This window comes from Neobacillus sp. NRS-1170 (genome assembly GCF_050468025.1).
This window is the reverse complement of record NZ_JBITPF010000078.1, coordinates 115,343-158,065: the sequence shown is the minus strand read 5'-3', so window position 1 is coordinate 158,065 and position 42,723 is coordinate 115,343. Positions and strand designations below refer to the sequence as shown.

The window sequence follows — 42,723 nt, the reverse complement described above, 5'->3', positions numbered from 1 at the left end:
ATTCTATTTCTTTTAATTTTTTCTCTAACTCTTTCACCTTTTTATTATCATTTTTAGGTTGAGAGGATGTGTGAGAACGTTGGTTTTCTAAACCAGTCTTCCCCTTATCCTTATACGCATTAACCCACCGGTTTACGGTATCACGGTGTAAATTTAAACCGTTCGCAACCTCTATTACTGATTTCTTAGATTCTAATATTTGAAGTACCGCCTCCAACTTAACTTCGGCACTAGTATGTGAAAATGTACGTTTCTTTGTCATGATATTTCCCCCCTAAAAATGTCAGTCTGTCGTATCTTCATACTATCTTATATGTCCATTATAAGGGGGGCAACCACTGTCACCACCCGTGTTTTGCCGAATTATTCGACATTATTCGGGACGTGACAGGCACTGTTTTTTAAGTCGCGTTAGCAATTTCGTTCTGCCTCTTCTTGTTCCTTTTTACCAATATTTGTCTAAAATTCCCTATTACATTTACCAGTTGTGGGATTTTCACAAAATAGCCAAGATACGGGGGAGAAAGGATGCTGAATTTTGGTAAAATATGGCGCCGACTTGGTATCTAGTCAATATCGTCCCGCTATGTTTAAATAGAAGGGAATGTTAATGGAGGCAGGTGGTACAACCAAATGGATGAGAAGGATTGTTTGCTGTTGCAGTACTTACAAAAGGATCAAAATTTAACAAATGCAGCGGAGCGGCTATTTATGACACAGCCAGCCTTAACCTATCGTATACGGCAAATTGAAAAGGAATTCCAGGTTGAGATCTTTTCTAAGAGTGGAAAGAATATAAAAATGACCCCTGCTGGTGAACATTTGGCTGAATATGCAAAAAGAATTCTGATAGATTTACGAAGGACCAAAGAATTTCTAATGAATATGGGAAGTGAACTGACCGGCAGTTTAAAAATAGGGGTTAATAGTCACTTTGGATTGTATAATCTTCCTTCCATTTTGAAGGATTATATGAATATGTTTCCGAAAGTTCAATTGAATGTAGATACAGGGTTTAGTACAGAAATTATGGATTCACTTTTGGATGGACAGATTGATATTGCCATCGTGAGAGGGGACTATAACTGGTCTGATCAAAAATATCTCCTTAGCGAAGAAAATATATGTATTATATCAAATCAGCACATGGATTTAGAGGAACTGCCCCACATGCCGATGATTAACAGAAAAGAGCCCAAAGTTCTTCAAAAATATAAGACAAGTCCTTATAATCCATATGACCAAAGTATTGAATATTGGTGGAATGAAAGGTTTGTAGAACCGCCTTTGATTACTATGCAAGTAGATAGCTACGAGACTTGCAGGGAGATGGTGAAAAAGGGACTTGGTTATTCCATCATACCGAGTGTCTTTTTAAAAGCTAGTGACAAATTACGTTATTATAATTTGATTTTTAAAAATGGACAGGAAATGAAAAGAAGAACATGGATGTATTACAGAGAAGCATCGATGAGTTTGGCAACGGTATCTGAATTTGTTTATTATATAAAAAAAATATCCGAACAGGAACTATTGAACTAAAAGAGAACACGTGATAGGTGATTCTCTTTTTTTGTTTGAAAAAAGTTTAATTAGAGTATGTATTAATAAAAATTCAGTTAATTGTATGTAAAATCTATAAAAATTTTTTATAAGGATCTAAAAAAAGCTTAATTTTACTTATTATTCGACTGAAAGTAAAATATCAATAAGTTCAAGATTATTCTGAATATTTAAGGGGATGTATAATTGTGCAAGTCGAAATAGTCCAACAGAAAAAGGCACTTCTGGATGTTGTTGATTCCATGGATGCAGAATTACGCGAATTAGCGTTAAAAATTCACCGGAATCCCGAGGTTAGCTTTCATGAGCATAAAGCCATGAACTGGTTGACAGAGCCATTAGAAAATGCTGGATTTACCGTTGAAAAAGGGATTGCCAATTTGGAAACCTCCTTCAGGGCAACATGGGAAGGGGAGCCTGGAGGTCCCACTATTGCACTGATTGCTGAATATGATGCACTGGCGGGATTGGGTCATGGATGTGGCCACAATATCATCGGAACGTCTGCGGTAGGGGCAGCATTAGCGTTGAAGGATGCCATTCCAAATTTAAAGGGGAAAATCGTTGTTTTGGGTACTCCAGCAGAAGAAGTAGGCGGGGGAAAAATCTTAATGGTTGAAGAGGGAATTTTCGATCACGTTGATGTGGCCATGATGTGTCACCCGCATAAGAGTACAATGGTTTTACGCGGGGGATTGGCCTGTGTGGACGCTGCCTTTAAATATTACGGAAAGGCTACGCACGCTGCCGCCAGCCCTGAAAAAGGCATCAGTGCATTGGATGCAGTCATCAATACCTTTGTTGCTGTCAACTCCTTACGTCAGTTTTTCAAGGACGATGTCAGAATTCATGGCATTATAACAAAGGGTGGTGAAGCTACGAATGTAGTACCGGCCTACTGTGAAGCTGAATTTTTATTAAGAGCAGAGACAGTCGAACAATTGGAGATTGTCCGTGAAAAGGTGTATAGAGCGGCACGATCTTCGGCAGAAGCCGTCGGCGCAAAAATGGAAATAGAGGAGGGCTTGATTTACGCCGAACGAAACAACAACCAAGCGCTCGCCTTTTTATTTAAAGATAATTTGGAACTTTTGGGTGAAGAAGTATGCGAGCCTCCAAAAAAGGGCGGTATTGGTTCTTCTGATATTGGAAATGTTGGACAGATCACCGCTACCATACATCCTTACATCAAAATTACGGATACAGCGAATACTCATACCCCTGAATTTGTAGAGGCAGCCTGTTCTGAAAAAGGGATGGAAGGTTTAAATAAAGCGGCAAAGGCGTTAGCGATGACGGCTTATGATGTGTGTACAAATGACGGTTACCTTCAAGCCATTCGCAGTGAATTTGAAGAATGGAAAAGAAATAAACAACAATAAGAGTTTGAAAAAGATTGGTTTTTCCAAATAAACGGTAAAGGGTGAAAGAAAGTGAAACTAAATAAAACGGCCCCATATGTAACAGTTGAAAAGCCTAAGGCAAAATTTTTAAAAATGCCACACACCTATGTCATCATTTTAAGTATGGTGTTAATTGCAGCTCTACTCACATATTTACTGCCAGCAGGTGAATTTGATCGAGTGGAAAACAAGAGCACTGGTAATACCGTTGTAGTCCAGGATTCCTATCATCACGTAAATCAAAATCCTGTCAGTCTTATTGATATTCCTTTAGCGATTGTCAATGGGCTGGTTGACGCAGCAGATACGGTCTTTTTTATCTTTATTGTCGGTGGTGTCTTCCAAATCATTAATTCTACTGGAACAATCGAAGCTGTGGCAGCAAGGGTTGGAAAGACCTTTATGAACCGCGGTCTTCTCATCATTCCGATTTTCTTATCCATTTTTTCAGTCGGTGGGTTTACTATCGGGATGTCAGCAGAGGTTATGGCGTTTGTGCCGATCGGAATTGCCATTGCGAGAGCGTTAGGTTATGATGCCGTGACTGGAACGGCCATGGTGATGCTCGGTGCCGCAGTTGGTTTTACGGCAGGATTACTTAATCCATTTAACGTTGGTATCGCACAATCAATCGCTGAAATTCCGATGTTTTCAGGGATGTGGTTACGTGCCATTATCTTAGTAATTCTATTAGTTGTCACGAGTCTTTATATTATTCGTTATGCGAAAAAGGTAAAAAAAGATCCAGCCAAAAGTATTGTCTTCGAACTTGAAAAAGAAGAAGGACACGATACTGTTAGTATGATTTCATTGCCGTCCATGAAGGTGACTCATTATTTAACGATTATTACCGTGTTAGCTGGTTTTGGTCTATTAATTTGGGGGGTATCGGAAAAAGGTTGGTGGATGCAGGAACTGGCTGCCTTTTTCCTCGCTTTAGGAATTATTGTTGGTTTCTTATCAAAATATGGTCCTAGTAAAATTGCAAGTGAATTTGTGGCGGGAGCGAAAGCCATTACATTTGGTGCCTTCATAGTAGGATTAGCAAAAGGAATAGTGGTCGTGTTAGAGCAAGGACATGTCATTGATTCGGTTGTCAATGGGCTTGCGTTGATGGTTGACCATTTGCCAAGTTTTGTTCAAGTACTGGGCATGTACTTTTTCCAAACCATTATGAATGTCTTTATTACTTCGGGAACGGGGCTCGCCGCAACGACCATGCCAATAATGGTTCCATTATCTGATTTGATTGATGTCACTAGACAAACTGCTGTTCTCGCATATCAGCTCGGGGACGGATTATCCAATTGTATCCTGCCTACCTCAGCAATGTTAATGGGAAGCTTGGCCGTTTCTAAGATAAAATATCAAGAATGGGTAAAGTTTTTCTGGCCTTTATTGTTAATGTGGGTTGTTATTGGTGCTTTCTTTGTCATCGTGGCAGATATTATTCATTATTAATAGAAGGATGAATTCCATTGAATACTCAATCTACTAAATATTCAAAGCTACTAGATTTGATTGATAAAAATCTTTTATACCAGCATGTGAAGACTCTTTCCCAATGGGAACGGTTAACCGGAGAAGAGGAGGCGGAAATAGCAGTTGATTATATTGTAGAAACATTGCAAAGGCATCATATTCAACATAAACGCAACCAATTCGATGGGTATTTCAGTGACCCCGTCGATGGGCAAGTGTCCGTAATCGCACCTAATCACCTGGATATTCGTGCAAAAACAAGATCGTTTGGTTACCATCTTCCACAAGGAATCATGGGGAATGTCATATACGACTGCGATAGTGAAAATAATCGAAGTGTCAGCGGACCAGCAGATCGTTTCGAAAATATGAAAGATAAAATTGTTGTCAGCTGGAACTACTTTGAGGATTATGTGAAAAAAATTGAAAGTGCTGGAGCTATAGGCCTTATTCATATTTGGCCATCTAAAGAAGAGGCTATCCATGAAGAAACCGTTGGGACTGTTTGGGGCACACCGACCATTGATAACTTTGATCAACTCACGAAAATCCCTGTTGTTGGAATTAACTATCATGATGGAATGAAGTTGCTCGAACTTATGCGGAAAGATTCCGTTATGGTGGTTTTGAAAACTGAGGTTAAAAATGGAATCAAACGTGTCAGTCTTCCGGTTGCCGATATACCAGGTGAAATGGACGAGTACATCCTCATTTCCGGTCATTATGATTCCTGGCATAAAGGGGCAACAGATAATGCTACTGCAACCGCTCTCATGCTGGAATTGGCACGGATATTTTCTAACAAGCTATGTAAACGAGGGGTCAAAATTGCCTGGTGGCCTGGACATTCAAATGGCCGGTATGCAGGATCTGCTTGGTATTGTGATCAATTTTGGCAAGAAATCAATGAGCGATGCGTGGCTCATATTAATATTGACTTCCCAGGTACAAAGGGAAATGTACATGTGGTGCCAAGATCTACATCCCTTGAGAATGCCCAGTTTCTAAAGGATATTATCGCGGCCTATACAGGGAAAGAGCCATCTCGTTTTGATTATCTTCCTCGAGGAGCGGACCAATCCTTTTGGGGGACGAATATTCCTATCCATCTTATGCTTAAATATGAACCAATAGAAGAGGAAAGAATTTATCAGACTCCAGGGGGGAACTGGTGGTGGCATACAGAAGAAGATCTGATTGATAAGGTAGATATAAATTTGTTAGTCAGAGATACAGTGATTCATCTGGGGCTTGTTGACGAATTAGCGAATATAAATATCCTGCCAATCAATCTTATTGATTTTATTACAACCAGTAGAAAGATAATTGATGATTTGGACAAACGATCTGATGAGGCCTTCGATTTTACCATCGTTCATCAGTCTTTTGAAGATTTAACCGAAGCGGTACAAGAACTATCAGGAAGAGAAGTCCTGGATGCCAATAAGTACAATAAGCTTTTGAAAAACATTGGCGGAACATTAAATAGACTTAAATTTTCATATTCAAGTAAATATGATTACGATAATACCTTTCCTTTTCGACCTTACCCTGGCTTAGCAAAGGTAAAAGACATCTATATAAGGCATACATCGCCTGAAGAATTTCTTTTCACCATGACCTTTTTCGTTAGACAACGAAATCGGCTAGTAAATGAAATATTAGAAATCATTGAGGAAATAAAGAGATATTTGGTTTAGGTGCAGCATACTATCCATCTATTCATTACCTTGGGCTTGCTTCTACCTTAAAGGGAGCTACTACCTGTAATGGCTTAGACTGATTTTATCATTTTAGCAGGGAAGGCTATGTAGGCGATTTATAAATAGCTACATTCGAAGTTCTGTCCTTGATGCTTAGTTTTGACATGTTTGTAATCGCTGTTTTGAAATTTCATGATCAAGATAAAAATTCTTGAACACGCTGGAAAAAGCGTGTTATTTTTTTGTCCCAAATACATCATGGTAAATATATAAGGCATCAGGTAAAAGACAGGTTAAAAAATAGAGCTGTCAATATATTTGATGTTTAAGTATACTGTTTGTTTGCATGGGAGAAAATAAAATACTATGCTTAACCAAGAAAAAGCTCCAATTATGGGTGTTTAAGTTTGAAAAGAGGTAGTAAAGTAAATGACCTTTTTTCTAAAGGCATTTTATATTCTCCCTATATGTGCTTACTATTAGTCTATCTTAACATTTAGATAATCGAAATAAATCAATTTTTTGTATTTTCATAATAATGATGCAAGGGGAGGGTTCCGCTTGCTTTTTTTGAATAAAAACAAATCATTATCTCTACTAAACTTGTACTTTATTCCCCAAGAAATGATTAGATTCTTATTAATATTACATTCTTCGACTTGTCCATTGTCGGATTCGAAACAATATGCCAGACTTAAACTTCCGGACCCAAACTGCATTGGATGAAAAAGGGAACAGTGTTGCCGAACTTAAGCTTTTGGAACTATTATCAAGAAATTATCGACTGAGTATGTTTTAAAGGAAATCCCATCTGGTTGTCAGATGGAATTATTTTACGCTTATCTCAATAAATAGTCTTCACCTCTAGATTGAAGCATAGAAATGAGTAGAAAATGAAAGTGGAAATTTTTTAGTTCAGTTCCTACTTAGGACAGTTAATCCCACCAAAAATACCAAATTAAAGAATTGATAAGTATTCCTGCTAGAGAATTTACTATATATAATAATCTATTAGGGGATAGGAAGGAGTACAGAATGGTAGAAAAGAAAGTTACATGGTTAGAGCTTTTTTATGATTTGTTATTTGTGGCGGCGGTTGCGTCTGCAACCCATGTTTTACTTCATGTTGAAGATGGATATATCCATTCAGAGTATTTATTTAAGTTTGTGCTAATTTTTATTCCTATCTGGTGGGCTTGGGTAGGGCAAACCCTGTTTGTAAACCGGTTTGGGGAGGATTTATTTCATCAACGACTATTTCTGATACTACAAATGTTTTTTGTCCTAATTATGACATCAAGCTTATCAGTCGATTTTGATCGATATTATCTTTCTTTTTTAATTGGTTATATTGGCTTAAGAGCAGTGACAGCAATCCAATATCTTGTTGTCCAGCGTAAAGAAGAGGGATTTCGAAAAAATGCAGCACGATTTTTGGGAAGGTATTTTTGGATTGGAATCATTATATCATTATTCTCCGTCCTTTTTGATTCTTGGCTTCGTTATGCTGTGTTATATGCGGGTATCATTATCGATATTATGGTTCCAATTTCTGGACGAAAGTATTTAGTAAAGGTGCCCACAAATACAGCACACTTATTAGAGCGATTTGGTCTATTTACCATTATTCTCTTTGGTGAAGCTCTTGTCAGCACCCTTGCGGTCATTCAGCCTAAACAAGGAAATTGGAATTCAATAGGCTTTTCGGCCATTTCATTTATCCTAATTATATCGATGTGGTGGCAGTATTTCGATAATGTGGAGAAGAAAGTAGACAAGTCGCTCAAAACTATCGGCCAAACCATTATTTACGGTCACCTGTTTATTTTAATGTCTTTGAGCATGATTGCAGCATCCATCAGGCTAATGTTTTTAAATGAAATCCATTATTCATATATCCTGTATTTCGTTTTTTCTTCTGTATTGCTCTATTTCCTGTCAACTACTTTTGTTTTCCACCAATATAGACATGTGCACCACAGATTGAAAATTTATCATTTAGGGTTATTTTTAGGGATTTTAGCCGTCTTTTTTATTCTTAATTTAATTGTAGTAGTACCATATATTGTGGTAATAGGGGAATTAACTCTGTTTTTTGTCATCTATGCTAAATTAACTACCACTTAAATAAGGTCCCGAAGTTAATGAGATTCAAGCTGCGAGATAAGCTAATCACCTTTTTTAATGGGGCAATTTTACAAAATAAAGACTTTGGGCTCGCTCCCAAAGTCTTTAAGATTATGAAGATATTTATATTTTTATTTGCTGCTGTGACCAAAATTTAGTACGCAGTTCTACTTTTAGTATTTTTTTAACGTACAAAAACGTTCAAATGTGCGAACTACCCCTATTAGTAGTGGCTAATTATATCATTTTCATTCAAAAGCAAAATGCAGGAATGATTGCTTTAGGAATACACTGCACGCTTTGACTTAAGAAAATATAAATACTCTATTCCGGCAACGGTTATCTTCGTGCCGCCCCGTCCTCTGCCTTTGATGACAAATCCTTCACTTTCTAAAATATCCAAGCGGAGGCGAATCTGCTGAGGGGACAAGACAAAGTCTGTTTCTTTGCTTTGACTTGAAATCAACTCTCTGCTTGCCACTTTTCCCTTTTCGTTGCATTGCTTGATTACTTCTAAGATGAAAGTGCGCTCCTTCATTTCCAGCATACTTTCACATGTAGAATATTCGGACATAACGCTGTCTTTCGCTTGTCCCAACATGGAGGGCAGGTCTCTTTTCGTTAAGACATTTCCCTCACTAACCGTCAGCATGTAATCAATTGTGCTTTTCAGTTCCCGTATATTTCCAGGCCATTCATATTTCATGAAAAACTCCAAGACATTTTGCTCAACTTTTACCCACTTCCCGCTCTTTGTAATGAAATGCTTAATCAAAAGTGGAATATCCGCTCTTCTCTCCATGAGTGGAGGAATATAGAGATTAAGTACATTCAGCCGATAAAATAAGTCTGATCTGAATGAACTGTCCCGTATCTTTCCTTGAAGATCTTTATTTGTTGCGGTAATTACTCGAACATTGATAGGTATGATTCTTCCGCCGCCGATTCTACGGATTTCTCCCTCCTGCAGAACGCGTAGCAGATGGGATTGAACAGTGAGACTGATGTCGCCGATTTCATCCAAAAAGATCGTTCCGTTATCCGCCAATTCAAACAGACCTTTCTTTCCTCCTCTTTGTGCCCCTGTAAATGTCCCTTCTTCATAGCCGAACAATTCGCTCTCCAGCAGGCTTTCTGATAATGCGCTGCAGTTTACAGCCAGAAACGGCCCGTCTTTTCGCAATGAATGCTCATGAATCGCATGCGCAAACAGTTCTTTTCCTGTTCCTGTCTCTCCCTGAATTAAAATCGGATGCTCCGACAAGGCAAGTTTCTTGGCGATCCTCTTCCGATCCTTCATTACATCATGCTCGCCGATAATATCATCAAATCCGTATTTTGTATGAAATCCTTTATTACGCATTTCTCTTTGCGCTGTCTTTTCAATTTCAAAAGCTTGATGCACACTCTTGAAAGTTGCAATAATTGTATTTTCTTTCATCATTTGCACTCGAAAAATTACGACACCTACGCCACCTATGTCAAAGAACTTGCTATCATCCTTGCCGTTCATGATGAAATCGATAATATCTCTGCGATTCATTACCTGTTCTATATTCTTATTAACCACATCTTGCACAACAACATGAAACAATGCTGCTAGACTATGATTGAATACCGTGATCTGTCCCTCCTGGTTAACGACCAATAGTCCATCATCAACAGTTCCCAACACATTTTGGATGTGCTCGCTCATCTGATTGGCATCCCGCTCTGCAACTAACAGCTTACGTTGTAAATCAATGATATTGCTAATATACCTTTCTGAAATCTTCGAAGTTATATCTTTGTCCAAACCGCAGCATTCCACAACTTCCAAAATAGTTGTCATATCAAAAAGGCGCACACCTATGTCAATTACTTCTTTTATATAAGAGGGGCACAGATGCGTTTCTCCTGGTGAAACGGCAATTTGAACATCCTTATAAAACAATATGCCCTTTTGAAAAGGGATAAATTGAATATGGTCAACACCAAGCTGATATAAGGATTCAATAAGACTGATCGTTGCATCATGATCATCATTTACGAGCAGAACAGTTGAGCCTTCAGGTATTTTTAAAAGTTTGTCAATGTATTCATGATGAACGGTTCTCTTGCCCACAATTATGTTCTCGGCATTCACGCTATACATACCGTTTGTTTCATTATAAGCAGCATCTGATGAACACAAGATGATGGTATCTTCCAGAGAAAGCGGTATACCTTCAGCTGTAGCATGACTTTTAATTTGAACATAGTCCCCAAGCAGTTGTTCCAGCTGTTCATGCAAGGCTTGCTTTGTTTTTAAGCTTCCCGCTATAAGTGTAAGGGTGGATTTCATCATAAGATTCCTTCCTGTCTTTAAATTGGTTCTATTATATCACCAAAAAAGACCGATAAAACCCTAAAGGATGATTCTAAGGATAAAAATTCCCCTGAGAATCAATCTCCCCATTTTGGCACAGATTTTGCATCTATAAATGGACGAAGTGCCAGAGGGTTTGAAAAGGAGGGGGAAAAATAGGATGAAAGGTAAAAAAAGATAGGCGATCAGAGGAAACGAATTGTAAGCGTTTTTGTAGGATTCTTTTATTTTAATTACAAAGGAGATTTGTGTATGGGCCAACCACAAGAAAAGGCTGTTTCGATGGGAACAGCGGGGAAAAGAGCGAGAAAAATCAATATTTTTGTATTGCTATTCAGCATTCTTGCTATTGCAACTCTATTAACCTATGTTTTGCCTGCGGGGGAATATGTACGGATTGAAGCGAATGGACGGACAACGGTAGACCCTCACTCTTTTAAGTGGTTAAAATCGGCACCAGTAGGTTTATTCGATATGATAAAAGCTGTTCCTACAGGAATGGTAGAAGCGGGCAATATTATCTTTTTCTTGTTAATTATCGGAGGATTCTTCGGTGTTTTAAGAGCAACAGGTACGATTGACGTGCTGATCGCCACAATGGCTCGAAAGTTGTCGACGCGTGAAAAGTTATTAATCCCTGTCGTGATGCTGGTTTTCGCTGCAAGTGGTTCCTTAATGGGGATGGCGGAAGAAACACTGGCTTATGTTCCTCTTGTCATTCCGCTAGCGTTAGCTTTGGGATTTGATGCAATTACAGGAACGGCCATTGTCATAGTAGGGGCATTGTCAGGGTTTACGACTGCCATCATGAATCCCTTCACAGTAGGAATCGCCCAAGGCATCGCAGAATTGCCGATGTTCTCAGGGATGGGTTACCGCCTCATTTTATTTGTTATTGTTTACCTTGTTTCTGCTCTTTTTATCTATCGTTACGCAATGAAGGTAAAGAAAAACCCTTCTTTAGGCGTCTACGGAAAATATACAAAAGAAGAAGCACACCATTTGCTGCAATCCAATGCGAAGTTAACAGCGAGGCATAAGTGTATTTTAGGTGCTTTTTTAATTAACTATATCGTTTTGGCTTTAGGTGTGATCAAATTCCAATGGTACATTACAGAAATTGCAGCCTTATTCATTGTATTGACAATCGTAGTTGGAATCATCGGAAACATGTCTGCAGATCATATTGTTAACTCCTTTACCAAAGGCTCTGCTTCCTTAATCGGTGGAGCATTGATCATCGGCGTTTCACGTGCGATTCTTGTTGTATTAAATGAAGGACATATCATCGACCCTCTCCTGCATCAAGTATCTGAGTCCATCAAGCATTTTCCTGGCTATTTAAGTGTTGCCGGTATGTATACCTTCCAGACGCTTATTCATTTTGTTCTAGCGTCCGGCAGCGGTCATGCAATGCTGACAATGCCGATTATGGCGCCGCTCGCGGAACTATTGCATATTACACGCCAAACGGCAGTGTTGTCTTTCTCTTTTGCAGACGGAATCGGAAATATGATTTTTCCGACTGCCACCACCTTAATGGCAAGTTTGACAATTGCCGGTATCTCTTGGACAAAGGGGCGAGGTGGATTCTGCCGCTCGTACTTATTCAATATCTAATCGGATTAATAGCTGTCATCATAGCTCACTTTATCGGATATGGTCCATTCTGATAGAGGACAAGAATACATAACAGGAGGAGAAAAGAAATGCTTACCTTAATCAAAAATGGAGAAGTAAATGCACCCAATTATCTAGGACGGAAAGACCTATTGATTGCAGACGATAAAATCGCATTTATTGATGACAGAATTGCGATTCCTGACAACTTTGCTCCTATTCAAATTATTAATGCAGCAAATCTTTTAGTTGTTCCGGGATTTATAGATTCACATGTTCACATTATTGGTGGAGGCGGCGAGGGGGGATTCAAAACCCGCACTCCCGAGCTTATGCTTACCGATATTACAACTGCAGGTATTACAACACTAGTTGGCTTACTTGGTACGGACGGGACAACGCGAAAAATGGAGAGTCTACTTGCCAAGGCACGGGCGCTTGAAGAAGAGGGTGTTTCCTGCTTCATTCATACAGGCTCCTATCAAGTGCCAGTAAAAACACTAACGGAAACTATCGAAGACGATATTATTTTAATCGACAAAATTATCGGTGTTGGAGAGATTGCCATTTCTGACCACCGATCATCAGAACCCACATTTGAGGAACTGGCTAAAGTCGCTGCTGCGGCACGAAATGGCGGGATCCTTTCAGGAAAAGCCGGCATAATAGAAATTCATGTAGGGGACGGGGAGGGAAAGCTTTCATTGCTGCATGAAATTGCAGATAAAACCAATATTCCGATTCGGCATCTCCATCCTACACATATCAACCGAAATGAAGAATTATTCAAGGCTGGAATTGATTACGCGAAGCGAGGTGGATACGTTGACTTTACTACAAGTACCATTCCTCAGTTTTTGGAGGAGGGCGAAGTGAAGTGCAGCAAGGCATTACGCAGGATGCTTGAAGAAGGAATTCCAGTCGGACACATCACCTTCTCTTCAGATGGGCAGGCAAGCCTTCCCTGCTTTGACAGCGATGGGGAGTATGTAGGCCTTCAAGTCGGGAAAGTATCGTCGTTATATCACGAAGTACGTGATGCTGTTTTAGAGGAAGGCATCCCGTTGGAAACGGCATTGGAGGTCATCACCACGAATCCTGCACATGTACTAAAGCTTTCAAGTAAAGGCAGCATCCAAACCGGGAAGGATGCTGATATAGTATTGTTGGAAAAAGAAACGTTGGACATTCACAGTGTCATTGCAAAAGGTAAGCTTATGGTAAAAAACAAAGTTCCAATAATGAAGGGAACATTTGAATAAAGGAAGGTTCCGGTGCAAAGATAATGATACTAAAAACTAGCCTCTTGAATTTCTAGTGGGATTCAAAGTTCATCATATATATCTTCAAAGAGGAAGGAGCCTGTTTTGTCCATGTTGAATACCATTCAATGTAATATATGAGGGACCCCATAGCAAAAAGTGCCTGTCACCACCCACATTTTGTCGAATTCTTCGACATTATGAGGGACGTGACAGGCACTGTTTTTTAAATTTAGATCGTAGCTCTTTGGGAAGGTTCCCCTTATCTCAATAAACAACAACCGGCTCATAGGTGCTGAGATTATCATACACGGTTTTCATAATGCTCGGCGGAGTGTTGACACAGCCATGCGATCCTGCCGTAAGATAGGCTTTACTACCCCAATTGCCTCGCCAGCTGGCATCGTGGAACCCTTGGCCATCATTTGTAAAAGGAGCCCAATAATCAACATCTACCTGATAAGTGATTTTTCCGTTTTCTCTGCCGGTTAGCACGGCAGGTGTCTGCTTATAGAGAATATACCACACTCCTGGTGATGTATCATGATGGGTACTATGTGTACCAGTAACGACATTCGTTGTGACGACTAATTTTCCATTTTTGTAAATCCAAATTCGCTGTTCTGCAATGGAGACTTCAGCATACGTATCGCCAATACCATTGTTCGTAGTCGCTTCATATCCGTAGCCTTCACCCTTCCAGCCATTTCCGTTAATATTAGAGGCGGAAACCGATTTCTCTCCATTTTCCAAAGCTTCCTTAATACGCGGTACTTCTTTTTCAACATCTATGGCCCAGCCATAGCCTTTACCTTTAACCGATATCACCGAACCCGAATGGGTCTTGAATTTGAAATCTTTATTTAATGTGGATTGCGAATTGTTAATTTCAGCAATCTTATTCTTTATAACACCCGCATCAATAATCTTAATCTGCAAATCTTTTGAAATAGATGCATTTTTAATTAATTCGCCCGCCTTTAACGTAAAAACTTTATCCTGCACTTGATAATCGACGGTCTGAGCAAGGAATTCTTCCAGCTTTTTCTGTTGATTTTTTATAAACTCGCTGTCTTTTTTAATTGGTTGTATGTACAATGGATTGAGACGGATTTCACTAATATACTCGGACTTTTCGTATTCCTTCAAAAGACTGGCGACCTCATACTGCTCGCCGCTAATGCTGTCGGCGACAACAATTTTGCCTTGTTCCAAACGAACCACCGCATCTTGTGGCGCTTTTAAACTCTGATTCATGGCTAACAGCTTTTCTTCCACCTGCTTTTTTAACGTCTGGTTTCGATACTGATCCTGGCTGCGGGGCATTAATGAATAATTTTTAGCTTTTGAAGAAGGAAAAAACGTCCAATGGCTCTTTAATAATTTTTTGACCTCGGGAAGATCCTTTTCCGTAAATCCCATCTTGGTATCATTTCCATCTAAAATCTGTTGATCTCCGACATATACTACATTTTTTAATAAGGTTGTTTTTAATTTTTTTAGTGCCTGATCTGCCGTCAGTCCACCGACATTGATGTCATTGATCTTGATTTCTGAATTGAAGTGATTTGCCTGATAGTAGCTGCCTGCTGCAATGAAGAGCACGATAATAAAGATGATACTTGCTGTAATAAACCTCCAGTTTGCATACCACTTATCTGAATTTACGATTTGACTCTCAGTTTCTTGAATATTTACTGTGCTTTCCATTAAGTTCCCCCCGATACCTGATACTCCAGCTATTAACAACTTATGGCCTTAAGCGATTGATATTGTGTCATCGATTACCAATATTTCGAAAAAGTAGTAAATTATACTACTATTCTACAAAATGTCTTCATCGAACATTGTCGGTTTTTGTGAATGCTTAAATTTTTAATTTTAAAAGCCAGAGGGACGGTTCTGCCAGCTTTTTGGGGACAAATATAAAAAATGCCATGAGAACCGTTTATTGTGAACACCCGACCAGGAAATAGAACAAACCTGAAGTAAAAGGGGAAAGTTTCAGTGGAGCAAAGCATTTTTAAACTATGAGTCTGACTATTTTTTAACTAGATCAATTTATTAAAAAAAGACTTTGGGCTCCTCCCCAAAGTCTTTAATATTCCGATGATATTTATATTTTTATTTGCTGCTGTGCCCAAAATTTAGTACGCAATTCTACTTTTAGTATTTTTCCAGATGGATTGCGCGGAAGCTCGTTCATAAAGTCAACGGATCTCGGCTTTTTGTACCCTGCCAATTTTCCTTCGCTGAAATCGATAACATCCTGTTCGGATAAGACAGCGCCTTCTCGCGGAACCACGATGGCTTTTACCGATTCTCCCCAAACAGGATCTGGAACACCGATCACAGCCACATCGAGAATGCCGGGATGGGAATAAAGAACTTCTTCGATTTCCCTCGGATAGATATTCACACCACCGCTTATAAGCATATCCTTTTTACGGTCAACGATGTAATAGTAACCTTCCTCATCCCTTAATGCCATATCTCCAACTGTAAAATAGCCGTTCCAGAAAGAGGCTTCATTTGCCTCCGGATTATTATAGTATCCATCCAATAGATAAGGAGCTTTAATATATAACTCGCCAACCTTACCATTTGCAACTGGTTTCTTGTTTTCATCTAATATTAAGCATTCAACCAGCGGGAAAGGCTGGCCAACACACCGATCTTTTCTGCGGATATCCTTCGGTTTAATGTTAAGCGTAACAGCGCTCTCTGTTGATCCATAGAATTCATGTAAATCTACATCTTTGAAAAATTCGAATACATCCAATTTCGTTTGAGTCGGGAGAGGGGAGCCTGCAGAAATTAAAACCCTCATCGAACTTGAATCATACTTGGATTTCGTTTTGTTGTTAAGATTAACTAGGAAGTTAAACATAGTAGGTGCCATAAACGTATTTGTGGCTTTGTGCTTTTCGACGTCAGCAAGGAATTGCTCGGGGCTGAAGGACTCCTCGATGACAAGTGTACCACCGATAATCAGCTGGGTCATCAAGAAAATCCAAGGTGCAGCGTGATAAATCGGGCCAGCCACGATATGGACATCGGATTCATCAATTTTGTATTCATATGCAGCTGTCATGCCTGTAAGCACTCGGGAACGATTAGAAATTACTACGCCCTTCGGTTTACCAGTCGTACCGGATGTGTACCCGAGATAAAGGGTGTCCGTTTCATATACTTGTATATTTGGTTCATCAGTGGATCCTCTTGCTACAAAGGATTCATATTCTATTAAGCTGGCAGAAGTAGTGCCATCGACCACCACAACGGTATCTAATTGAGGCAAGTTAGGAAGAAGATTTTCAATTTCTCGAGCGTATTCAGCTGTTGTAATGAATCCACGGCTCTCAGAATTTAAAACGATATATTCAATCTCAGAACCTACTAATCGGAAATTGATTGGAACAATAATGACACCAATCTTGGATAATCCCAGGATAATTTCCACATAGGCGGAGTGGTTTTTCATCATAACAGAAACTTTATCGCCTTTCTTATAGCCAAGAGATAAGAAAGCGCTTGCAATTTGGTTCGCACGTTTATTTAGCTCACTGTACGTCCATTGTTTATCCTTAAATATAACTGCAGATTTATCCCTGTACTTGTCCGCATTTTGCTTCATAATTGATCCAAATGTAAGCATCTTAAGCCATCCTCTCCAGTATAAAAAATCTGAATCTTCTTATATTTGTTATTGTACGATATCTACCAAGTTGATGCAAGGTAACGGTCCCTCTGCCTCAGAAACAGTAGAACCGTCACTCTGTTTTACAAGTGGATGACGATTCCAATATTCTTAAGTATAATTCAATATAAAAAGTTGAAAGGATGGAGGGTAAAGGGTGAAGAAAATAACCGTTGAAAACCTGATTCAAAAGTTTTCATTGAAGGTAGTGGCTGGTGAAAATCAACTGCAGAAAATAATCACGCAATCACGTGTGCACCGTCCAGGACTGGAATTTGTCGGGCATTTTGATTTTTTCCCAACCGAACGAGTTCAAATTCTAGGAAAAAAGGAAATTACCTATTTACACAAATTAAGCCATGAAGAACGGAAATTTCGAATCGGAAATATCGTCCAATATCAACCGCCATGTTTTATCGTTACGGCTGGTGAAGAAGGGCTTACCTATTTAAAGCATCATTGTAACGAACAGGGGATTCCTCTGTTACTAACCAATAAGCCTGAGACCACATCAGAGTTTATCATTAAATTGGATGCCTATTTGATAAAGGAATTAGCACCGGAAATATCGGAGCATGGAGTTTGTATGAATGTATCCGGCATAGGAATTCTAATTCGCGGCAATTCGGGTGTAGGGAAGAGCGAGACCGCGCACACATTAATTCGCCGAGGACACCGGCTGATTGCGGATGATATGGTTGTCCTAAAGAAGCTGAGCCCGCAAACCATTCTCGGGACTCATGATGGAAAAAACAAGGAATTCTTGGCACTAAGGAGTATTGGATTGCTGAATGTGGTTCGCTTATACGGCCGCAAGGCTTTTCAAGATGAAACACGAATTGCTCTTGATATTCATTTAAAGAAATGGGAGAAAGATGCCTTGTATAATGATTTGGAACAGGAATTTCACTATACCGACTATATGGGTGTTAAAATTCCTTCCCTTGAAATCCAACTTCAGCCTGGACGTGATGTTGCGGGGCTAATTGAGGCAGCCGCAAATAACTGGTATTTGAAGCAGCAAGGCTACAGTGCAGCAGAAGAATTCATGAGCAGGATTGAGGCTGATATTTCGAATTCGGGTATGAATTAAGTTCTATCCTTTATTGGATAAAGTTGTTATTTTGAAGGATTGATAGAACAACAACACCAAAATGAAATGAGGAAGACTCCTAGAGTAGGCTTTATTCGTTTTGATGTAGATTGATGTGAAAGGAAAATTAAGAAGATCCAGTCTCTTATCTTGATAGACTGGATCTTCTTTTTTACACAGATATTCGTAAATTTAAACACGTCAAAGACGGAAAAAGGATTCAATCAAAAAAATACATGAGTTTGGCCTAAATTTTTTTGAAAAAGGGATTTTGCTTCCTGCTAAAAGCCTGATTGCTAGATTCATATAACTATTTAAGTCAAAAGAACTGTGATAATTTTCTTATTTTTCTTTACTAAATCTTTTCATATAAATCATCAGGGATTTATATTATCCTACTATACTTATAGAGTAATAGATTTTATAAGGGGATGAGAATATGAAAAAGAAAAAGTTTGTTCTAGCAACGATGGCAGCCCTTATGGTGTGTACAGGTGCCGGCCAATTATCAGCACAATCAGCCTCGGCTGCTGAGAATAAGTCCTGGTCAGAAGATTTGAAGAGCTTCGGTCCAAAAGGGTTTGATCTTGAGGCGCACCGTGGTGGAATCGGCCTTACAAGTGAGTCTACAATTGCGTCGTTTTCACGCGCCCTCGAAGTTGGTGTAAGCACACTTGAGATGGACGTGCAGATCACTAAGGATCACCAAGCCGTTATCACACATGACCGTAAAATCTCGGGTGCCAAGTGCCTGGATACAAGCCCAGCATTCCCTGGCGACACTGAATATCCCTACGTCGGCAAGTATATTAAGGACCTCACACTGGCCCAAGTGCGTACACTGGATTGTGGCTCTCTAAAGCTGTCTCAATTCCCAGGCCAGAACTTGAGCCCCGGGGCGAGGATGCCAATGCTAAGCGAGATTTTCGACCTCGTTAAGCGTTATCACGCGAACAAGGTGTGGATGAACATCGAGACGAAGGTAGAGGCCGGTGCACCAGAGCAGACTGCTCCACGTGAAGAATTCGTGCAAATTGTTGCCCGAGAGATTCGCGAAGCCGGAATGATTAACCGAGTGTCAATTCAAAGCTTCGACTGGGGATCGCTCATGCGCATGCACGAGGTCGAGCCGCGATTGCCCCTCGTCGCACTGACCAACGGCCCGCAGTTCCTGCAGCCTGGTCAAGCTGGTGCATCTCCTTGGTTGGGTGGCATTGATATCGACGACTTCGGAGGCGACCTTGTGGCGGCAGCTCACTCTTTTGGTGCAGACGCCATCTCACCGGTACACGGTTTCCCACAGAATGGCAAAGTCACCGATTCGGACTATCAGCCATACGTAACGAAGGACATGGTGCAGGAAGCGCACAAGAATGGTATGAAGGTGATACCTTGGACAATCGACGACGAGCCGACCATGGAAAAACTTATGGATGACGGCGTTGACGGAATCATCACCGACTACCCGGACCGACTGCGTACAGTCATGGAGCAGCGAGGACTAGATCTGCCAAAGAGCTACGCAGCTCCTAAGAAGTAAGAAACTAGGTAAGTGACATTTAAACACAAATAGTTTAACATTCTTTTTCAAATTCTGTTTAATTCTGAATAATCCCTTGCAAAAGCACCTGTCTCTTAACTTAGATAGGTGCTTTTATATTCTGCAAGTAAACGACTTAAACATTTAATATTCTTAACATAGCCTCCATCAAAGAAAGGAATGATGACAACAGGATTTATCTTGAAACAGCTTCTCGTAGTATAAGTGCCTGTCACCACCCGAATTCTGTCAATTTCTTCGACATTATTCGGGACGTGACAGGCACTTTACTTTAGTGGAATGGTGAAATAAATTGGATCTGGCTAATGAAGCTGGAGACGAAAAGCATTGGATAAAATATCAGAAAATTCACCAATAATAGCCTGGAGAGAGAGTCTCTTCAGGCTATATAGACATGTCAGCAGAGTATTACTTATCAAAACTTGGAAATAGAACATTTAGTTATTCCGAATCATTTCCCCACATTACATAAAAAAGTTTTCTGGAATAAATGCATTGTATATTTCCTTTCGTTTTTCAAATTCCTCTTTATTTATCATAGATACGCCCCCAACAATTGCATTTAAAAGTGAGAAAACCGCTGGTGTTGATTCAATTGTTGATAACCAAGAAGACAAATTGATTGGCAAAAGTATATCCGAAAATTCGGCAAGTGGTGAAAGGGGAGAGTCGGTTATACCAATAACAAAAGAGCCTTGTTTCTTCGCTAATTCGGCTAACTTAATCGTAATGGAGGAATAACGGTGAAAGGTAATCGCAATAAGCGTACTTTGTTGGTCTAATTTGGATAATAAATGACTGATATCATCCATTCCTGGTTGAATTAGAGTGGCATTTCCCTTAATGATATTAAGAGTAAACGTTAACCAGTGTGCTAATGCGAATGACGTTCTTATTCCAGTGATTAAAATATTATTTGATTCATAAAGTCTCTTTGCAGTTTGAAAGAGGTCGTCGTTATTTATTTGCTCTATCATTTCTTGGATTTTTGCTTGGTCGCGCTGCATACTTTGAACAAAAAAGTTTGGCTGATTAGCAATATCCTCTTTGCCAGTTTGATACTCCTGAGGACTGCTTTTTTGAAAAATCAAATAGTTTCTTACCTCATTTTGCAGTTCACTGAATCCACTGTAACCCAATGCGTAACAAAAGCGTATAACTGTCGTTTCACTTACTCCTACTTCTTGTCCCAATTGACTTGCAGATTTCATGGCGATCTCTTGTGGATTATCTATTATAAACTTTCCTACCTTCTTATTCTTAACTGATAAAAGAGAATATTTATCTAAAATTCTTTGTTTAAAGTTTGACATATCGTTACTCCTAATCATTTATTATTTTAATGTTTTTATAATAGAAGTCTAGACTTCATTATTTTAAAGTTGAAGCGTTTACTTTACATTACCACTCTAAATATTGTGATGACAATATAATTATTATTCCTATAAAAAAATAAAAAACCCTTTATAACAGTGTTTGTAACGTTGTTAAATAAAATATTGAGTATTGCGAAAAGACTGAAAATGTGATAAATTCTTAAAAAGCCTAGACTTCATAATATAACAAATGAAGTTTAAACTTCATTTTTGATCAGGAGGGGATGAGAAAATAATTGGTTGTGTTGTTTGATAGAGAAAATCAATATCTAAAATAGGGGGTCATAAAAATGAAAAAGGCAATCTTCTTATTGTTGACGTTCATATTAGCTTTTTCGTTAATCGGTTGTTCGTCGGAGAAATCGGGCGCAGAGAAAAAATCAGGAAAAGACAAAGTGGTGGTAGGAGGCGAGCTTAAAGTAGCATATAATGCACAGCCCCCGACATTGGATCCTTTGATGACAACAGCTGTTGCCACAAGAGATATTATGAGACATGTATTTGAAACTCTTGTGACTGTTAATCAAAAGTTTGAAGTAGAGCCAATGCTCGCAGAGTCCTATAAGGTAAGTGATGATTCCAAAAAAATTACCTTTGAATTACGAAAAGGAATTAAGTTCCACAATGGGGAAGAGATGACCGCAGAAGACGTAGTTTCTTCTATGGAAAGATGGAAAAAGGTTACTTCTTTAGGTAAATCTTATTTTTCTGATGCTACCATCACAGCCAGCGGGGACTATACAGTGGTGTTCGAAATGCAGAAACCGCTTTCTACAGCATTAGCTATGTTGGCCGATACCGGACAAGCAGCGATCATCACAACAAAGGAAATTAATGATAGTGCAACGGAAAAAGGGATCACGGAGTTTGTTGGTACTGGACCATTTCAATTTGTTGAATGGAAAGTAGACCAAAATGTGCATTTGAAAAAGTTTGCTGATTACAAATCACTAGATTCAAAGAGTAGTGGTTTAGCAGGGAAAAAAGTTGCGTACGTAGATGATATTTTCTTCGAGTTTGTAACAGATGCATCCACTCGTTTAGCAGGAATCCAAACAGGTGAATATGACATTGCCAATGCCATCCCTTTTGATAATGCAGAACAGTTAGAGTCAAATGAGGATGTAGTGAACCAAGTTGACCATAATGGATTTAATGGTGTGGTATTTAATAAAAAAGCAGGATTCTTTAAAGATGTTAAGGCACGTCAAGCAGTTAATGCGGCGTTAGATGAAGAGGAAATTTTAACTGCTTCTTTCACAAATAATAAATTTTATGAATTAGAGCACGGGCTCATGATTAAGGATCAGGTTGATTGGTATAGCGAGGCTGGTAAGAAGCAATACAACCAACACGATAAGGAAAAAGCAAAGAGCCTATTAAAAGAAGCGGGCTATAACGGTGAAGAAATTGTAATTCTAGCATCTCGAGATTACGAAGACCATTACAATGCAGCGGTTGTGGTTCAACAACAGCTGGAAAAAATCGGCATGAAGGTTAAGCTCGATGTTTTTGATTGGGCCACTCTTCTTCAAAAGCGGACCGACGCAAAAGCTTATGATATTTTCGTTACAGGTTTCCCAACAGAGCCAATCCCAGCAAAGTACGTATTCTTAGATTCTCGTAATCAATGGCCTGGATGGACCAACGATCCTAAAATGGACCAATTATTAGATCAAATCAATACGTCCTCTTCTCAAAAGGAAGCAAAAGAATATTTTGATGAGCTTCAAAAGGAATTTTATGATTACGTTCCAATCATCAAGTTTGGTAATAAAACGACGATTACCACCACTCGTTCGAATATAAAGGGAATGGGCTTTTTACAAGGTATTACCCTATGGAATGTTCAGAAACAGTAATTAGATTCAAGAGGGAGTGGAGTTACCTTTGAAAGGATATATCTTAAAACGGCTATTTTCCCTAATTCCCGTTCTTTCTGTAGTAGCCGTAGTTGTTTTTTTAATCATCCATATTACTCCCGGTGACCCAGCGGCAGTGATGCTGGGCCCGGATGCAAGTCCTGACCAGGTTGCCGAGCTGAGGGAGGAGCTCGGCCTCAACCTTCCTCTATACCAACAATTCACTAGTTGGATAGCTGGGATTTTAAAGGGGGACTTTGGATGGTCCTTCTTTATGGAAGAACCTGTTCTTCAGGCTTTTTTCTCCCACTTAGGACCAACGATTTCGTTAGCCATTTTAGCCCAATTGCTTGCCATCCTGTTTGCAATTCCACTAGGAGTTATAGCAGCAAAAAAGAGAGGTTCTGCTGTTGACCAATCATTTATGGGAATTGCATTATTGGGGATTTCCGTTCCTAGTTTCTTGCTTGGATTATTTTTAATATTATTGTTTGCTGTTCAATTAAAATGGCTGCCAGTAGCAGGATATAAACCTTTTAGCGAGGGTCTATTCTTACACCTTCGATATCTTATTTTACCTGCTATTGCCCTTGGTGCTATGCAAGCGGCGCTTATTGCTAGAATGACAAGATCATCCATGCTGGATATATTAAGTGCGAATTATATTAAAACGGCTCGCTCAAAGGGTGTTAAGGAAAAAATGATCGTCTTCAAGCATGCTCTTCGAAATGCGTTTCTCCCTATTTTAACCGTCATAGGCCAAACGTTCGGAACGTTGATAGCAGGGGCAGCTGTTGTTGAAACCGTTTTTAATATTCCCGGTATTGGTCAACTAATCGTCAATTCTGTAGAACGCCGGGACTTCGCTGTTATTCAAGGGACGATTATGCTTGTAGCTATTAGTTATGTATTAATTAATCTAGTCATCGACCTATTATATGGTGTGGTTGATCCTAGAGTTCGTCTAAATCGAAAGTAGAAAGGAGGGAATTTTCTAATGCAAACAATATTAAAGGAAGTAGAGCTGTCATCCGTAAAAAATAATATTAAGAAAGAGCGAAGAGAATTGATGCTAAGACGTTTTTTTGTCAATAAATTAGCCGTCACAGGAAGCATAATTATTCTCATCATTTTATTGTTTACGATTATAGGTCCGTTCCTTACTTCCCAAAGTCCTTATATATTAGAAGCAAAACAGCGTCTTCTTGCCCCTAGTTTGAATCATCTCTTTGGCACAGATAATTATGGACGGGATTTATTTAGCCGTGTTGTTCATGGGGCAAAAGTATCGATTGGAGTAGGTTTTTGCGTTGCTTTTATTACATCTGCGGCGGGAATGATAATTGGTCTTTATGCTGCTTATTATCGATCACTTGATAATATACTAATGAGGTTTTGTGATGGGCTCATGGCTTTTCCAGCTATTCTATTGGCCATTGCTATTATGGCAGCATTAGGACCAAGGATCGAAAACGTCATCATCTCTTTATCGATTGTATTTTCTCCTTATGTAGCACGGACAGTCCGTTCTTCGGCCCTCGTTATTAAAGAACAAACGTACATTGAAGCCCTACTGTCTCAAGGAGCAAGCTCCTCAAGAATTATTTGGCTTAATATCGCACCCAATGTAATTTCTCCTTTGGTTGTTCAAGCTACCTTTATCTTTGCCGATTCTATCATAACAGAAGCGGCATTAAGCTTTTTGGGTGCTGGAATCCCGGCACCTGCACCCAGCTGGGGAAACCTGCTTTATGATGGGAAAATTGTTATCTTTAGTGCGTGGTGGATGACCCTATTTCCAGGTATCGCGATCATGCTTACCGTTCTAGGCCTTAACCTCTTTGGCGATGGAATTCGTGATCTGTTAGATCCTCATAATAATAAAGCCAAAAAATAAGTTGACAGCGGAGGTGACTCTATTGGAAACAAAGCTTCTTGAAGTGAAAAACTTAAAAACACAATTCCGTACAGAACGTGGAACGGTTACGGCAGTGGACGGGGTTTCCTTTACTGTTCATGCGGGAGAAACAGTGGGTATGGTAGGTGAATCTGGTTGCGGAAAAAGTGTAACGGCGGAATCAATCCTGAGGCTGCTTGACGAAAAATCAACAAAATATGAAGGAGAGATCCGTTATCAAGGGACGAACCTTTTAGATTATTCCATCGCGGAAATGCAAGATATTAGAGGAAATGATATCTCGATGATATTTCAGGATCCGATGAGTTCTCTAAATCCAGTATACACTGTGGGAAATCAAATCGTAGAAGCCATCTTGCTTCATCAAAATGTAAGTAAAAAAGAGGCCTATGTAAGAGCAATCGAAATGCTACGTTTAACGGGAATTCCTTCCCCTGAGAAAAGGATTCATGAGTATCCGCATGAACTTTCTGGTGGAATGAGACAACGGGTGATGATTGCCATGGCTCTTTCCTGTCAGCCAAGACTGCTCATTGCTGACGAACCAACTACTGCTCTGGATGTAACCACTCAATCCCAAATTCTCGATCTAATCAATGAGTTAAAAGAAAATTTCAACATGGGAACGATTATGATTACACATGATTTAGGGGTGGTTGCTGAGGTCTGTACTAGAGTGGTAATCATGTATTTAGGCCAGGTAATTGAAGAAGCAGATGTAGAGTCTTTATTTACTTCCCCTTATCATCCTTACACGAAGGGGCTTTTAAAATCAATCCCTAAACTAACAGGTGACCGTTCGAATAAACTTCCGATCATTGAAGGAAAGGTCCCTACTCTTCACCAAATTCCAAAGGGTTGCCGCTTCGCCCCACGCTGCGAATTTGCAAGTACTCAATGCAGGGAGCAGATGCCTGAGCTAATTCAGACGGAAAGCAGCCGTAAAATCAGGTGTTGGCACTATGAGAAAATACTGGAAGTTGGAGAGGATCAATATGTCAGTACAAGTAATTGAAGAACCTCTCTTAGAGGTTAGGAATCTTAAAAAGTTTTTCCCTATCACGAATTCACTGGGAAGAGCAAAGGGTCAAGTAAAAGCTGTAAACGACGTATCCTTTGACTTGTATCCAGGAGAAACCTTTGGTTTAGTTGGTGAATCAGGATGCGGAAAGAGCACAACTGGTAGAACAATCTTACGATTGACAGAGCCGACAGCGGGGGAAGCCATTTATAAAGGCCAAGATCTTTACAAGCTAAAGGGACGAGAGCTCTTAAAAGTGAGAAGGGAACTGCAAATGGTATTTCAGGATCCGTACTCGTCTTTAAATCCGAGAAAACGAATTGGTCATATTTTAGAAGAAACTCTAAAAATACATAACATCGGCACAAAACAAGAACGTACTGATCGGGTGATGGATATGTTGAGTAGAGTGGGCTTTCAACCAGAGCAATATTATCGCTACCCTCATGAATTCTCGGGTGGACAAAGACAAAGAATTGGTTTGGCTAGAGCATTAATGGTGAATCCAAATGTCATCATCTGTGATGAGCCTGTATCAGCTCTTGATGTTTCGATTCAATCTCAAGTTTTGAATCTTTTAGAGGAGATTCAAGAAGAGTTTCAACTATCGTATCTTTTTGTTTCCCACGATTTAAGTGTTGTCCGCCATATATCCGATCGTATTGGTGTTATGTATTTGGGACAAATGGTAGAAGAGGCGCCAACCGATGAGCTGTTCAATAATCCGCTTCATCCTTATACTCAGGCCTTATTATCTGCCGTACCCATTCCGAATCCACTAGTTAAAAGAGAAAGAATCAAACTTAAAGGTGAGGTTCCTTCACCATTAAATCTTCCGTCGGGGTGTGTCTTTCATACTAGATGCCCATATGCTACTAAAATTTGTGAGCAAGAAACCCCGGTTAAGAAAAAGGCTGCGGCTAACCATGCAGTAGCGTGTCATTTTCTATGATGATGATGGGAGGTGAATCATAAAAAAACTGAGAAAAGGAGAAATTCATTTTGATTGAAACATTGGTTGTTAACGACATTAGAGAAAAAGTCTTTGAGATTTTTGACCATTTACATCAGTACCCTGAGGTGAGCTGGAAGGAATATCAAACGACTGAATACATCGCTAACCGACTCAAAGAGCTGGGTATTAACGTGACCACTTTTGATGATTGTACAGGTGTAATTGGTGAGATGGGAGAGGGGCCTTTTACAGTTGGGCTAAGGTCAGATATGGATGCCTTATGGCAGGAAGTAAACGGTACCTTTCAAGCGAATCATTCATGTGGTCATGATGCGCACATGACACTAGTATTGGGAGTAGCAATGACTCTGAAAAAGCTAAAGGTGGATCTACCTGGGAAAGTAAAATTTATTTTTCAACCAGCGGAAGAAAAAGGTGATGGTGCGCTAAAAATGATTGAAAAAAAGGTCATTGATGATGTTGATTACTTGTATGGCGTTCACTTGAGACCAGATGTAGAGGTTCCTAATAGGAAAGCAGCACCAGCCATAGTCCATGGTGCGGGGCGGTTTATTACAGGCAGAATAATTGGACATGACCATCATGGGGGACGGCCGCATATGGGAACGAATGCCATAGAGGTTGGGGCTTCGATTGTTGAACATTTAAAGGGGATTTATCTTGACCCAATGACTCCTTATTCAGTTAAGATGACCAAGTTTATCGCTGGGGGAGACAATGGAAACATTATTCCCGGATCGGCTGATTTTGGCCTTGATTTACGGGCGCAATCTAATGAAGTGATGGGGGGGCTGACAGAAAAAGTAAAAGGAATCATACAGAATATTTCTGACCTGTATCAGGTGAAAATTGACTATCAATATGATGCCAATTTAGTAGCAGCCGAAGTTAATGATGAGGCTCAGTCCATTATGGCAGACTCGATTGAAACCGTATTAGGAAAAGAAAATTTACTTCCTCCGAGCATTTCGTCAGGTTGCGAGGATTTCCATTTTTATAGCGTAGATCGTCCGGAAGTAAAAACAACCATGCTTGGGCTGGGATGTGGATTGACTCCTGGCTTACACCATCCTTATATGACTTTTAATCGTGAAGCATTAATTGATGGTATTGAAATATTAACAAGAACGATACTAGCAACCTTTGAAAAAAATACTTAAAACTAATAGCAACCAAGGTGCCTTTATTAGATAGACCAAATACGCAACTGTTAGAGGAGGAAGAGAAATTGAAAATTGAAAAAGTGAAATTAGAGCGTTTGAAAATGCCAATGCTTCATCCATTTGAAACAAGCTTTGGGGTCGAAAAAGAGAAAGAATTTATTCTCGTTAGTGTTTATGGAGACGGTTACGTTGGTTATGCAGAAAGCGTCGCCATGGATTTACCAATGTATAATGAAGAAACGATTGATACGGCTTGGCATGTAGCTGAACAATTTATTATTCCTAAGGTACTGGAGACTGATTTTGAATCTCCTGAAGAATTCACAAAATTATTCTCTTGGATTCGTAGAAATAATATGGCTAAATCAGCGATAGAAAGTGCCATATGGGATTTATATGCCAAACAAAAGGGAATTTCGCTCTCCCAAGCGCTAGGCGGGGTCAAGGAAGAAATCGAAGTTGGTGTAAGTATTGGAATTCAACCGACTGTTGAAGATTTATTAAAAAAGGTTGAAGGCTTTTTAGCGGAAGGCTATAAAAAGATAAAAGTTAAAATTAAACCAGGTGTCGATGTAGAGCTAGTTAAAGCGATACGGGAAACCTTTGGGTATGATATCCCGCTTATGGCTGATGCAAACTCTGCGTATACGCTGGATGATATTGACACACTTAAACAATTAGATCAGTATGGCCTCATCATGATTGAACAGCCACTTGCACACGATGATATTATTGATCATGCCAAGCTCCAAAGAGAGTTACAAACTCCTATCTGCTTAGATGAAAGTATCCACTCCGTAGAGGATGCTAGAAAAGCCATTGAATTAGGAAGCTGTAAAATTATTAATATCAAAATTGGACGTGTAGGTGGTTTAACGGAAGCGAAAAAAATTCATGACCTTTGCAAACTATATGGTATCCCGGTTTGGTGTGGCGGAATGCTAGAGGCAGGAGTTGGTCGTGCTCACAATATAGCCATTGCCTCCCTATCCAACTTTATCATCCCAGGGGATACTTCTGCTTCAAAAAAATACTTTGCAGAGGATATCATTGGTCCAGAAGTAACCCTAAGTAAACCAGGCATCGTCACTGTACCAAAGGGACCAGGAATTGGATTTAAGGTGATTCAGGAAAAAGTTGATAATTATCTTTTGAATTCAAAAGTATTTTGCAAGGAAGCAATTTTAGTCTAGAAAAATGTGTCAGATTCAAGATATATATTAATAATAGGGGCACTATACATATGGTGCTCTTTTCTATTACTGCTTTTTGTCTTCTTTTGGTACTTTCTTCAAATTCTTCTTCTTTTTCTCCTAGTTACTTTAAATCCTTACCATATGAGGGGCTGAAACCGTTTACAATGTTATACTGTTTATAAGGAGTGATTGCATTGGAATTAAACGATGTTATATTCGGGCACAGGTCTATACGAGAATATGAAGATAGGGAAGTAAGTCAAGAACTGTTGGATCAAATCTTAGATGCGGGGATTCGTGCCTCTTCTAGTGGCAATATGCAGTCTTATTCGATTGTTGTCACAAAAGACAAAGAGCTTAAGAAAAAATTATACTCTGCACATATGGATCAATCGATGGTTGTTGATGCACCTATACTATTAACTTTTTGTGCTGATTTTAATAGAATGAGAAAATGGCTTTCTCTTAATGATGCACCAGTACATTTTGATAATTTTATGAGCTTTATGATAGGTGCCATTGATGCGGTTTTGGCATCACAAAACTGTGCTTTAGCAGCAGAGAATGCCGGGCTGGGCATTTGCTATATGGGCTCAACACTTGCAAAGTGCGATCAAATTGGTGAACTGCTAAACTTGCCGCCCAATGTCGTACCCGTTGTGGGTTATTCATTAGGGTATCCAGCAGAAAACCCTGCTCCGCGCGATCGATTGCCTAGGCACGGACTTGTTCACTACGACCATTATCATGATTATTCTGATGAAGATATCTTAGAAATCTACAAAGAAAGAAATGAAAAGGGCTGGAAACGCTACATGGACGTCCCTAGGCTCAAGGAAATGATAGAATCATTGGGATTAAAAAATCTTGCTCAAGTCTATACCATTGCCAAGTATACGAAGGAATCTCACCTCGAGTTTTCACAAACAGTGCTGAAATACTTGGAGAGGCAGAATTTCATGGATAATGAGTGATGTTTTCCTTACTTGGACAAAGGAAAACATCACCTTAAAGTGTGTGCGGTGACCCTGTACTTATAATAGAATTACAGGCACAAGGAAAATTCAAGCGAATAAAAAGGGCTGTAGATGGATCTGCAGCCTTTCTCCATTTGAGATGTTAAAGGACTGTTCTAAAGGAATGTCTAATGACATCACCTCGGCTAATGATTCCAACTAATACTCCGTTCCGCTCAACAGGTAGTTTTTTTATTTGTTTTTTTCCTAAAATTGAAGCGATAGTTTCTATTTCTTCATCCCAGGAGACTTTGAAAACCTTTCTTTTGGCAATGCTCATTACATTTAACTCTAGCAGATTTCGGATTTTATGCTCAAAATCCTCATGATCACCATTGATAACGAAACCGAATTGGAGGGGATCAATGAATCGATACTGATGCTTGCCGATATACCTCATGATATCCCCATCACTAATATAACCCACAATTTCATTTCTTTCGTTGACTACTGGTAGTCCACTGATACGATTTTCAATGAATTTTTCGATTACATAACGAACTGTGTCCGTTTCCTTTACTTTCTTAACTGGGTTGATCATCATCTCATATGCTTGCATAAATCTCCATCCTATTGTTTTTGTTTGCCATGAATGATGAAGCAAGTTCTCAAAGTGACTGCTTGGTGAACTCTAAGGATTATTCATTTATCCGTAGCTTAATTGGTCTCCTTATAAAAACCTTTTTTAAGTAACTCAATCTCCAACAAATAGGTTTTCATCACATCATTAATCTGTAGCTCCTTCGCGAATGCATGCGCGAGATTTTGAAACGAAACAGCCATCAGTATTTTAAAGATGTGGTAGAGTTCTTCCTCACTCGATATGTTTAAATTATCTGAGTTAATTAAGTGGATAATTTCAAAAAATTTGCTTTTTCTTCTTTCCCCATACATATTCTGAGTAAATGTTTTTTCGATTTTATAATTCATATTTAAAAAGGCATTTTTAAAATATTGTCGATTTTCTGGTTCCTCAAACATAATAAGAATGGCTTTAAACCAATCCACAATGGACTCAAATAAATCTCCATTGTTCATTTTGATGATTGCAATAATTCGCTCATAATTTCGTTGCGAATGCTCATGTAATAAAAAGTAGAAAAGATCTTCTAAGTCTTCAAAATATTGATAGAAACTTCCCCTGGGTATTCCAGCATCCTTGATAATATTCGAAATAGATGCCTCATGTAAAGGAACCCTCGAAAACTCTTTCTTAGCAGCATTTATTAATACTCCTTGTTTTTCTTTTGTTAAATTAAAAAAGGTTTGCTTTGGCATTGACGAACTCCTTTTTCGAAATGATAACATGTCATAATAGAATTTAGAAATATGATAATCTTCCTATATTTATTTGTCAATATTCGGTGTGACAATGTGTCATTTTGTTTATTGACGCTCAAAAGTAGATTATTTATAATTTGTTCTGAACGTACTGCATTCTATACGGATTTAAATAAGGAAAGCAAAAGAAGGGAGAGCGTGATGGGCGGACAAAATAATGAATTGGAGATCACTAAACCGCACTCTTTAAACGATTCAACCATTAAGGGAGGAAAAATGAATGAGCACTAAAAAATTGCTCTTATTGAACATAATTATTCTGCTTATATTAGTGGGTGGTGGTGTTGGAGGATATGCCTACTATAATGGAGCAGTAAATTATTTATCCACGGATAATGCCCAAATAGCAGGACAACAAGTAACGATTGCGGCTCCGGCCAATGGAAAATTGACTGATTGGAAAGGCAATCTCGGTGATCATTTTTCAAAGGATTCTAAAGTTGGGACCATCACAACAACAGATGCAGATGGGAAACCTATAGACATGAATGTAACGATGCCAACTGACGGAACGATTGTTCAAAATAGTGGAGTTCAAAATTCATTTGTGGCTGCAGGAACACCATTAGCGAAAGAATATGATTTTAATAATCTTTGGGTTACAGCAAATATTGAGGAAACCAAAATTGATGAAGTGACAATCGGGCAGGATGTCGATATCTATGTGGATGCTTTTCCAAATAACACGTTAAAAGGAAAAGTTCAGCAAATCGGTTTAGCGACGGCTGGAACATTTTCTCTGTTACCAAGTTCGAATAATACAGGGAACTACACCAAAGTGACTCAAGTGATTCCGGTAAAAATTTCTATTGATGATAATAAAGGTGTAGCCATCGTTCCCGGTATGAACGTAACAGTACGGATTCATAAGTAGGTGATAACATGTTAATTTATATCACTGTTTATGTTGTCTTAGGCCTTTTGCTGCTGCTTTTAATAAATTTTAATATCATCAATAAAAAGAAGTCGCGTAGAGCACAAACAGAAAAGATGAATGAAGAGGTAATTGAGAAGGCTGTTCATTCTGAGATAAAGAATGAGGAGATTGAGCAAATTTTACCTCTGAATGAAAACAAGGACATAAAGGCTGAAGAGATTACATCGCAGGAAGTGCTGAAAGATTCTGAAGAAATGGAAGCAGAATTGAAATCTGCACAGGAGGATGTTCAGCCGAAAGAAAGCATGAAAAAGCAGAAAGAACCATCTGCTTCCGATGCTGAAAAAGAATCAGGAAACGGAAAAATTCTTGTGGCTTTAATGCTAGGTGCGTTTGTTGCCATTCTGAATCAAACCTTACTGAATGTGGCCATTCCGCATATTATGAATGATTTAGGAATTTCAGCTAATACCGTACAATGGCTCTCCACAGGATATATGTTAGTAAACGGAATTGCGATTCCTATAACGGCCTTTTTAATAGAGAAGTTTGGAACAAGAAAACTGTTCATTAGCGCCATTTTCTTATTTACATTGGGTTCGGTAGTTTGTTCAGTGTCAGCAAACTTTAGTATGCTCATGATTGGAAGGGTCATTCAGGCATGCGGTGCAGGTATTATTATGCCCCTGTTAATGACTGTATTTTTTGCATTATTCCCTCCGGAAAAACGCGGCAAGGCTATGGGGATTATGGGGATTGTCATGATATTTGCTCCTGCGATCGGTCCAACATTATCCGGGTGGCTCATTGGCCATTTTTCATGGCGGTTATTGTTTGATATTGTTATCCCAATCGGTTTACTTGATTTAATTCTTAGCTTCATGTGGATGAAGGACGTTACGAAAGTAACAAATCCTAAATTTGATTTCTCAGGATTTTTATTTTCAACCCTAGGTTTTGGGTTCTTGTTATACGGATTCAGTGAAGCGGGTAATGATGGCTGGTCCAGCAGAACAGTGGTTATCTCCTTAATCATAGGAATAATTTCTTTAATCTGTTTTGTTTGGCGCGAACTGACGGCAGAAAAGCCAATGCTTAATTTACGGGTCTTTAAATATGATATTTTCGCCTTAACAACCGTTATCAGTATGATTGTTAACATGGCTATGTTTGGCGCCATGATCTTACTTCCGATTTATTTGCAAAACATTCGAGGGTATACAGCATTACAATCAGGCCTGTTGATGCTTCCAGGTGCCATCGTGATGGGCATAATGTCTCCTATCTCAGGAGCTCTTTTTGATAAAATCGGGGCAAGATGGCTAGCCGTTACTGGATTAGCGATTACTGTACTTACCACATGGGGATTTACCAGTCTAAGTATGACAACCAGTTATGGCCATATTCTGTTTTTATACGTGATGCGGATGTTTGGAATGTCTTTTATCATGATGACCGTCATGACAGAAGGATTGAATCAGTTACCACGGCATCTTGGCGCTCATGGGACGGCTGCCTCCAATACAGCCAGGCAGGTAGCAGGAAGTATAGGGACCGCCTTCCTAGTTACAGTCATGACGACAAGACAAGGGTTCCATTATAGTGGGTATGGGGATGCAATCTCAAGTTCCAATTCTTTTATAGCCAGCAGTTTATCCCAGCTTGGTCAAGGTCTGTCAGCTTTCACGAACCTGCCGGCTGCAGCCGGAAAAGAGCTTTCCACCTATTTAATTTACGGTCAAACCATGCAACAAGCTACGATTGAAGGGATTAATGATGCCTTTATTGTTGCAACCGGAATCGCATTTGTAGCATTAGTTCTATCGTTCTTTATCAAACGGTCCCGGGTAAATCAACAGTAAAAAGTAGTAAGTTAAATGGGATATTTAGTTGTCCGGCTTTAATAATGTTGGGCTATCGTCTTTGAAAGAAGGGGTAGGAATGATTAATTTAGGGCTTTTGATTATTCGATTGGCTGTTGGAATGACGTTCGTGGGGCATGGATGCCAAAAATTATTCGGCTGGTTTGGCGGTCCAGGGGTCGTCAAGTTTGGTGAATTTTTAGGGTCGATTGGAATCAAGACTGGCGGTAAAACATGGGCGATATTAGCGGGAGTATTCGAATTGGCTGGCGGGCTGCTGTTTTCAGCGGGACTGCTCACCTGGCTGGGTGCAATTCTTATCATTATCGTTATGATTGATGCCATCTTCACCGTCCATGGCAAGAATGGCTTTTGGATGACTGAAGGCGGTTATGAATATAACTTTATTTTGATCGCTGTAGTCCTTGGAGTGGCGCTCATCGGACCCGGGGATTATGTATTAATTTATAAGGCATAGTCCAAGGGGACGGTTCTGCTGGTTTTTCGGCTGGATGAAGAACAGATTAAAGTATTCTATCAAGAATTTTGGCCTTCATCATATGATGAAGGCCATTTAAACTGTTGAATTTGTAGCTCTTGCCCTTTCATAAAATGCACTAAAAAAGGATAGATAGGGCATTTATTCTGCTCTACTGTCCTTTTTTTACTGATATTAAAAATTTGAATCATTAAAAGGATATTAAACTCCCATTTTCCCTTGAATAACAACCTGTTCCGGCGCTGACAAAAGTGCGTGTCATTACCCGCATTTTGTCGAATTCATCGACATTAATCGGGGGGTGACAGGCACCAAAACCACTGGCTGTATTATTTATTACTAGGGAATGCAAATGATAGATCACTATTATCACTTGCTGATAACCAGCGTTCTGAAACTGTTTTTGTCTTCGTATAGAACCGTGCTTGATCTGGGCCGAACATTTGCCCGTCGCCAAATCTTGAGCCCTTAAAACCAGCAAAGTTATGAAAGCCAACTGGAATTGGAATTGGTACATTTACGCCGACCATTCCTACATCAATTTCAGTAGTGAATTTTCGAGCTGCCAGTCCATTATTGGTATAGATCGTTACACCATTTGCTAATTCTTGCTGATTAATTAATTGGATTGCTTCCTCTAAACTATCAACACGTACAATATTACGAACAGGACCGAAAACTTCTTCTTCATAAATTTTCATACCTGGTTTCACATGGTCAAGCAACGTTGGGGCAAGGAAGAATCCTCCATCATTTTTGGTAATGTCTTTATTACGGCCATCACAAACGAGTGTTGCACCTTCTACTTCACTGTGATTGATTGCTTTTAGGATGCTTTCTTTTGCTTGCAAGGAAATAACTGGGCCGTAATCTGCACCTTCTGTAAAAGCACCAACTTTTAAGTTGTCAACCTTTTCTTTTAAAATTTCTACCAAACGATCAGCCGTTTCTTGTCCGACCGGCATTAATGTAGAAATGGCCATACACCGTTGTGAGGCAGCTCCATACCCTGCACTGATGAAAGCATTCGCTACTTGTTCTAAATCAGCATCAGGCATAACGACCATATTATTTTTTCCGCCGCCTAAGGCAACCACACGTTTGCCATATTTAGCGCTAGTTTCATAAATATAGTGTGCTACTGGTGTAGACCCAACGAATGAAATGGCCTGTACAGCTGGATTTTCAAGTAGTTCATTTACCGCCTCTTTATCACCATTGATAACTGTCCAAATACCATCTGGCAGTCCAGCTTCTTTCCATAATTCACAAATATATAAAGCGGTCATAGGTACACGCTCAGAAGCTTTTAAGATAACAGCATTTCCAACGGCTACTGCCATACTTGTTTGCGCTAATGGCACCATGATTGGAAAATTAAAAGGAGAGATGGCTGCCACTACACCAAGTGGATATTTAGCTGAATAGGCATTAATTTGTCCGCCTACATTTACTGAATACTCACCCTTCATGAAATGAGGCGCATTAATCGCTAAATCTACTGATTCTAATCCACGAGTAATTTCACCCTGTGCATCTTCTTCTGTTTTACCACTTTCGATGCAGATTAATTCAATTACTTTATCTTTATTTTTCTTAAGCAGGTTTCGGAAATTCAGGACAACTTCTGCACGCTTCGCAACGGAGAGATCACGCCATGCCGGAAAGGCGGCTTCTGCTTTTTTTATCGCATCTTTCACTTCATTGGAGGATGCTAATGGTACTTTCGCAATGATTTCTCCTGTTGCCGGATTGAACACTTCTGAAAAACGGCCGCTTTCCCCATTGATCATTTTTCCATCAATAAAATGTGTAAGTTCTTTGATATCAGTAATGTTTGTCATCTACCTGTTCTCCTTTCGATTTAAAAAGCTACTCTTTGGATTCGTTTGGTTATAATGATTCAATTGCTTTTACCAAGGTTGCTAAAATAAAATCTTTTTCCTCTAACGTAATATTTAATGGTGGAGATAATGTTAATACGTTGTTATATCCTGCTACGGTGACACCATTTTTTCCAATAATTAATCCTTGTTCTTTGCACTTTGCAATCACTTGATTGACCTTTTCTACAGGTAAAGGATTTTTTGTATTGCGGTCTTCGACTAGCTCGATTCCAACAAGCAATCCTTTTCCGCGAATATCACCAACATGAGGATGTTGTGAAATTCTAGCATTTAATTCTTCTATTAAAATCGCACCCATTTCAGTAGATTGTTCAAATAAATTTTCTCGTTCCATAATTTCAAGATTTTTTAATGCCACTGCACATGCTGCTGGAGAGCCTCCAAATGTATTGATGTGGCGGAAAAAGTCATAATTGCCGTTTTTAGTAAACTCCTCATAAATTTCTCTCTTTACTGCAGTTGCTGAAAGTGGCATATAAGCGCTGGTAAGTCCCTTTGCCATGGTAATAATGTCTGGCTGAACCCCATAATGCTGATGCCCGAAAGCTTTTCCTGTACGTCCGAAGCCGCAAATGACTTCATCTACAATTAATAAGGCACCATGCTTCTCGCAAACTTCTTTTACACCCTTTAAGTAATCATCCGGAGGCATAATGACCCCGCCGCCTGTAATAATCGGCTCCAATATCATCGCCGCAATGGTTTCTGAATGTTCCCATGTCATGATTTCGTCTACTGCTTTAACGGAAGGTAAATCGCTTGGATTCTTAAATCCATCCTCATTGGAGCGATATTGATCCGGCGCTTTCACATGAATAAATCCAGGTGCTAATGGTTCGTATTTATATTTCCGTTCTGCTTGCCCTGTTGCAGCAAGTGCTCCCATGGAGTTCCCGTGATAGGCACGATAACGAGATACGATTTTATAACGGTTGCCTTGCCCTTTTTGCTGGTAATACTGCCTGACAATTTTAAATGCTGTTTCATTTGCCTCAGAGCCGCTATTGGAGAAAAATACTACATAATCTCCACCTAATAATTCGCTGATTTTTTCAGCAAGTAAAATCGCTGTAGGATGCCCATTTGTTAATGGTGTATAGTTATTCTCTAAAAGTTGGTCATATGCCGCTTTTGCTATTTCTTCTCTTCCATAACCAACATTTACACACCATAATCCCGACATGGCATCTAAATAACGATTGCCCTCAATATCTGTCAGCCAAGCACCTTCCGCTTTTTGAATGATGGAAGTAGCTTGCGGGTTATACGGCTTCATTGAATGCCAAAGATATTTCTCATCTTTCGTGACTAAATTTTCACCTGTTTGAACATTACCCATTTGAGTCACTCCTTTACAATTTGTTTCGTCTGTCTTTATTGTGAAGGGTTACGGACCTATTATCATCAGACATAATGTAAAACGTTTTCGAAAGACGTTTCACATATTGACAACTTTTTGTACGAAAAAAAATCCCTCTTTCTTAAGAGAGATTTTCTACATCTGCAGACTGGAAATTAAATTGAGTAGCGAGCAGCATTAATTCAACAACAAGCCGCTTAGGCGGAAGCATATAATCACTGCCTATTAAGCTTTCAATTTTAGACAAACGATGATATAACGTTTGACGAACAATAAATAGATTTTCAGCCGTCTCATTTTTCTGACAATTACATTGTAGATAAACCTGTAATGTTACAATCAGATTCCCATTATTTTTAGCATCGTATTCATAGAGGGGCTCTAAATATCTTTTGGCTAAATCCATAATGGCTTTATTTTTTTGCAGCTGAAGAACTAATTGATGTAAGTACAGATCTTCATAAAAATAAGAAAGATGAGCAGCATTACTTCGGATTAACAGGGTATCCTGTGCCGTTTCGTAACTTTGATGGACTAATTTATATTGTTTTACAATCTGCCCGACAGCGGTAGTGACAGATAGATCTATATATTTATGATTCTTTCTAAAGTTCTTGATTTTCTCTATGCATTCGATAATACGGTGTTTTAGATCATATCCATAGATATCCGCAATAATATAAATTAGCCGTTGTTTTTCTTCTAATAGAAATAAAACGAATCCTTTTTTTTCAAAAACATTCCGGGTGTATAATTTGTAATAATTTAAGTCATTTTCTTTTTTTGATTTCTTTATCTGATCGATTAATACAAAGTAAGAGCAATTTAATAAATGGTGAAAACTCTGTTCCTTTAAAAAGGAGGCGATTACAGAATCTTCAACCGTTCCACCTAACCAAGCCTCTAATAACATTCGGGAGTGCATATTTTGTTTCTCTTCTATATATAAACTGCGTAACAAATATTGGGATAGGGCAATAACCGTTCGATCCAATACTAACAATTCAAACTCATTAATCGTACGATCCTCTGTGAAAATACATACTTCCCCATAACGTTCTTCTAATATATTTACTTCACATTTGGCAAAATGCCTTGAACTCCCCTTTGTTTCATAATTGTCTCTTAAGTTTTTATATATCTGGTGTTTTTCATTTGGTATAAAAAATGGCTGCTGACCGTTTATGATAAAGGCAACGTTCATGTTTAAAAATCTATTAAGTCTCAATAAAATATGTTCATAATGAGTGATTTTCAATGTTAATTTGTTGATTTCTTGAGAATAATTCTCCAACCGTTTGATCATTTCATACTGTTGATTAATTAATACACTATGTATTTCTTGTGTTATTTCAATAAAGGGAACAATCTCACTAAACACAAGAATGGGGAAAAGATGTAAATTGGCTAACTCGATTACATGATGAGGTACAGATTGAATATGTTCACCAAATTCAATACATAATCCGGCTGCTTCTTTTGCGATCAGTTGTTCTACAAAATTGAATAGAGTCTTTTCCTCTATGAGTTGAATTCCAGTTGTTAAAATTAATTCGTTGCCCTTTATTAAACTAGTGATCTCTTTCGATTCTAGTATATGAACCCACTTGATTGTATTCGAAACCCCGCCTTGACCTGCTATAATCTCCACGTTTTGAAAATGTTTTTTATCAAATAAATCTTGAACCGTTAGCGAATAAGACATTTTGAACCTCCCCTCCAAAAGAGCGCTTACAAAGAATAATATAACATAATGTAAAACGGTTAAGAAAACTTCTTTACATTATGTTCATACCGAGCGGTTAAAAAGCTATGTTATATTTATTTTTGTTATAATCTAAAAATTTAGATAAAGGAGTGGACCAATGAATCAGACAGCTCTATTAAACGGTGAAGTCATTTCAGTGAATGGTAGAAACGAAGTCTTTGAAGCATGTTTGATAGAAGACAAAAAAATTGCAGCAGTAGGAACAACAGAAGAAATTAAAAAGCTCATTACCTCCTCAACAAAAGTCATTGATTTGCATGGAAGATCTGTTTTGCCGGGTCTGATTGATGCTCATATGCATCTTTTTTTATACGGCAATACATTAATGCACCTCAACTGTAAAGAACCCTCGATTAACTCGGTACAGGAGCTATTAGAAAAATTAGCATCTATTGTTCAAAAGGCGAAAAATGGACAAATTATACGCGTATTTGGATTCAATGAGCTAATGGTAGAAGAGCAACGTTATCCCACCATTCAAGAACTAGATCAATTAACAGAAGAACACCCGATCGTCATTACCCGAACCTGCGGGCATATCGGCATTGTTAATTCAGCTGCCTTAAAGTTAGCCGATATTGATGCAGCAACTCCTGATCCTCAAGGCGGAACCATAGAGAAAGACATCAACGGCAAATTTACAGGTCGCCTCATCGAGAATGCCTTTTTACAATTTAATCAATATGTGACTTATAGTGATGAAGAATTGTTTGATGCACTGACAAAAGCGCAAGAACAATTATTTGCTTATGGAATTACAAGTGTCCACGATGCAGGAGGATTTGACGAAAACACCTTTAGAATCATGCAAAAAGCTTCAAATAAAAAGCACATAAAAGTCAGGATTTATGCCATGATTGCCAGTCTAAACGATTGCGAAAACTTTACGAAAAACATGATAAAGGCTGGTGTCATGACTCATACGGGCAATGACTTTTTCAAAATTGGACCTGCCAAACTATTTACTGATGGCAGCAGTACAGGACCGACCATCGCTACGCGTGAGCCTTACACAAGTGATGGGGACAATTACGGTTACTTGATGTATACAGATGATGAACTTTATTCAATCCTCTCCGAAGCCCATCAAAATGACTATCAAATTACCGTACATGCCCAAGGAGATAAGGCGATTGAACAATATTTGGGTGTGATTGAACGTTTATTACATGAACAACCGCGCGAGGATCATCGTCATCGTGTAGAGCATTTAGGAATTTGTCCGCCAGACCTGCAAGAAAAAGCTAGGGGGCTAAATGTTATTCCGATACTCAATCCATCCTTCCCATATGAATTCGGTGAAAGTTATATCCGTAATTATGGTGAACGAACTGATTATATGTATGCAGCGAAGGACTTAATGGACCAAGGCATCATCACCGCCGCCGGATCAGATGCACCGATAACAACAATTAACCCACTTGTGGGCATTTACACAGCCGTTGCTCGATTAACCCGACAAGGTACAGCTTTTGGACAGCAACAAAAGGTGTCTCTGATGGATGCCATTCGAATGTATACGTATAACGCGGCCTTTGCAAGCTTTGATGAAAAGAGTAAAGGCAGCATTGAAGCAGGTAAATTGGCAGATTTAGTGATATTAAATACTTCTCTATTAAACAGTCCTATCGAAAAGATAACCGAAATTAAAGTGGATGCAACGATGCTAGATGGTGAAATGGTTTATGAAAAAAACAAGAATAGGAATGGAGTGGGAATTAAGTGAGAAAGTATGCACAACTATTACTGATTATTCCTTTTATTGGAATGTGTGTTCTTCTGCCAGTAGCTGATCGCATTGAACCGTATATTTTAGGAGTGCCATTCTTACTGTTTTGGATTGTATTATGGATGATTCTATCATCGGTTGTTCTGTTCATCGTGTATAAATTAGATCCTGCAAATAAAGGAAGTGAAGTGTAATGAACAGTGCTTTAATCATTATCTTTCTTGTAGCTATGGTCGCTTTATACTTAGGAATTCGAGCAACCCGTGGAAAAGAGATGAACGTCAATGAATTCGCGGTTGGGAATAAAGGATTTGGCACACTATTCGTATTCTTGCTCATTGCTGGTGAAGTTTACACCACCTTTACCTTTTTAGGAGGCAGCGGATGGGCCTATTCAAAAGGTGCAGCAGCTTACTATGTTCCAGCCTATATTTGCTTGGCCTATGTGCTTTCCTATTGGATGGTCCCTAAAATTTGGCGTTTTGCGAACAAGCATGGGGTCATTTCACAGCCCCAATACTTTATGAAAACTTATAAAAGTAAAGCTCTTGGTTTGGTTGTCGCCTTCATCGGTTTAATTGCGCTCATCCCATATATCGTCATCCAATTAAAAGGATTAGGAATTATCGTATCAGAAGCTTCTTATGGAACCATTTCACCATTAATGGCTTCGACGATCGGTGCAGCGATTGTGACGATCTATGTTACTGTCTCTGGGATCCATGGATCTGCTTGGAATGCCGTATTAAAAGATATCATGATTTTATTTGTGATTGTGTTCTTAGGTATCTATATTCCTTATCACTATTTTGGCGGAATCAGGCCTTTATTCGAAGCCCTTCAAACAACTAAACCGGAAGTCTTAACCTTTGCATCTGAAGGCTTAAGTAAGTCATGGTTTATTTCTACTATCGTACTAAATGCATTTGGTTTTTACCTATTACCACAGTCGTTTAGTGTAGTATTATCCGCTAAAAGTGAACGTGCATTA

The 42,723-nt window shown here is 39.1% G+C and carries 33 protein-coding genes and 2 pseudogenes (1 of these 35 running past the window's edge); 25 read left to right on the top strand and 10 right to left on the bottom strand.

Annotated elements, in window-relative coordinates:
- The coding region (locus tag ACIFOT_RS28435; RefSeq protein WP_430071138.1) for a transposase at window positions 1–262 on the bottom strand (262 nt) is incomplete at its 3' end.
- A gap of 371 nt (window positions 263–633) precedes the next feature.
- On the opposite strand from ACIFOT_RS28435, the gene ACIFOT_RS28430 reads away from it, so the two are divergent.
- From ACIFOT_RS28430 to ACIFOT_RS28400, 7 genes and pseudogenes are all read left to right on the top strand, one after another.
- The gene (locus tag ACIFOT_RS28430) at window positions 634–1,542 is read left to right on the top strand and encodes a LysR family transcriptional regulator (protein WP_430071135.1); all 909 of its coding nucleotides are present in this window, start codon (window positions 634–636) and stop codon (window positions 1,540–1,542) included.
- A gap of 209 nt (window positions 1,543–1,751) precedes the next feature.
- The gene (locus ACIFOT_RS28425; protein WP_430071132.1) at window positions 1,752–2,945 is read left to right on the top strand and encodes a M20 family metallopeptidase; all 1,194 of its coding nucleotides are present in this window, start codon (window positions 1,752–1,754) and stop codon (window positions 2,943–2,945) included.
- 51 nt (window positions 2,946–2,996) lie between these two features.
- Entirely contained in the window at window positions 2,997–4,427 is a 1,431-nt protein-coding gene (locus ACIFOT_RS28420) for a YfcC family protein (protein ID WP_430071129.1), read from the top strand.
- A gap of 17 nt (window positions 4,428–4,444) precedes the next feature.
- Window positions 4,445–6,148 carry a M28 family peptidase gene (locus tag ACIFOT_RS28415; RefSeq protein WP_430071126.1) on the top strand — a complete coding sequence of 568 codons (1,704 nt, stop codon included), beginning with the start codon at window positions 4,445–4,447 and terminating at the stop codon, window positions 6,146–6,148.
- A 125-nt stretch (window positions 6,149–6,273) separates the two neighbouring features.
- Window positions 6,274–6,366, top strand: coding sequence for a putative holin-like toxin (locus tag ACIFOT_RS28410; protein ID WP_430071159.1), 93 nt, complete (start codon window positions 6,274–6,276; stop codon window positions 6,364–6,366).
- A 500-nt stretch (window positions 6,367–6,866) separates the two neighbouring features.
- A pseudogene (locus ACIFOT_RS28405) lies at window positions 6,867–6,950 on the top strand (glutaminase); the annotation flags it as partial.
- 236 nt (window positions 6,951–7,186) lie between these two features.
- Window positions 7,187–8,278, top strand: a complete 1,092-nt coding sequence (locus ACIFOT_RS28400) for a low temperature requirement protein A (RefSeq protein WP_430071123.1) — start codon at window positions 7,187–7,189, stop codon at window positions 8,276–8,278.
- 280 nt (window positions 8,279–8,558) lie between these two features.
- On the opposite strand, the gene ACIFOT_RS28395 is transcribed toward ACIFOT_RS28400, so the two are convergent.
- Window positions 8,559–10,604 (bottom strand): sigma-54 interaction domain-containing protein, encoded by a 2,046-nt coding sequence (locus tag ACIFOT_RS28395; protein WP_430071121.1) that lies wholly within the window; start codon window positions 10,602–10,604, stop codon window positions 8,559–8,561.
- 273 nt (window positions 10,605–10,877) lie between these two features.
- On the opposite strand from ACIFOT_RS28395, the pseudogene ACIFOT_RS28390 reads away from it, so the two are divergent.
- Window positions 10,878–12,298, top strand: a pseudogene (locus ACIFOT_RS28390) (YfcC family protein).
- 36 nt (window positions 12,299–12,334) lie between these two features.
- Window positions 12,335–13,507 carry a beta-aspartyl-peptidase gene (iadA, locus tag ACIFOT_RS28385; RefSeq protein WP_430071118.1) on the top strand — a complete coding sequence of 391 codons (1,173 nt, stop codon included), beginning with the start codon at window positions 12,335–12,337 and terminating at the stop codon, window positions 13,505–13,507.
- Window positions 13,508–13,774: 267 nt separating this feature from the next.
- On the opposite strand, the gene ACIFOT_RS28380 is transcribed toward iadA, so the two are convergent.
- Together ACIFOT_RS28380 and ACIFOT_RS28375 are read right to left on the bottom strand one after the other, a co-directional pair.
- The gene (locus ACIFOT_RS28380) at window positions 13,775–15,217 is read right to left on the bottom strand and encodes a L,D-transpeptidase family protein (RefSeq protein ID WP_430071115.1); all 1,443 of its coding nucleotides are present in this window, start codon (window positions 15,215–15,217) and stop codon (window positions 13,775–13,777) included.
- Window positions 15,218–15,623: 406 nt separating this feature from the next.
- On the bottom strand, window positions 15,624–17,165 hold the full coding sequence (locus ACIFOT_RS28375; protein ID WP_430071112.1) for a class I adenylate-forming enzyme family protein: 1,542 nt from the start codon (window positions 17,163–17,165) through the stop codon (window positions 15,624–15,626).
- A 199-nt stretch (window positions 17,166–17,364) separates the two neighbouring features.
- On the opposite strand from ACIFOT_RS28375, the gene hprK reads away from it, so the two are divergent.
- Together hprK and ACIFOT_RS28365 are read left to right on the top strand one after the other, a co-directional pair.
- Window positions 17,365–18,300: an HPr(Ser) kinase/phosphatase gene (gene hprK / locus ACIFOT_RS28370; protein WP_430071109.1), complete on the top strand. Its 936-nt coding sequence runs from the start codon at window positions 17,365–17,367 to the stop codon at window positions 18,298–18,300.
- Between the two features lie 439 nt (window positions 18,301–18,739).
- The gene (locus ACIFOT_RS28365; RefSeq protein WP_430071106.1) at window positions 18,740–19,840 is read left to right on the top strand and encodes a glycerophosphodiester phosphodiesterase; all 1,101 of its coding nucleotides are present in this window, start codon (window positions 18,740–18,742) and stop codon (window positions 19,838–19,840) included.
- A gap of 485 nt (window positions 19,841–20,325) precedes the next feature.
- Here ACIFOT_RS28365 and ACIFOT_RS28360 read toward each other — a convergent pair whose 3' ends face one another.
- A complete protein-coding gene (locus tag ACIFOT_RS28360; RefSeq protein WP_430071104.1) occupies window positions 20,326–21,174 on the bottom strand; it encodes a MurR/RpiR family transcriptional regulator in 849 nt (282 codons plus the stop codon).
- Between the two features lie 353 nt (window positions 21,175–21,527).
- Here ACIFOT_RS28360 and ACIFOT_RS28355 point away from each other — a divergent pair, with 353 nt between their 5' ends.
- The 8 genes from ACIFOT_RS28355 (at window position 21,528) to ACIFOT_RS28320 (ending at window position 30,347) form a co-directional block, all read left to right on the top strand.
- Entirely contained in the window at window positions 21,528–23,099 is a 1,572-nt protein-coding gene (locus ACIFOT_RS28355; RefSeq protein ID WP_430071101.1) for an ABC transporter substrate-binding protein, read from the top strand.
- Window positions 23,100–23,127: 28 nt separating this feature from the next.
- Complete coding sequence (locus ACIFOT_RS28350; RefSeq protein WP_430071098.1) at window positions 23,128–24,078, top strand: ABC transporter permease; 951 nt, start codon at window positions 23,128–23,130, stop codon at window positions 24,076–24,078.
- An 18-nt stretch (window positions 24,079–24,096) separates the two neighbouring features.
- Entirely contained in the window at window positions 24,097–24,996 is a 900-nt protein-coding gene (locus tag ACIFOT_RS28345; RefSeq protein WP_430071096.1) for an ABC transporter permease, read from the top strand.
- Window positions 24,997–25,018: 22 nt separating this feature from the next.
- Complete coding sequence (locus tag ACIFOT_RS28340; RefSeq protein ID WP_430071093.1) at window positions 25,019–26,032, top strand: ABC transporter ATP-binding protein; 1,014 nt, start codon at window positions 25,019–25,021, stop codon at window positions 26,030–26,032.
- Window positions 26,013–26,990 carry an ABC transporter ATP-binding protein gene (locus tag ACIFOT_RS28335; RefSeq protein ID WP_430071090.1) on the top strand — a complete coding sequence of 326 codons (978 nt, stop codon included), beginning with the start codon at window positions 26,013–26,015 and terminating at the stop codon, window positions 26,988–26,990. The genes ACIFOT_RS28340 and ACIFOT_RS28335 overlap by 20 nt, the downstream gene beginning before the upstream one ends.
- Before the next feature lie 50 nt (window positions 26,991–27,040).
- Window positions 27,041–28,174: a M20 peptidase aminoacylase family protein gene (locus tag ACIFOT_RS28330; protein WP_430071088.1), complete on the top strand. Its 1,134-nt coding sequence runs from the start codon at window positions 27,041–27,043 to the stop codon at window positions 28,172–28,174.
- 68 nt (window positions 28,175–28,242) lie between these two features.
- Complete coding sequence (gene menC, locus ACIFOT_RS28325) at window positions 28,243–29,370, top strand: o-succinylbenzoate synthase (protein WP_430071086.1); 1,128 nt, start codon at window positions 28,243–28,245, stop codon at window positions 29,368–29,370.
- Window positions 29,371–29,558: 188 nt separating this feature from the next.
- Window positions 29,559–30,347, top strand: a complete 789-nt coding sequence (locus tag ACIFOT_RS28320; RefSeq protein WP_430071084.1) for a nitroreductase family protein — start codon at window positions 29,559–29,561, stop codon at window positions 30,345–30,347.
- Between the two features lie 145 nt (window positions 30,348–30,492).
- On the opposite strand, the gene ACIFOT_RS28315 is transcribed toward ACIFOT_RS28320, so the two are convergent.
- Together ACIFOT_RS28315 and ACIFOT_RS28310 are read right to left on the bottom strand one after the other, a co-directional pair.
- On the bottom strand, window positions 30,493–30,948 hold the full coding sequence (locus tag ACIFOT_RS28315; RefSeq protein ID WP_430071081.1) for a CBS domain-containing protein: 456 nt from the start codon (window positions 30,946–30,948) through the stop codon (window positions 30,493–30,495).
- 98 nt (window positions 30,949–31,046) lie between these two features.
- On the bottom strand, window positions 31,047–31,667 hold the full coding sequence (locus tag ACIFOT_RS28310; RefSeq protein ID WP_430071079.1) for a TetR/AcrR family transcriptional regulator: 621 nt from the start codon (window positions 31,665–31,667) through the stop codon (window positions 31,047–31,049).
- Between the two features lie 283 nt (window positions 31,668–31,950).
- Here ACIFOT_RS28310 and ACIFOT_RS28305 point away from each other — a divergent pair, with 283 nt between their 5' ends.
- The 3 genes from ACIFOT_RS28305 (at window position 31,951) to ACIFOT_RS28295 (ending at window position 34,947) form a co-directional block, all read left to right on the top strand.
- Window positions 31,951–32,604, top strand: a complete 654-nt coding sequence (locus ACIFOT_RS28305) for an HlyD family secretion protein (protein ID WP_430071076.1) — start codon at window positions 31,951–31,953, stop codon at window positions 32,602–32,604.
- An 8-nt stretch (window positions 32,605–32,612) separates the two neighbouring features.
- On the top strand, window positions 32,613–34,469 hold the full coding sequence (locus ACIFOT_RS28300; RefSeq protein WP_430071073.1) for a DHA2 family efflux MFS transporter permease subunit: 1,857 nt from the start codon (window positions 32,613–32,615) through the stop codon (window positions 34,467–34,469).
- Window positions 34,470–34,548: 79 nt separating this feature from the next.
- Complete coding sequence (locus ACIFOT_RS28295; protein ID WP_430071070.1) at window positions 34,549–34,947, top strand: DoxX family protein; 399 nt, start codon at window positions 34,549–34,551, stop codon at window positions 34,945–34,947.
- 350 nt (window positions 34,948–35,297) lie between these two features.
- Here the strand turns inward: ACIFOT_RS28295 and ACIFOT_RS28290 are convergent, their stop codons facing one another.
- The 3 genes from ACIFOT_RS28290 to ACIFOT_RS28280 form a co-directional block, all read right to left on the bottom strand.
- Window positions 35,298–36,812, bottom strand: a complete 1,515-nt coding sequence (locus tag ACIFOT_RS28290) for a CoA-acylating methylmalonate-semialdehyde dehydrogenase (protein ID WP_430071067.1) — start codon at window positions 36,810–36,812, stop codon at window positions 35,298–35,300.
- Window positions 36,813–36,861: 49 nt separating this feature from the next.
- Entirely contained in the window at window positions 36,862–38,214 is a 1,353-nt protein-coding gene (locus ACIFOT_RS28285; RefSeq protein ID WP_430071064.1) for an aspartate aminotransferase family protein, read from the bottom strand.
- A gap of 142 nt (window positions 38,215–38,356) precedes the next feature.
- A complete protein-coding gene (locus tag ACIFOT_RS28280; protein WP_430071061.1) occupies window positions 38,357–39,940 on the bottom strand; it encodes a PucR family transcriptional regulator in 1,584 nt (527 codons plus the stop codon).
- 160 nt (window positions 39,941–40,100) lie between these two features.
- Here ACIFOT_RS28280 and ACIFOT_RS28275 point away from each other — a divergent pair, with 160 nt between their 5' ends.
- The 3 genes in view from ACIFOT_RS28275 to ACIFOT_RS28265 are tightly spaced (each overlapping or abutting the next) and all read left to right on the top strand, a layout consistent with a single transcriptional unit that may run on beyond the window.
- Entirely contained in the window at window positions 40,101–41,729 is a 1,629-nt protein-coding gene (locus ACIFOT_RS28275) for an amidohydrolase (RefSeq protein WP_430071058.1), read from the top strand.
- Window positions 41,726–41,926 (top strand): DUF3311 domain-containing protein, encoded by a 201-nt coding sequence (locus ACIFOT_RS28270; RefSeq protein WP_430071055.1) that lies wholly within the window; start codon window positions 41,726–41,728, stop codon window positions 41,924–41,926. The genes ACIFOT_RS28275 and ACIFOT_RS28270 overlap by 4 nt, the downstream gene beginning before the upstream one ends.
- Window positions 41,926–42,723, top strand: the 5' portion of a protein-coding gene (locus tag ACIFOT_RS28265; protein ID WP_430071052.1) for a sodium:solute symporter family protein. It continues 687 nt past the right edge of the window; only the first 798 of its 1,485 coding nucleotides appear in the window; its start codon is at window positions 41,926–41,928; its stop codon lies beyond the right edge, outside the window. The genes ACIFOT_RS28270 and ACIFOT_RS28265 overlap by 1 nt, the downstream gene beginning before the upstream one ends.

What these genes read in the sequence shown, in the direction of transcription:
- ACIFOT_RS28430 (WP_430071135.1), top strand. Translation starts at nt 634, where the DNA reads ATGGATGAGAAGGATTGTTTGCTGTTGCAGTACTTACAAAAGGATCAA.
- ACIFOT_RS28400 (WP_430071123.1), top strand. Translation starts at nt 7,187, where the DNA reads ATGGTAGAAAAGAAAGTTACATGGTTAGAGCTTTTTTATGATTTGTTA.
- ACIFOT_RS28395 (WP_430071121.1), bottom strand. Translation starts at nt 10,604, where the DNA reads ATGATGAAATCCACCCTTACACTTATAGCGGGAAGCTTAAAAACAAAG.
- iadA (WP_430071118.1), top strand. Translation starts at nt 12,335, where the DNA reads ATGCTTACCTTAATCAAAAATGGAGAAGTAAATGCACCCAATTATCTA.
- ACIFOT_RS28380 (WP_430071115.1), bottom strand. Translation starts at nt 15,217, where the DNA reads ATGGAAAGCACAGTAAATATTCAAGAAACTGAGAGTCAAATCGTAAAT.
- ACIFOT_RS28375 (WP_430071112.1), bottom strand. Translation starts at nt 17,165, where the DNA reads ATGCTTACATTTGGATCAATTATGAAGCAAAATGCGGACAAGTACAGG.
- ACIFOT_RS28365 (WP_430071106.1), top strand. Translation starts at nt 18,740, where the DNA reads ATGAAAAAGAAAAAGTTTGTTCTAGCAACGATGGCAGCCCTTATGGTG.
- ACIFOT_RS28360 (WP_430071104.1), bottom strand. Translation starts at nt 21,174, where the DNA reads ATGTCAAACTTTAAACAAAGAATTTTAGATAAATATTCTCTTTTATCA.
- ACIFOT_RS28355 (WP_430071101.1), top strand. Translation starts at nt 21,528, where the DNA reads ATGAAAAAGGCAATCTTCTTATTGTTGACGTTCATATTAGCTTTTTCG.
- ACIFOT_RS28345 (WP_430071096.1), top strand. Translation starts at nt 24,097, where the DNA reads ATGCAAACAATATTAAAGGAAGTAGAGCTGTCATCCGTAAAAAATAAT.
- ACIFOT_RS28335 (WP_430071090.1), top strand. Translation starts at nt 26,013, where the DNA reads ATGTCAGTACAAGTAATTGAAGAACCTCTCTTAGAGGTTAGGAATCTT.
- ACIFOT_RS28315 (WP_430071081.1), bottom strand. Translation starts at nt 30,948, where the DNA reads ATGCAAGCATATGAGATGATGATCAACCCAGTTAAGAAAGTAAAGGAA.
- ACIFOT_RS28310 (WP_430071079.1), bottom strand. Translation starts at nt 31,667, where the DNA reads ATGCCAAAGCAAACCTTTTTTAATTTAACAAAAGAAAAACAAGGAGTA.
- ACIFOT_RS28305 (WP_430071076.1), top strand. Translation starts at nt 31,951, where the DNA reads ATGAGCACTAAAAAATTGCTCTTATTGAACATAATTATTCTGCTTATA.
- ACIFOT_RS28300 (WP_430071073.1), top strand. Translation starts at nt 32,613, where the DNA reads ATGTTAATTTATATCACTGTTTATGTTGTCTTAGGCCTTTTGCTGCTG.
- ACIFOT_RS28295 (WP_430071070.1), top strand. Translation starts at nt 34,549, where the DNA reads ATGATTAATTTAGGGCTTTTGATTATTCGATTGGCTGTTGGAATGACG.
- ACIFOT_RS28290 (WP_430071067.1), bottom strand. Translation starts at nt 36,812, where the DNA reads ATGACAAACATTACTGATATCAAAGAACTTACACATTTTATTGATGGA.
- ACIFOT_RS28285 (WP_430071064.1), bottom strand. Translation starts at nt 38,214, where the DNA reads ATGGGTAATGTTCAAACAGGTGAAAATTTAGTCACGAAAGATGAGAAA.
- ACIFOT_RS28280 (WP_430071061.1), bottom strand. Translation starts at nt 39,940, where the DNA reads ATGTCTTATTCGCTAACGGTTCAAGATTTATTTGATAAAAAACATTTT.
- ACIFOT_RS28275 (WP_430071058.1), top strand. Translation starts at nt 40,101, where the DNA reads ATGAATCAGACAGCTCTATTAAACGGTGAAGTCATTTCAGTGAATGGT.